Origin of the sequence: Haladaptatus sp. DJG-WS-42 (assembly GCF_037198285.1) — an archaeon.
GTDB lineage: Archaea > Halobacteriota > Halobacteria > Halobacteriales > Halococcaceae > QDMS2.
The window spans coordinates 2,378,713-2,431,958 of record NZ_CP147243.1; the positions used below are offsets into that span (position 1 = coordinate 2,378,713).

66 protein-coding genes, 2 tRNA genes and 1 other RNA gene (2 of these 69 only partly in view) are annotated in these 53,246 nt (G+C 60.8%); 40 read left to right on the forward strand and 29 right to left on the reverse strand.

All coding sequences use genetic code 11. The annotated features are described in order from the left end of the window. The 3 genes from V5N47_RS12865 to V5N47_RS12875 all read left to right on the forward strand — a co-directional run. Nucleotides 1-224, forward strand: the 3' portion of a protein-coding gene (locus tag V5N47_RS12865) for a ribonuclease P protein component 4 (RefSeq protein ID WP_338728041.1). The gene continues 52 nt to the left of window position 1, outside the view; the window shows 224 of its 276 coding nt (coding positions 53-276); its start codon lies off the left edge, out of view; it ends in the stop codon at nt 222-224. Between the two features lie 82 nt (nt 225-306). Next, nucleotides 307-552, forward strand: a complete 246-nt coding sequence (locus V5N47_RS12870) for a YhbY family RNA-binding protein (RefSeq protein WP_338728042.1) — start codon at nt 307-309, stop codon at nt 550-552. Then, complete coding sequence (locus V5N47_RS12875) at nt 553-1,425, forward strand: mechanosensitive ion channel family protein (protein WP_338728043.1); 873 nt, start codon at nt 553-555, stop codon at nt 1,423-1,425. Nucleotides 1,426-1,495: 70 nt separating this feature from the next. On the opposite strand, the gene ffs is transcribed toward V5N47_RS12875, so the two are convergent. Then, an RNA gene (gene ffs, locus V5N47_RS12880) (signal recognition particle sRNA) lies at nt 1,496-1,808 on the reverse strand. A gap of 44 nt (nt 1,809-1,852) precedes the next feature. Next, on the reverse strand, nt 1,853-2,302 hold the full coding sequence (locus V5N47_RS12885) for a hypothetical protein (protein WP_338728044.1): 450 nt from the start codon (nt 2,300-2,302) through the stop codon (nt 1,853-1,855). 85 nt (nt 2,303-2,387) lie between these two features. Here V5N47_RS12885 and V5N47_RS12890 point away from each other — a divergent pair, with 85 nt between their 5' ends. Together V5N47_RS12890 and V5N47_RS12895 are read left to right on the forward strand one after the other, a co-directional pair. Then, entirely contained in the window at nt 2,388-2,687 is a 300-nt protein-coding gene (locus V5N47_RS12890; protein WP_338728046.1) for a DUF5798 family protein, read from the forward strand. 46 nt (nt 2,688-2,733) lie between these two features. Continuing rightward, on the forward strand, nt 2,734-3,714 hold the full coding sequence (locus tag V5N47_RS12895) for a PLP-dependent cysteine synthase family protein (RefSeq protein WP_338728048.1): 981 nt from the start codon (nt 2,734-2,736) through the stop codon (nt 3,712-3,714). A 2-nt stretch (nt 3,715-3,716) separates the two neighbouring features. Here V5N47_RS12895 and V5N47_RS12900 read toward each other — a convergent pair whose 3' ends face one another. The 3 genes from V5N47_RS12900 to V5N47_RS12910 form a co-directional block, all read right to left on the reverse strand. Further along, entirely contained in the window at nt 3,717-4,124 is a 408-nt protein-coding gene (locus V5N47_RS12900; protein WP_338728050.1) for a CoA-binding protein, read from the reverse strand. Nucleotides 4,125-4,193: 69 nt separating this feature from the next. Next, nucleotides 4,194-4,814: an ATPase domain-containing protein gene (locus tag V5N47_RS12905; RefSeq protein WP_338728052.1), complete on the reverse strand. Its 621-nt coding sequence runs from the start codon at nt 4,812-4,814 to the stop codon at nt 4,194-4,196. A 125-nt stretch (nt 4,815-4,939) separates the two neighbouring features. Next, complete coding sequence (locus tag V5N47_RS12910; protein WP_338728053.1) at nt 4,940-5,785, reverse strand: geranylgeranylglycerol-phosphate geranylgeranyltransferase; 846 nt, start codon at nt 5,783-5,785, stop codon at nt 4,940-4,942. A 94-nt stretch (nt 5,786-5,879) separates the two neighbouring features. On the opposite strand from V5N47_RS12910, the gene V5N47_RS12915 reads away from it, so the two are divergent. Together V5N47_RS12915 and V5N47_RS12920 are read left to right on the forward strand one after the other, a co-directional pair. Next, nucleotides 5,880-5,954 (forward strand) — tRNA-Arg (locus V5N47_RS12915). A 527-nt stretch (nt 5,955-6,481) separates the two neighbouring features. Continuing rightward, nucleotides 6,482-7,048 carry a hypothetical protein gene (locus V5N47_RS12920; protein ID WP_338728054.1) on the forward strand — a complete coding sequence of 189 codons (567 nt, stop codon included), beginning with the start codon at nt 6,482-6,484 and terminating at the stop codon, nt 7,046-7,048. Nucleotides 7,049-7,477: 429 nt separating this feature from the next. Here the strand turns inward: V5N47_RS12920 and V5N47_RS12925 are convergent, their stop codons facing one another. After that, nucleotides 7,478-7,804, reverse strand: a complete 327-nt coding sequence (locus V5N47_RS12925; protein ID WP_338728056.1) for a hypothetical protein — start codon at nt 7,802-7,804, stop codon at nt 7,478-7,480. A gap of 111 nt (nt 7,805-7,915) precedes the next feature. On the opposite strand from V5N47_RS12925, the gene V5N47_RS12930 reads away from it, so the two are divergent. From V5N47_RS12930 to V5N47_RS12945, 4 genes are all read left to right on the forward strand, one after another. Then, the gene (locus V5N47_RS12930) at nt 7,916-8,707 is read left to right on the forward strand and encodes a succinylglutamate desuccinylase/aspartoacylase family protein (RefSeq protein ID WP_338728057.1); all 792 of its coding nucleotides are present in this window, start codon (nt 7,916-7,918) and stop codon (nt 8,705-8,707) included. A gap of 1 nt (nt 8,708) precedes the next feature. Then, nucleotides 8,709-8,984 (forward strand): hypothetical protein, encoded by a 276-nt coding sequence (locus V5N47_RS12935; RefSeq protein ID WP_338728059.1) that lies wholly within the window; start codon nt 8,709-8,711, stop codon nt 8,982-8,984. 87 nt (nt 8,985-9,071) lie between these two features. Then, complete coding sequence (locus V5N47_RS12940; RefSeq protein WP_338728061.1) at nt 9,072-9,398, forward strand: hypothetical protein; 327 nt, start codon at nt 9,072-9,074, stop codon at nt 9,396-9,398. 343 nt (nt 9,399-9,741) lie between these two features. Then, entirely contained in the window at nt 9,742-10,323 is a 582-nt protein-coding gene (locus V5N47_RS12945) for a hypothetical protein (RefSeq protein ID WP_338728063.1), read from the forward strand. 57 nt (nt 10,324-10,380) lie between these two features. Here the strand turns inward: V5N47_RS12945 and V5N47_RS12950 are convergent, their stop codons facing one another. Continuing rightward, on the reverse strand, nt 10,381-11,430 hold the full coding sequence (locus V5N47_RS12950; protein ID WP_338728065.1) for an NADP-dependent oxidoreductase: 1,050 nt from the start codon (nt 11,428-11,430) through the stop codon (nt 10,381-10,383). A gap of 108 nt (nt 11,431-11,538) precedes the next feature. Here V5N47_RS12950 and V5N47_RS12955 point away from each other — a divergent pair, with 108 nt between their 5' ends. Beyond that, nucleotides 11,539-11,886, forward strand: coding sequence for a hypothetical protein (locus V5N47_RS12955; protein ID WP_338728067.1), 348 nt, complete (start codon nt 11,539-11,541; stop codon nt 11,884-11,886). On the opposite strand, the gene V5N47_RS12960 is transcribed toward V5N47_RS12955, so the two are convergent. Together V5N47_RS12960 and mvaD are read right to left on the reverse strand one after the other, a co-directional pair. Beyond that, nucleotides 11,887-13,011, reverse strand: a complete 1,125-nt coding sequence (locus V5N47_RS12960) for an FAD-dependent oxidoreductase (protein WP_338728069.1) — start codon at nt 13,009-13,011, stop codon at nt 11,887-11,889. A gap of 32 nt (nt 13,012-13,043) precedes the next feature. Beyond that, nucleotides 13,044-14,015 carry a phosphomevalonate decarboxylase MvaD gene (mvaD, locus tag V5N47_RS12965; protein ID WP_338728071.1) on the reverse strand — a complete coding sequence of 324 codons (972 nt, stop codon included), beginning with the start codon at nt 14,013-14,015 and terminating at the stop codon, nt 13,044-13,046. 111 nt (nt 14,016-14,126) lie between these two features. Between mvaD and nth the strand changes: the two genes are divergently transcribed. Together nth and V5N47_RS12975 are read left to right on the forward strand one after the other, a co-directional pair. Then, nucleotides 14,127-14,810, forward strand: coding sequence for an endonuclease III (gene nth, locus V5N47_RS12970; protein WP_338728073.1), 684 nt, complete (start codon nt 14,127-14,129; stop codon nt 14,808-14,810). A gap of 48 nt (nt 14,811-14,858) precedes the next feature. Beyond that, nucleotides 14,859-15,077 (forward strand): hypothetical protein, encoded by a 219-nt coding sequence (locus tag V5N47_RS12975; RefSeq protein ID WP_338728075.1) that lies wholly within the window; start codon nt 14,859-14,861, stop codon nt 15,075-15,077. A gap of 10 nt (nt 15,078-15,087) precedes the next feature. Here the strand turns inward: V5N47_RS12975 and V5N47_RS12980 are convergent, their stop codons facing one another. Beyond that, nucleotides 15,088-15,579, reverse strand: a complete 492-nt coding sequence (locus V5N47_RS12980; RefSeq protein WP_338728077.1) for a hypothetical protein — start codon at nt 15,577-15,579, stop codon at nt 15,088-15,090. Between the two features lie 98 nt (nt 15,580-15,677). On the opposite strand from V5N47_RS12980, the gene V5N47_RS12985 reads away from it, so the two are divergent. From V5N47_RS12985 to V5N47_RS13025, 9 genes are all read left to right on the forward strand, one after another. Further along, nucleotides 15,678-16,619 (forward strand): hypothetical protein, encoded by a 942-nt coding sequence (locus V5N47_RS12985; protein WP_338728078.1) that lies wholly within the window; start codon nt 15,678-15,680, stop codon nt 16,617-16,619. 128 nt (nt 16,620-16,747) lie between these two features. Then, nucleotides 16,748-17,401 carry a plastocyanin/azurin family copper-binding protein gene (locus tag V5N47_RS12990; protein WP_338728080.1) on the forward strand — a complete coding sequence of 218 codons (654 nt, stop codon included), beginning with the start codon at nt 16,748-16,750 and terminating at the stop codon, nt 17,399-17,401. Further along, nucleotides 17,401-17,799 (forward strand): hypothetical protein, encoded by a 399-nt coding sequence (locus V5N47_RS12995; protein WP_338728082.1) that lies wholly within the window; start codon nt 17,401-17,403, stop codon nt 17,797-17,799. Before V5N47_RS12990 ends, V5N47_RS12995 begins: the two co-directional genes overlap by 1 nt. Before the next feature lie 2 nt (nt 17,800-17,801). Further along, nucleotides 17,802-18,668: a ubiquinol-cytochrome c reductase iron-sulfur subunit gene (locus V5N47_RS13000; protein WP_338728084.1), complete on the forward strand. Its 867-nt coding sequence runs from the start codon at nt 17,802-17,804 to the stop codon at nt 18,666-18,668. Next, the gene (locus V5N47_RS13005) at nt 18,668-19,462 is read left to right on the forward strand and encodes a cytochrome bc complex cytochrome b subunit (RefSeq protein WP_338728085.1); all 795 of its coding nucleotides are present in this window, start codon (nt 18,668-18,670) and stop codon (nt 19,460-19,462) included. Before V5N47_RS13000 ends, V5N47_RS13005 begins: the two co-directional genes overlap by 1 nt. A 6-nt stretch (nt 19,463-19,468) precedes the next feature. Beyond that, entirely contained in the window at nt 19,469-20,227 is a 759-nt protein-coding gene (locus V5N47_RS13010; protein ID WP_338728086.1) for a cytochrome bc complex cytochrome b subunit, read from the forward strand. Nucleotides 20,228-20,252: 25 nt separating this feature from the next. Beyond that, nucleotides 20,253-20,579, forward strand: a complete 327-nt coding sequence (locus tag V5N47_RS13015; RefSeq protein WP_338728088.1) for a hypothetical protein — start codon at nt 20,253-20,255, stop codon at nt 20,577-20,579. Continuing rightward, on the forward strand, nt 20,572-20,844 hold the full coding sequence (locus V5N47_RS13020) for a hypothetical protein (protein WP_338728090.1): 273 nt from the start codon (nt 20,572-20,574) through the stop codon (nt 20,842-20,844). Before V5N47_RS13015 ends, V5N47_RS13020 begins: the two co-directional genes overlap by 8 nt. 255 nt (nt 20,845-21,099) lie before the next feature. After that, nucleotides 21,100-21,408, forward strand: coding sequence for a methyltransferase (locus tag V5N47_RS13025; protein WP_338728092.1), 309 nt, complete (start codon nt 21,100-21,102; stop codon nt 21,406-21,408). A 48-nt stretch (nt 21,409-21,456) separates the two neighbouring features. Here V5N47_RS13025 and V5N47_RS13030 read toward each other — a convergent pair whose 3' ends face one another. The 3 genes from V5N47_RS13030 to V5N47_RS13040 form a co-directional block, all read right to left on the reverse strand. Then, entirely contained in the window at nt 21,457-21,897 is a 441-nt protein-coding gene (locus tag V5N47_RS13030; RefSeq protein WP_338728094.1) for a hypothetical protein, read from the reverse strand. Between the two features lie 40 nt (nt 21,898-21,937). Beyond that, nucleotides 21,938-22,669 carry an ATP-NAD kinase gene (locus V5N47_RS13035; protein WP_338728096.1) on the reverse strand — a complete coding sequence of 244 codons (732 nt, stop codon included), beginning with the start codon at nt 22,667-22,669 and terminating at the stop codon, nt 21,938-21,940. 99 nt (nt 22,670-22,768) lie between these two features. Continuing rightward, the gene (locus V5N47_RS13040; RefSeq protein ID WP_338728098.1) at nt 22,769-24,073 is read right to left on the reverse strand and encodes a M28 family peptidase; all 1,305 of its coding nucleotides are present in this window, start codon (nt 24,071-24,073) and stop codon (nt 22,769-22,771) included. Between the two features lie 88 nt (nt 24,074-24,161). Between V5N47_RS13040 and V5N47_RS13045 the strand changes: the two genes are divergently transcribed. The 3 genes from V5N47_RS13045 to V5N47_RS13055 all read left to right on the forward strand — a co-directional run bounded on the left by V5N47_RS13045 (nt 24,162) and on the right by V5N47_RS13055 (nt 27,007). Then, complete coding sequence (locus V5N47_RS13045; RefSeq protein ID WP_338728100.1) at nt 24,162-25,226, forward strand: polyprenyl synthetase family protein; 1,065 nt, start codon at nt 24,162-24,164, stop codon at nt 25,224-25,226. Between the two features lie 32 nt (nt 25,227-25,258). Then, nucleotides 25,259-26,323, forward strand: a complete 1,065-nt coding sequence (locus V5N47_RS13050) for a M42 family metallopeptidase (protein ID WP_338728102.1) — start codon at nt 25,259-25,261, stop codon at nt 26,321-26,323. A 90-nt stretch (nt 26,324-26,413) separates the two neighbouring features. Further along, nucleotides 26,414-27,007 (forward strand): plastocyanin/azurin family copper-binding protein, encoded by a 594-nt coding sequence (locus V5N47_RS13055; protein WP_338728104.1) that lies wholly within the window; start codon nt 26,414-26,416, stop codon nt 27,005-27,007. Here the strand turns inward: V5N47_RS13055 and V5N47_RS13060 are convergent, their stop codons facing one another. Further along, on the reverse strand, nt 27,008-27,532 hold the full coding sequence (locus tag V5N47_RS13060) for an SRPBCC family protein (protein ID WP_338728106.1): 525 nt from the start codon (nt 27,530-27,532) through the stop codon (nt 27,008-27,010). An 80-nt stretch (nt 27,533-27,612) separates the two neighbouring features. Between V5N47_RS13060 and V5N47_RS13065 the strand changes: the two genes are divergently transcribed. Then, a complete protein-coding gene (locus V5N47_RS13065) occupies nt 27,613-28,365 on the forward strand; it encodes an FAD-dependent oxidoreductase (protein WP_338728108.1) in 753 nt (250 codons plus the stop codon). Nucleotides 28,366-28,418: 53 nt separating this feature from the next. Further along, complete coding sequence (coaBC, locus tag V5N47_RS13070) at nt 28,419-29,573, forward strand: bifunctional phosphopantothenoylcysteine decarboxylase/phosphopantothenate--cysteine ligase CoaBC (protein ID WP_338728110.1); 1,155 nt, start codon at nt 28,419-28,421, stop codon at nt 29,571-29,573. On the opposite strand, the gene mnhG is transcribed toward coaBC, so the two are convergent. The 7 genes from mnhG to mbhE are packed head-to-tail and all read right to left on the reverse strand — an operon-like array spanning nt 29,570 to nt 35,601. Beyond that, complete coding sequence (mnhG, locus tag V5N47_RS13075) at nt 29,570-29,911, reverse strand: monovalent cation/H(+) antiporter subunit G (RefSeq protein ID WP_338728112.1); 342 nt, start codon at nt 29,909-29,911, stop codon at nt 29,570-29,572. The genes coaBC and mnhG overlap by 4 nt on opposite strands. Further along, on the reverse strand, nt 29,908-30,204 hold the full coding sequence (locus V5N47_RS13080; RefSeq protein WP_338728114.1) for a monovalent cation/H+ antiporter complex subunit F: 297 nt from the start codon (nt 30,202-30,204) through the stop codon (nt 29,908-29,910). The genes mnhG and V5N47_RS13080 overlap by 4 nt, the downstream gene beginning before the upstream one ends. Beyond that, entirely contained in the window at nt 30,194-30,754 is a 561-nt protein-coding gene (locus V5N47_RS13085) for a Na+/H+ antiporter subunit E (RefSeq protein WP_338728116.1), read from the reverse strand. Before V5N47_RS13085 ends, V5N47_RS13080 begins: the two co-directional genes overlap by 11 nt. Further along, nucleotides 30,751-32,322 carry a proton-conducting transporter membrane subunit gene (locus V5N47_RS13090; RefSeq protein ID WP_338728118.1) on the reverse strand — a complete coding sequence of 524 codons (1,572 nt, stop codon included), beginning with the start codon at nt 32,320-32,322 and terminating at the stop codon, nt 30,751-30,753. Before V5N47_RS13090 ends, V5N47_RS13085 begins: the two co-directional genes overlap by 4 nt. After that, nucleotides 32,322-32,672, reverse strand: a complete 351-nt coding sequence (locus V5N47_RS13095; RefSeq protein ID WP_338728120.1) for an NADH-quinone oxidoreductase subunit K — start codon at nt 32,670-32,672, stop codon at nt 32,322-32,324. The genes V5N47_RS13090 and V5N47_RS13095 overlap by 1 nt, the downstream gene beginning before the upstream one ends. Further along, on the reverse strand, nt 32,669-33,145 hold the full coding sequence (locus V5N47_RS13100) for an MnhB domain-containing protein (RefSeq protein ID WP_338728122.1): 477 nt from the start codon (nt 33,143-33,145) through the stop codon (nt 32,669-32,671). The genes V5N47_RS13095 and V5N47_RS13100 overlap by 4 nt, the downstream gene beginning before the upstream one ends. Further along, on the reverse strand, nt 33,142-35,601 hold the full coding sequence (gene mbhE, locus V5N47_RS13105) for a hydrogen gas-evolving membrane-bound hydrogenase subunit E (protein WP_338728124.1): 2,460 nt from the start codon (nt 35,599-35,601) through the stop codon (nt 33,142-33,144). The genes V5N47_RS13100 and mbhE overlap by 4 nt, the downstream gene beginning before the upstream one ends. Nucleotides 35,602-35,999: 398 nt before the next feature. Here mbhE and V5N47_RS13110 point away from each other — a divergent pair, with 398 nt between their 5' ends. The 7 genes from V5N47_RS13110 (at nt 36,000) to V5N47_RS13140 (ending at nt 41,594) form a co-directional block, all read left to right on the forward strand. Beyond that, complete coding sequence (locus V5N47_RS13110; RefSeq protein WP_338728126.1) at nt 36,000-36,422, forward strand: type IV pilin N-terminal domain-containing protein; 423 nt, start codon at nt 36,000-36,002, stop codon at nt 36,420-36,422. A gap of 237 nt (nt 36,423-36,659) precedes the next feature. Further along, nucleotides 36,660-37,130: a type IV pilin N-terminal domain-containing protein gene (locus V5N47_RS13115; protein ID WP_338728128.1), complete on the forward strand. Its 471-nt coding sequence runs from the start codon at nt 36,660-36,662 to the stop codon at nt 37,128-37,130. Nucleotides 37,131-37,376: 246 nt separating this feature from the next. Beyond that, on the forward strand, nt 37,377-37,796 hold the full coding sequence (locus V5N47_RS13120) for a hypothetical protein (RefSeq protein WP_338728130.1): 420 nt from the start codon (nt 37,377-37,379) through the stop codon (nt 37,794-37,796). A 42-nt stretch (nt 37,797-37,838) separates the two neighbouring features. Then, nucleotides 37,839-38,336, forward strand: a complete 498-nt coding sequence (locus V5N47_RS13125; RefSeq protein WP_338728132.1) for a hypothetical protein — start codon at nt 37,839-37,841, stop codon at nt 38,334-38,336. Continuing rightward, nucleotides 38,333-40,243 carry a hypothetical protein gene (locus tag V5N47_RS13130; protein ID WP_338728134.1) on the forward strand — a complete coding sequence of 637 codons (1,911 nt, stop codon included), beginning with the start codon at nt 38,333-38,335 and terminating at the stop codon, nt 40,241-40,243. Before V5N47_RS13125 ends, V5N47_RS13130 begins: the two co-directional genes overlap by 4 nt. Nucleotides 40,244-40,280: 37 nt before the next feature. Beyond that, complete coding sequence (hpt, locus tag V5N47_RS13135) at nt 40,281-40,850, forward strand: hypoxanthine/guanine phosphoribosyltransferase (RefSeq protein WP_338728136.1); 570 nt, start codon at nt 40,281-40,283, stop codon at nt 40,848-40,850. A 60-nt stretch (nt 40,851-40,910) separates the two neighbouring features. Beyond that, nucleotides 40,911-41,594, forward strand: coding sequence for a type 1 glutamine amidotransferase domain-containing protein (locus V5N47_RS13140; protein ID WP_338728138.1), 684 nt, complete (start codon nt 40,911-40,913; stop codon nt 41,592-41,594). Between the two features lie 275 nt (nt 41,595-41,869). On the opposite strand, the gene V5N47_RS13145 is transcribed toward V5N47_RS13140, so the two are convergent. Beyond that, nucleotides 41,870-41,944: transfer RNA gene (locus tag V5N47_RS13145), tRNA-Met, on the reverse strand. A gap of 282 nt (nt 41,945-42,226) precedes the next feature. On the opposite strand from V5N47_RS13145, the gene V5N47_RS13150 reads away from it, so the two are divergent. Continuing rightward, nucleotides 42,227-44,458 carry a DUF2298 domain-containing protein gene (locus V5N47_RS13150; RefSeq protein ID WP_338728140.1) on the forward strand — a complete coding sequence of 744 codons (2,232 nt, stop codon included), beginning with the start codon at nt 42,227-42,229 and terminating at the stop codon, nt 44,456-44,458. On the opposite strand, the gene V5N47_RS13155 is transcribed toward V5N47_RS13150, so the two are convergent. The 6 genes from V5N47_RS13155 to V5N47_RS13180 all read right to left on the reverse strand — a co-directional run bounded on the left by V5N47_RS13155 (nt 44,455) and on the right by V5N47_RS13180 (nt 49,533). Beyond that, on the reverse strand, nt 44,455-45,207 hold the full coding sequence (locus V5N47_RS13155; protein WP_338728142.1) for a DUF5803 family protein: 753 nt from the start codon (nt 45,205-45,207) through the stop codon (nt 44,455-44,457). The two genes, V5N47_RS13150 and V5N47_RS13155, sit on opposite strands and share 4 nt — an antisense overlap. Then, nucleotides 45,204-45,869, reverse strand: a complete 666-nt coding sequence (locus V5N47_RS13160) for a DUF2110 family protein (RefSeq protein ID WP_338728143.1) — start codon at nt 45,867-45,869, stop codon at nt 45,204-45,206. Before V5N47_RS13160 ends, V5N47_RS13155 begins: the two co-directional genes overlap by 4 nt. Then, a complete protein-coding gene (tfe, locus tag V5N47_RS13165; protein ID WP_338728144.1) occupies nt 45,870-46,388 on the reverse strand; it encodes a transcription factor E in 519 nt (172 codons plus the stop codon). It lies immediately after the preceding gene. A gap of 47 nt (nt 46,389-46,435) precedes the next feature. After that, nucleotides 46,436-46,972 carry a tRNA (cytidine(56)-2'-O)-methyltransferase gene (locus V5N47_RS13170; protein ID WP_338728145.1) on the reverse strand — a complete coding sequence of 179 codons (537 nt, stop codon included), beginning with the start codon at nt 46,970-46,972 and terminating at the stop codon, nt 46,436-46,438. Between the two features lie 24 nt (nt 46,973-46,996). After that, complete coding sequence (locus tag V5N47_RS13175) at nt 46,997-47,818, reverse strand: alpha/beta hydrolase (protein ID WP_338728146.1); 822 nt, start codon at nt 47,816-47,818, stop codon at nt 46,997-46,999. An 89-nt stretch (nt 47,819-47,907) separates the two neighbouring features. Further along, nucleotides 47,908-49,533 (reverse strand): Na+/H+ antiporter NhaC family protein, encoded by a 1,626-nt coding sequence (locus V5N47_RS13180; RefSeq protein WP_338728147.1) that lies wholly within the window; start codon nt 49,531-49,533, stop codon nt 47,908-47,910. A 148-nt stretch (nt 49,534-49,681) separates the two neighbouring features. On the opposite strand from V5N47_RS13180, the gene V5N47_RS13185 reads away from it, so the two are divergent. After that, nucleotides 49,682-50,617, forward strand: coding sequence for an NAD-dependent epimerase/dehydratase family protein (locus V5N47_RS13185; protein WP_338728149.1), 936 nt, complete (start codon nt 49,682-49,684; stop codon nt 50,615-50,617). Nucleotides 50,618-50,640: 23 nt separating this feature from the next. Here the strand turns inward: V5N47_RS13185 and V5N47_RS13190 are convergent, their stop codons facing one another. Beyond that, nucleotides 50,641-50,970, reverse strand: coding sequence for a BsuPI-related putative proteinase inhibitor (locus tag V5N47_RS13190; RefSeq protein WP_338728150.1), 330 nt, complete (start codon nt 50,968-50,970; stop codon nt 50,641-50,643). A gap of 132 nt (nt 50,971-51,102) precedes the next feature. Here V5N47_RS13190 and V5N47_RS13195 point away from each other — a divergent pair, with 132 nt between their 5' ends. From V5N47_RS13195 to V5N47_RS13205, 3 genes are all read left to right on the forward strand, one after another. Beyond that, a complete protein-coding gene (locus tag V5N47_RS13195; protein ID WP_338728152.1) occupies nt 51,103-51,855 on the forward strand; it encodes a DUF2797 domain-containing protein in 753 nt (250 codons plus the stop codon). Nucleotides 51,856-51,938: 83 nt separating this feature from the next. Further along, the gene (locus tag V5N47_RS13200; protein ID WP_338728154.1) at nt 51,939-52,340 is read left to right on the forward strand and encodes a hypothetical protein; all 402 of its coding nucleotides are present in this window, start codon (nt 51,939-51,941) and stop codon (nt 52,338-52,340) included. Nucleotides 52,341-52,404: 64 nt separating this feature from the next. Continuing rightward, a protein-coding gene (locus V5N47_RS13205) for an acyl-CoA dehydrogenase (protein ID WP_338728155.1) crosses the window boundary here: on the forward strand, nt 52,405-53,246 show its 5' portion. The gene runs 301 nt beyond the window's last position; only the first 842 of its 1,143 coding nucleotides appear in the window; it begins with the start codon at nt 52,405-52,407; its stop codon lies off the right edge, out of view.

Here is a 53,246-nt window from a genome sequence, read left to right on the forward strand (position 1 = left end):
ACGCCGTCAAAACCGGGCATGATGACCGGGCACGCGAGTACGTGAGACTGGCCAGACGTATCGCAGAGCGACACCGGTTGCGCCTCCCGCGGGAGTTCAAACGATTTACGTGTGCCTCGTGCGACACATACCTCGTCCCCGGCCGCAACGCGCGTGTGCGATTACAAGATGGACACGTCGTCATCTCGTGTGAGTGTGGCCACCACGCACGCCACCCATACTAAACTGTTTTCCCTAACCTGACACCGGGCACGACGGCCATACCTCAATATTCACATAGCTCCGGTTAATAAAGCGCATAAGCCAATGGTAAATCAAGACTTGCGGAAAGAAGCCCACGATGTCGAAGTCACCGTCTGGGTCGGCAAGAGCGGCCACGGTGCTGTCCTCGAAGAGCTGAAAACCCAGCTCCAAGACCGAAAGCTGGTGAAAGTCAAGTTCCTTCGCGCGTCGCGGGGCGGAACATCGGTCGAAGAGATGGCCGAAGAACTCGCGGAAAACGCCGGTGCAGAGGTCGTTGATACGCGGGGCAACACGGCGGTTTTCCACTAAATGGTTAGCACACTTCCGATTTTCGAGCAGCTTCTTGGCGAGACGTACGGCCTCATCGCGACGCAGTTCGTGCTGTTCGTCGGCGCGTTCATCGCGGTGTTCCTGCTCGGAAAAATCATCGTCACCCCACTTTTCGACCGCGTGGTTCGCTCGCGGGGCTTAGACGAACACGCTCGCCAGCCGCTTCGTCGCCTCGTCTCGGTCATCGTCCTCTTTACGGCCATCTCCGTTGCCTTCGGCGCGGCTGGCTTCGGCAGCTTCCTCACCTCGTTGGCCACCATCGCGGCGGCCGCCACGCTCGCCATCGGCTTTGCGATGCAAGACGTCATCAAGAACTTCGTCGCGGGCATCTTCATCTACACGGACAAGCCGTTTCGCGTCGGTGACTGGATTGAGTGGGACAGCTACTCGGGAATCGTCGAAGACATCAGCTTGCGGGTCAGCCGCGTGCGCACGTTCGACAACGAACTGCTCACCGTTCCGAACTCGACGCTCACCGACGGCGTCATCAAGAACCCCGTCGCAAAGAACAAGCTTCGCCTGAAATTCGTCTTCGGCATCGGCTACGACGACGACATCGACGCGGCGACGAAAATCATCGTCGAGGAAGCCGAAAAACATGAGGGCATCATGAACGAACCAGCGCCGACGGTTCGCCTCACGGAACTCGCAGACTCGTACGTTGGCCTCCAGTCGCGCATCTGGATCGACAACCCGAGTCGCGCAGACTTCGTCAAGACGCGTGGTGAGTACATCACGAACGTGAAAAATCGGTTCGACGAAGCGGACATCGAGATTCCGTACCCACAGCGCGACCTCTCTGGGGCTGTGGTTCTCCAGAACGGGTCTGACTTCGGCGCGGTCGAACAGTAGGCACTCATTTTTTTACTTTCCGAGCCAGCGACACACAGCGCAGCGGCTCAGGAACGTGAATACGGTATGAATGCGGACGGACGGAGTTGCCTGGCGTTCCAACACGGGGAATCCCGGTTGCCGCCTCCACCCCGCACCCCTTCGAGCGACAGGTGTCCACGAGTTCGCTGCTCGCTTCCGCGCCTGACGGGTTGCTCGCGGTTAACCACGGTGGGACGTCCCTGCAGACGTTCACCGAAAGACCGCTGTCCCCGAAGGACGAGGCTTCTACGTTGGCTCCCGGGGCCCGCGCCGGTCTGACCGGACGCACCCGTTGTTCGGTCCCCACTAAAGACCATAGCGTGGGTGACGAGCAGGGCCTAACTGCCCGACCTAGTCCAGTTATTTGATAACTGGTTCCGGCTTAAGGGCCTTTCGACTCTTGGCGCTAAAATAACTTGAGGGCGCGGGCGTACCACACGCCGCTCACGGGCACGCCGAGCGAGCAAAGCAGCACAATCCAGCGGTGATTCTCCATGAGCGTCGCGCCGAATGCACTCTCCACCGTCGTGAGACTGCCGAGCACGTCAATCGGCACGGCCACCGCCCAAAGCAGCGTCAAAAGCACCATGAACACGCCGAGTGCGCTCGTCGCCGCCGCGACCGTCACCGGCTCGGTGCGCTGTTTGTACCCGGCCACAAAGGCGATGAGCGTCACGAGCGCGAAGCCAGCCGCACCAAACACGCCAGCGAACCCACTCGTATAATAGACGGTCAGCCCGGAGGCTGCGCTCTCGGGCAAGATGAGATAGGGTGCGAGAATCGCCACGAGAACGGCGATGTCAGCGGCGATACCGAGCAGGGGGGCGGGGGTGTGTACCTCGAACTCCTCAGCCATTTTCGAAGAGTTGTCGGGGAGTCGAATTAAACGCCCCGTTCTCAAAGCCGCAACGCACAGGTAGTTCCGCCCCAAACGCCCGGCCATGGGACTTGGTGGAACCGCAAAGAAGTTGCAGAAAGTCGCAGATACCGCAGAAGAGTTGTACAAGCGCCTCAACGAGTTGCGCGAACAGATTCTGGCGCTCAGACAACAGGTCGAATCGACCGGCGAAAAAGTCGAGTCGGTGGAGGCCGACCTCAAACAACAGCGTGTCCTCTTAGAAGCACTCGCGGAGAAAGAGGGCCTCGACGTTGACGAACTGCTCGCGGAGGCCAAAGCAGCAGACGCTGAGCAAGAAGCGGCCACGACCCCCGCAGAAACGCCAGCGGAAAGTAGCGACTGACTGGCAAAACGTGCCGATTTAATTGGTCGGGTGCGAACCACCGGCTATGACCACGCACCGAGAACCGCTCGACTCGGTTCTTGATACGATAGGCGAAACCCCGCTCGTCCGGGTCACAGCCTCCGTTGACGCTGTTCCCGTCTATGCGAAGCTCGAATCGTTCAATCCGGGCGCGAGCGTGAAAGACCGCATTGGCCTGTATATGTTAGAACAGATGCTCGACCGCGGTGAACTTTCGCCGGGCGGCACGGTCGTCGAGCCGACCGCCGGGAACACCGGCATTGGGCTCGCCATCGCGGCAGGACAACTCGACCTGAATGCGATTTTTGTCGTTCCAGAGCGCTTCAGCGTTGAAAAGCAACAGCTCATGGCTGCCCTTGGCGCGGAGATTATCAACACGCCGACCGAGGACGGGATGGGTGGCGCAATCGACCGTGCGCATCAACTCGCCGCTGAACTCGACAACGCCGTCGTTCCTCAACAGTTCGCAAACCCGCTCAACGCAGAAGCACACTACGAACTCACCGCGCCGGAGATTTTCGACGCCCTCGATGGTAACGTCGGAGCCATCGTCGCCGGATGTGGCACTGCGGGGACGCTCATGGGAATCGCCCGATACGCGCTTGAACAGGACGAGGACATCCACATCTGCGCCGTCGAACCCGAAGGCTCGCTCTACTCGACGACGAAGGGAAAATCGGCAGCAGAAGCCGAGTACAAAATCGAGGGGATTGGGACGCACGACGTGGCGACAAACGAGCTGTTCGACCCCGACCTCGTAGACAGCGTCGCGCAGGTGAGCGATGAGGCCGCCCACACCGAGTTGAAGCGGCTCGCACGCGAGGAGGGGCACCTCGTTGCCTCGAGTTCGGGTGCGGCGAGCGTGGCCGCCCAGCGCCTCGCCGCGAAAATCGAGTCCGGTGTGGTTTCTGCCCCACACGACTCGGTCGTCACCATCTTCCCCGATTCGAGCGAGCGGTATCTCTCGAAGGGTATCTATCGCTCGTTCGACGAGTGGGAAAATTAGGGTTACAGCAGCCGGGCGTGTTCGACTTTTAGACACCGACTTTGGACGAACTGCTTGCCTGCAGCTTCTGCTTTTTTCGCCGCTTCGTCGTCGCGGATGCCGAGTTGTGTCCAGATGACCGTCACGTCGTCGCGTTCGAGGGCGGCGTCTACGATGGCGGCAACTTCCTCAGAGGGGCGGAACACGTCTACGATGTCGATTTCCTCTTCGACATCGGCGAGCGAGTCGTAGGGCTCCATCCCGAAGATCTCGTCCGCGTACGGGTTCACCGGGATGATGGTGTAGCCGTGCCGTTGCATATACTTCGGAATGTTATGGGCGTCTTTTCCGGGGGTCGCAGAACAGCCAACGACAGCAATGGTTTTGAGTCCGAGAATTTCGCGGAGTTCAGCGTCCGTCTCGACAGGCATAGCTGTACAAATGGGAGCGCGCCGCAAAAGGGTACTGCAGGTGTGCATCACACACGCCATCGGACCGTGTTACGCGGTTGACGTTCTGAGCGTGACCTCCGGCGTCTCTTGGTTGGTTTCGATGACGCCGTCGAACAGTTGGGCCATCATGTTCATCGTCTTCTCGTCGTGAGCCGTAGACTCCATCACGAAAATTCCGAGTGCGTTTGCGCTTTGGGTCCTCCCGGTGAATACGTGGAGGAAGCGAAACACCGTCTGGATGTTCGAGTAGATGATGAGCGTTGAAAGCGAGTGGAGCATCACGCGATTGCGGTGGATCCCCTGATTGGAGTAAAAGTGCTCGAGGAGCTCTGAGAGTTTAATCCCAATCCCGGTCATATCGTGCGGTGAGGAGGCGAACTTGAGCGTGGCGGTCTCGTTGGCCGGCCCGATTCCTTGGTGTTTGGTGACGCAATCGACGATACCCAGTGGCACGTTGTCGAGGGACCAACCCGTCCGCGTGTACTCTTCTATGATACGGTCACCACTGTCTTTGGTCGAGATGACGATGCCGCCTTCATCGTCCTCGAACCCCTGTTTGAGAATGTTGAGCGCCAGCTGTCGCTTTCCAGAGAGTGGCGGCCCAGTAATGAGGAGGTTCGACCCAGCCTCTATCGTCTGTCCATTGAGCTTCGGCCCGAGATTATACATCGCCGGGATTCACCCCTGCACGTGTGGACATCGATGGACAAGAGTGGTGAACATCCTGTTCACACCTTCGCATCTATTCACGTAAATGGGACACACCAGCATAAACCCCTATCGTACTCAACGTCTCAGACGATGACGCCGATGCGCCCCGCGATGAACGCTGCGGCGGCGAGGAACATCCCATATTTGAGATGGGATTGGCTCGCCGTTGGGTTGTGAAAACTCTCGTATCCCGCATACAGCATGAGGAGGTCTGCAGGGACAACGACCACGAGATAGGCAAGCCCGAACGTCGCTTGGAGATAGGGAATCGGGCTGGCGAGGACGGCGACCCCAAGCAACACGACGCCGAGAACGAGCGCGTTTCGCTCACCAATCGCAATTGGAAGGGTGTTGAGTCCCTCCTCGCGGTCGCCCGTGATGTCCTCTACGTCTTTGACAATTTCGCGGGTGAGCGTCGAGATTGCGGCGAGCGCAAAGAGGACCACGACGGCCTCGTTCAGCACGGAAACCGCCGCGCCGCCGAACAGGAAGGTGCTCCCACCAAGATACGCGACGACGACGTTGCCTGCGCCGGGGAGGCCTTTGAACACCTTCGTGTACGCGACGAGCGCGACGAGGTTTACGACCGCAATCGCAATCGCCGCGAATGGCAAGAGCAAGGCGAGGATGACCGCGCCCGCGAAGAGGGCGAGACTGAACACGAGTGCCTCGCGCGGGGTGACGGCGCCGCGCGGGATGGCTCTCCCCGGCTGGTTGATGCGGTCGATTTCCCGGTCGAAGTAGTCGTTGATGGCGTTGCCCGCGCCCGTCGCAAAGACGGTTGCGCCGACCGCCGCGCCCGTCTCAACGGGGAGCGCGAACGCGCCACCTGCGACGAAGGCCCCAATGAACGTCAGCACGCCCGCCGCGACGGCGTTGACTGGGCGGGTCAGCTCCAGCAAGCCGCGGACGCGGTCTCCCATCGACATGACCAAATTTCATCGCGGGGAGCGGTTAAATGGCGCGACTCACGCGAGGCGAATCGCGGGGTTTAAAATAGTCCGTCGTCTTAGAATCGGATGAGGGCGCTTAGCTCAGCCTGGACAGAGTGCTTGGCTTCGGACCAAGTTGTCGGGAGTTCAAATCTCTCAGCGCTCGTACTTTCGCGGCTCACAAACTCGTGAGCCGCGGGACTCGCATTCGCTGAGAGATTTGAACGAGGGAGCAGCGTCTCTGCGACCGGTGTTCAAATCTAAAGTGGGCTTGCCGCATCGTCGGTCAATGAGAGCAAGTGACTGTTCCTCTCTCAGCGTTTGTTTTCATTTCGCGATCGTCTACGTCGTGAGCCACAGCTATAACTCCATGATGTGAGCTGACACACGTCCGTCAGAGCCACCGACACGATGTCGTCTGTACGTATTCTGGTGCAAGCACAAATGCATCAATGCACCCCTGCTGTAGCTACGCCGTCTCTATGGAAATTCTGCTGTAGTTTTTGGTATCGGAACTATCGTAACTCCTGCCTACGCGTGAAACGCATTGGGAATCAACATGAAGCGGACAGTTTTTCTCGGAGATGAGTTATCCTCATCACAATAATTATATCCGAATATTTTGGGCTTAATTCAAATATATTTTTGTAAATATAAATATTTAATACACGCCTCAATCCATCTAAAAATGCAATGCAACGACGATCATTCCTCCGGTCAACCGCCGGTGCAATTGGCAGTGTAGGCCTCCTCGGCTACGTATCCACCGAAAAAGCAGCAGCACAGCAGACGGATCTTAGAGTGACGAATGATAGTGGGTACAATACGGTTGAATACGACATCAAAATGGGGAACGGAAACCCAGATATTTCTGGGGAAATCGAAGGGGGCGCTGACCACTACACCTTTGATAACGCCGTCAAATTCGAACGCGTCCTTGTCACGGGTGCAAAGAGCGACTATAATCCAGTGTCACTGTATCCAGAGGCATTAGTCACTGTTGATGGCTATGTAACAAGTCAATCGGGAACATGCGTAGTCGAAAGTCTCTGGAAAGACAACCAATATGACATTTGGTTTGCCGGTGATGTCGACGGAACCAGCTCGAACGAATGGGGTGACAACCACGACGGTGGTCATGCTTGGGGGTCGATCAATGAAGGGAAAACGGACAAATGGAACTTCGATTCGGGGTGCTACCAAGTCAGATCCTTCGGAAACGGTTTCGGCACGAATCGATTCACATTCAATTACGATTAAGCAAACACAGTGACGGTAACTTCCTCGGCGCGTATGCACCTTGGTGCCACTATCTCACTGAGGTAGCAGCGTTGGCCGACTTTCCATGTAAACTGGGAGTCTTGGAAACGTACCATTGCTATCCACAATCTGTGCTGCTCACTGACACCGATACTGTACCCTGCTAATAGCGAAGACTCACCTTCTTCCCGAATCGCATCCCCCGACTACAGATGATTTCCTTGTCGCGCATCGACCACGTCAAGTCACCCATTCCACCCGGCACTGAGGACAGTGAGCGTGCGTTTTACGTGGGGAGTCTTGGCTTCGAGGAATTTGAAAAATCCACGTCACTCCAGGAAAACGGCGACACAGTCCGATTCCGGGCCGTGAGCGATTTTCCGTCCGTGACCCGTTCGGGAACCGGATCGAGCTGCTCGAACGGACGAGTTAGTTTTCGCCCACTTCGCGCTTCACTTCGTTGCCGAAATTTTCTGCGAGTTCGTCGGCCGAGATTTCACCGCGTTTGAACAGGTCAAGCGCGTCGGGGCCGACGACTTCAGCGAGCGCGCGATACCGGGCGGCTGTGATGCCAGTTTCGAGGAATTCGACGAGGCTTTTGGTTTCTGTTGGGTTGAGCACCGTTCGCTCGCCGAACGTCTCGGCTGGGTCGTCGCGGGTTTGAATGGAGACGCCGACGACATCGGCCAGCTCAACTATCGAAACACGGTACTGTGGTCCCTCGCCAATTGTCCGATTTTCAACCCATTCGTCCATGTAATTAATTGTCACGCCAGGGATTTATAGTTACTATCCCAACCACTCTGCTGGCTGTCACGCCGCTACCCGGCCGTATAAGTTTAGTCGTCTCGTTACAACCTCAAGTCGATGAAACGTCGCACCGTACTATCCCGGGCTGGCGGTGTCGTTGGAATCGCTGTTGCGGGCAGCGTTCCAGCAACCGGCGATAGTCGTGGCTCTCCCGTGGCAACCCGCGACACGTACACGTTACTCGACGGAACCAACCACGCGACTGAGGTGGTCGTTATCGAAGGCGCACAGTCGGGGCCAACGGCATTGGTCACGGGCGGTATCCACGGCGACGAAATCTCTGGGTATCGTGCGGCTGAGACTGTTTCCGGATGGGACATTGCACAGGGAACGCTCGTTGTCATCCCGCGTGCGAACACCATCGCCATCGAGCGTGGCACGCGCGAAGGGACCGGCGGCGACCTGAACCGACTGTTTCCGCCCGGCGATGAACCGGCCTCAGCGCTTGCACAGGCGCTCTGGGGCGCGATTGAACGTCACGACCCAGACGTGTACATCGACCTGCATCGGTCGCTTGGTATCTACAATGTTCAGCCCGGTTACGTCGGGCAAGCGATTTTCCCGACGGCCGCCGGGCCTGCGGTCGAACACGCACAGGCGGTCGCAGACATCCTTAACGACGAAAAGGTGCCGTGGTACATGCCACTGCACAAGTATCGCGCGGGCGACCCGATGCCCGAGTCTGGGCCGCTCATCGCGAACAAAGTCGGTCAGGACCGGGACACGCCTGCGTACATCGTCGAATCGACGAGTTTCTTGCTCGACCTCGACACGCGCACTGATTGGACGACGCGCGCGGCAGACGCGTTGCTCGCGCGCCACGGTATCGAACGGACGGGAGGTCGCTGACGTGGAACTAAAGCGCGTCCTAATAGACCCAATTGCCATCTCAGTGTTCCTCTTGCTTGTCGTCCCGCTCGCCCTCGGGGCGCGCAATACCCAGTGGATGACGCCGCTTGCGTTGCCGGGCTATCTCATCCTCACGATTGGGTCTGCGCTTGGCAAGGCCCTGTTCCCCACTTTCGAGTTCTACGTGTTCTGGGTGCCACACGTCATCGTGAGCTACCTCATTGCGGTGGGCGTTGGAGTGACCTACCGCTGGGTTGTGGCTGGCTTTGGCGGCTGATAACACCCTACCCACTCGTTTTCACGCCTCTTAGCGGCCGTATAATAAGGTAGCTACTGTGTCTGTCCCCAGACGGGGTGACCTACAATGCCCCAATCAGGAACAAACACCCGGACACAGTCCGGCACACAGCGCTCACAAGAGCAACGTGCGAATCAACAGGGTGGCCAGCAAGACACCCAGCCGACTCAATCGTCCCAGGCGTCGTGGTTTGCAACAACCGCGGTTCGCACTGGTGTCATCGTCATCGGCTTCATCTTGCTGTTGTTCGCCCTGGGGCAGGCCGTTGGTGCAAATCTGCTGGGTATGGTCGCAGACGCGCTCAGCTCACAGACAGGCCAGTGGCTTATCGTGGCGTTCTTCGCCGTGCTCCTCATCGGAGCCGCCCAGCGGGGATTTACCGCGACGCGGTAACTTCCCGCGTTCCTGTCTTTCGGTACGACATGACACACTCTATGCCAATGATATACACGTGAGGGCGGAGCTGGCAGTAATGTGGTCATACAACGTTTCCGAAAATTATGCCAGAACAAACCCTCTCACTGAACCCGTTTCACACACGCTTGACAGCCTCACTCATGGATTGTTCAATACCGTTTAATCGCCAGAGGGGAAACGGTTGAAACGCTTTGAAACTACTCGAAACGGGTCGAAACCACTGACTCCCTTTATTACCTCCCCACTTCTTGACCGAATTGTGATGACGGTAAGCACCGACTCCCCAAATGCAGACGTGCAGACTGATACCCTCGCGGGTATGTCAGAAGACACAGACGACTCCCCCCTGACGCAGGACCAGATATTCCACCTGCTGCAGAACGAACGTCGCCGCGCGGTGCTCCGATACCTCGCCCAAACGGACGAGGACAGCGTCCGTATGCGTGACGTGGCAGAGCAGGTTGCGGCGTGGGAAAACGACACCACCGTCCAACAGCTGCACTCGGACGAGCGCCAGCGCGTCTACATCGCCCTCTACCAGACCCACCTCCCCAAACTCGACGACGAAGGCGTCATCGAATACAACCAGAGTCGCGGTATCGTCGCCCCCACGGCGCACGCCGCCCAGCTCTACCCGTTCATCGAAACGGACTCCCACGACGCCGCCACGTCGACACAGGAAACCGCGGAATTCGCAGACGGTCCAGAAGCGCCCGACGAAGGTGCAGACAACGACCTCGCGTGGTCGAACTACTACCTTGGACTCTCCTCTGCGAGCGCCCTCCTCCTCGGCGCAACCTCCCTCAGCCTCGTCCCGGCCGCGCTCATCTCGAGTTACCTCCTGAGCGTGCTCACGGTCGCCGCCTTCGGCATCACCGCCCTCGGCCAACGGTTCCTCTGACCACATCGAGCCCTCCAATCACCAGATCGCGCGTGACCGTCCTGTACGGTTGCGGCGCTACTCTTCCGTCTTCACGCTTTCTGCATCCGTGAACGACGGGTCTGCAACTTTCACGAGTTGCTTCCCAATGTTGTCGCCCTCGAACAGTCCCAAGAACGCCGCTGGCGCATTTTCGAACCCTTCCACGACTGATTCTCGGTAGGCGATGTCGCCCGACGCAACCCACGAAGCGAGGCGTTTCGTGGCCGTGCCGAAGTCGGCGGCAAAATCAGAGACGAGAAAGCCCTCGACCCGTGCACGACTCGTGATGAGTTGCCCGAATTTTCGTGGTCCCTGTGGTGGTTCTGTGGCGTTGTACTGCGAAATTTGTCCACAGACGGCTACGTTTGCGCCGACGTTGAGGTGGGGCATGACAGCGTCAGTGATGGGGCCGCCGACGTTGTCGAAGTACACGTCCACGCCGTTTGGACACGCTTCTGCCAACGCCTCAGTCATGTTCTCCGTGGTTTTGTAGTTGATTCCGGCGTCGAAGCCGAGTTCCTCGGTGAGCCACGCGACCTTCTCGTCACTGCCTGCGGTTCCGACCACGCGACAACCCGTAAGCGTGGCGAGTTGGCCAACGACCGAGCCAACGGCACCGGCCGCACCTGACACGACGACGGTATCGCCGGGCATTGGCTCTGCAACCTCTAAGAGACCGAAGTAGGCGGTTCGCCCGGGCATCCCAAGCACGCCAAGTGCGGTCGAGATGGGCGCAACGCTTGGGTCAACAGCCGTGAGTTCGTGGCCCTTCGCGGTGGCGTACTCGGCCCAATCGAGGTTCCCAGCGACGATGTCTCCGGGTTCGTAGCGTGCGTGGTTCGATTCAAGCACTTCGCCCACGACGCCTGCGCTCATCACGTCGCCCACGTCCCACGGTTCTGCGTACGAATCTGCGTCCCGCATCCGGCCGCGCATGTACGGGTCAACGGAGAGATAACAGGTCTTTACGAGCACTTCGTCGTGGCCGGGGTCGGGAAAGTCGGCTTCGACGAGGTCGAAGTCCTCGCGCGTCGGCGTTCCCGTTGGTCTGCTTGCAAGTCGGAACTGCCGGTTGGATTCGGTCATAGGGGGCATTCTGCCGCCCGAGGTTTGACGCTTCGGGTGGCGGATGTGGCCAACTCACACGTCAGTTGGCCAATGGGTATATCCGTTCGCTCGGAGTGAGGGACGGCTATGGGAGTAATTGATTCACTCATCGTGTTCGTCGTCGGTCTGCTCGTCGGTGGCTTCGGACTGTACGTGGGTGCCCGCGTACTCACTGACATGGACGACTACGGCCACGCGGTGGTGACGGCACTCATCGGGGCGGTCGTCTGGGCGATACTGAGTTTCATCCCGCTCATCGGGACGCTCCTCGCGCTCATCGCCTACATCGGCGTGGTCAACTGGCGCTACCCTGGCGAGTGGGGCAGTGCCATCGGCATCGCGCTCGTCGCATGGGTTACCGCGACGATTGTCTTGTTCTTCCTCAGCACGCTCGGAATCCTCTCGCTTGGCGCAATCGGGATTCCCGGCGTCTAATCAGTCGGAAAATTCAGCGCGCACGAGGTCGAGCGCTTCTTCGACCGCACCGATTTGGGTGAGGTAGCCCGCGCCAATCGACGCCTTGAGCGCGAGTGCTGGCGTTCCGGTGAGAATTGTTGGGCCGACCTGCGCGACGGTTTGCTCGCCAACAGTGACAATCCAGCCCGGTGAGTCGAAGCGAAACGCCGTCCGTCGCGGCGAGAAGCCTGCTGTCGGGTTGTGGGTCGCGATTTTCTCGATGCTTGTTGCGACCGCGCGCGCTTCTCGGAGGGCCGATTGGGCGCTTGCAGGCACGCGCTGGCCGTCTGCGTCGATGACGTCCGCAGCATCGCCGACGACGAACGTGCCGTCTGCAACCTCCAGCGTGTTCCGCACGCGGTGGCGAATGCCGTCGAAGGCAGCGGGGCCAGCGATACCGCCCGTCCAGATGAGTTGGTCATAGGCCATCGTTCCGTCTTCGAGGTGGACTTCGGTATCGTCCGCGCTCGCGACGGTGGTTTCGGTCTCGATGATGACGCCCTCGCTCGTGAGCGCGTCGCGGACGGCCCGACGGAAGTTTTTGGGGAAGCCCGGGGCAACGCTATGGGCCTGTTCGAGCAGTCTGATTTTCGGCTCCCACCCGCGTTCGTTCGCGAGTGCGGCGAGTTCACCTGCCGTTTGGATGCCAGAGAGTCCAGCCCCGCAGACGAGGACGTGGCCGTCTTCGGGGCCGAGTTCGATGAAGCGGTCGTGAATCGCCGTCGCGTCTGCGACGGTTTTGAGCGGCGTCGCGTGCGCTTTGAGTCCGGGCAACCCGTAGTACGCGGTTTCCGCGCCGAGACAGACCGCACAAACGTCGTAGGAAAGCGTTTCGCCCGTGTCGAGCGCCACCGTCTTTTCCTCGGGTGAGACGTGTTCGACGCGGGCGCGGCGTACCGTCTCGTCGGGGAACAGGTCTGAAAGCGAAATCGTCAGTTCCGCGGCGAGCGCGGGACGGCGAATCACACGGTGGAGTTCGTGCTGGATGAGGTGGGTTTCCGTGTCGTCTACGAGCGTCAGGGATGCGTCTGCGGGGAGTGAGCGGGAGAGTCGGTGGGTGAGGGTGAGGCCAGCGTAGCCAGCGCCAAGGACGAGGACGCGCATACGCCCTCTAGCATCGCCAGCCTCAAAACGGTCTAGAACAGGGCTTCCGATTCGTCGAGGATGTGGGCAGGGCCACCAATTTCCCAGACGTGGGTTTCGATGTCGAGTGCCGCGATGGCCTCCTCGACGCGGTCTGCGTACTCGGGTTTCGTGTTGACGTAGACGCTCGCACCGGTGTCGGTCGAGAAGTAGACGGGCACGCCGTCGTCGCGGAGTTCGCGGACGGTTTCGAACACGCGGAGGGTGTCTGGCTTCCAGTAGACCCAGCCCGCAGGGCCGGTCATGGTGGTTGCGGTGAGCGAGAGTGAGTCGTGTTCTGCAAGCTTGAACACGCGGTCGAAGTCAGCCTCGCGCAGGCCGTCGCGCATCTCGGCAATCTGGCCGTGGATGTGCGCCATCCGCGCGTCGAACATGTGGCTGTCCGCGGCTTCCTTGTGGGCTTCTTCGGTTTCCTTGTACGCTGGGACGAGCGCGGCGATGATGGCGACCTCGTCTTCTAAGCCCGAGTCGATGCGTTCTGAGCGACAGTCCTCGTCGTTGAGGCCGGTTCGGAGATGCGAGAAGCCGCCGGTGACGGCGCGAGCAGCGGAGGAAGAGCCACGGCGGGCGACCGCAGAAATTTCGGGGAGTGTCATGTCGAGGCCGGCAGCCTCACACGCGGCGAGCGCGGCAGCGGCGAATCCCGAGGAAGAAGAGCCAAAGCCGACGTTGCTCGGGAAGTTGTTCTCGCTCTCGAAGCGAACGCGCGTGTCGATATCTGCGAGCGAGCGGACGTGGTCTACGACGTGTTTGATGCGCTCTGCGCCGCGACCGGCGATCTCCTCGCCGTCCACGCGGTAGCTATCTTCGGCTAAGTCGTCGTCGAATTCGACGGTCGTCTTCGAGTGGCTTGGGGCGGTACAGAGGCTGATGCTGTCGTGATACGGCAGTCTCAGTTCCTCATCTCGCATCCCGTGGTACTTGACGAGTCCCTGAATGGGGTGGGCTTTCGCCGTCGCTTTCATACTTCATGCGGTGAGAGAAGCGCGCTTAATTCCTCCGCTCTGTGGTCTCGGCGGCCCGCACTGCTCTGGTAAACCGAACCACTCAATTGGGCTTGGGCGGTTTTCTCGCACATGGGAACGCCACTTTCGTCGCGCGAGGAACAAGCTGAAGAGGTTGTAGAACGCCTCTACGAGGAGTTCCCCGACACGACGATTTCACTTCGGTACGCAAACCGCCTTGAACTCCTGATTGCCGTGATGCTCTCCGCGCAGTGTACCGACAAGCGCGTGAACAAGGTCACGAAGGAGCTGTTCGCCAAGTACGATTCTGCAGAAGCGTACGCGAACGCACCACAGGAAGCGCTGGCCGAGGACATCTCCTCGATTACCTACTACAACAACAAGGCGAAGTACATCCGGAGTGCGTGTGCGGATATTATCGAAAAACACGACGGGGAAGTGCCGGATACCATGTCCGAGTTGACTGATTTAGCTGGGGTGGGTCGCAAAACGGCGAACGTCGTCCTCCAACACGGCCACGACATCGTGGAGGGTATCGTCGTGGACACCCACGTCCAGCGGATCTCTCGCCGTCTGGGTATTACTGAAGAAAAGAGTCCGAAGAACATCGAACAAGCCCTCATGCCACTCATCCCGCGCGACGACTGGCAGAATTTGACCCACCTGTTCATCAGCCACGGTCGGGCGACGTGTACCGCCATCAACCCAGATTGCGATGACTGCGTGTTAGAAGACATCTGCCCCTCGTCCAAAGTTGACCAAGAGGTCGATTTGGCGAAGGGCGAAGCCTGGTAAGCACCCGAATTATTTTCCCGATTCGTCGCACTCGTTCATTCACGGAAAATGTCAGCGCCAAAGGGTCTTACAGACCGCGTGTTCGCTTCTCATTTCGTTAGCTTGCCACGGGTTGTGTTCGTCTGCATCGTCGCGCTCGTTGGGCTCCTCATCGATGTGACTGTGCTCGATTTATTCGGTATCGAAACCGTCACCGATGCAGCCGTTCAGTTTCTCATCATGACGCTCGGTGGCTATCTCGGCCTGACGTTCGCAGACATGGTGTGAGTCGCGCACCTCAGAAAAACTGGTACTTCGTGAGAAATCGCGCCATCCCCACAATCCACGCGAAAATCCAAAAAATCACGTAGCCGAACACGCCGATGCGGAGGCGCCGCCGCCAGAAATCCATCTTCTCAGAGCCGATTTCTGTGAGCAACACATCCTCGTCGTAGTCGTGGTAGAGGTTGTGTTTCCACTTCGCCTGAAAGATGCGGACGATACCCGTTAGGGCGAACACAAGCATCGCGTAGGCTTGGAGCCCGAGGAAGGAGTGGAGGGCGACAAAGCCGTTCAACTGTTCGGTGAGTCGAGGCACCATCCAGAACACGACGGGACCGGTGTTCAACGCGAGGCCAACGAAGATGAATTTGAGGTGGTAGGTGAGGACGCCCCACGTCACCTCGTCTGCGTCTATCATAATCCACGCGCCGTAGAGGTAGAACGGAAAACTGAGCGTCACGAGGAGGGCAGCCACGGCCGCAGTCGTGGCGTCCGGCAGGCCGAGCATGACCGGGAGTAGCGAGGCGAGGCGCTAAAACATGGCGAAAGCAACGGAAGCGTGGGGTTCGGAAAGCGTTTACCGGTCGAACACTAACTTTCCCGGAAATGGGAGATGCTCGTTCCACGGGCCCAGACGAACTCGACGAGCAAGCAGCTGGCTCGGCGGGCGAGGAGTCGCCGTCTGTGGAAGAACTCCGAAAGCGCGTCGAAGAGAAGTACGACTTCGACAACTTCGGTCCGGCCGACATGGCGAAGATGACGCCCGAAGAGTGGGACGTGGCGTTCGACCCCGACTCGTGGATTACGGGCGACGAACTGTTAGCTCGCGTCGAGTCAGACCTGCGCTGGCAGGTTGCCACGCGCGAAGTCTTCGCCCGCGTCGAACGCATTGCCGAAGACGGGGAAGAATGCCTGCTTGCGTACTCAGACGAGGGGTACGCCGTCATCTACGCAGACGGGAGCGTCGAAGGCAGCGGGACGATTCTTCGGGACGTAAAGCCCACCGTCGCGCTCTGCTCGATGGACGACTACGACCCACATATCGCCCCCGAGGGCCGCGTGCTCCCGAGCCCGGACGACGTGCGCGAAGGAACGGGCAAACTCGGCAACACCGTCTTGCTCACCGTTGGCTCGCTCAACGTGTTCGCCGGACTCGTCCTCCTCTTTGGGCCGTTTATCTACGACCCGCTCTTACCAACGCTCTGTACGCCCGCGGCGAGTGGCGGCGGATTCGTCTGTGGGACCCCGCTCGGTGAAGTGACGATGTTCCCGGTTGGGCGGGCGATTTTGCTCACGATTCTCGTCGGGCTTGGCTTCCTCGCCTTTGGGCTGTTCCTCTCGATTATCGTCGCGAATGCGCGGCTTTCAGACCGGTTCCGGGCGGAGGAGTACCGCGACCGATTGCGGGCGCTCGACCTCGAATCCGGGTCGTACCCAGAGGCGCTCCCCGAAGAATGGCGCGACCGCCTCGACGCGGCCCGCAGAGCGCGCCAGTTAGACGCCGCCACTGAGCGCGATGGGGCTGGCGCATCGTTCCCGCAGGAATAACGGCTACGTGCTAGCTCGATACGGAAATTTTGCCACCAGCGCATTCGGACCTGACACCCGACAGTACACGCGCCCACGCCCGTATTCGGTGGGTTTATACAAACCGGGTACTGACTTCCCAACTGTACATGAAGCGACGGGACTTTCTACTGACCGCCAGCGGTGTTGCAGGCGGTACCGCCGTCGTCGGCGCTGCCCCCGCTGTGGCCCAGGAGGAGCCTACATCCTCCAACAATAGTTCCTCTGGCGAGGGCACGACGACGCCAGGGGCGGGTAACAACAGCACGGACGGCAGTGGCGGCGGTGGCGGCGGTGGCGGCTCGAAAACCGTGACCGTCGGCCCCGGCGGTGACCTCATCTTCACCCCCGGTACCGAAGAACCGCTCTACGCATCGCCCGGGACGACCGTGCAGTTCGTCTGGGAATCTGACAACCACAACATCGTGGTGGACAGCCAGCCAGACGGCGCGGGCTGGGAAGGCTCAGAATCCCTCGAAAACACGGGATTCACCTACGAACACACGTTCGATACCCTCGGTACCTACGAGTATCATTGCCAGCCCCATGCCTCCTCGGGGATGACAGGTGAAATCATCATCAACGAGTCCGGTGCGCCACCGCAAAGCGCGGAAGTTGAGATTGACGCAGAGGAGATGGGTGTGCCGATTCAGGCGCACTTCGTGGGCATCGCGACGATTCTCATGCTCGTCGTTTCGCTCATCTATACGTTCTTCCTGCTCAAGTACGGCGAATCACCCCACGCAAAAGGAGGTAACAACTAATGAGTTCTTCAGACAGCAGTTACGGTGACATTCACCGCTACGAACCAGCCCGCGAGAGCACGGCCGCGGCAATCGCAATTGTCCTGCTTACGGTCATCGAGATCGCGTTCGTTGGCCTGTTCGTGTTTGGGCTGCTCACGGGCTGGTCGAAGGGGGACCAGACCGGGCTTGGGAGCATGTTCCTCGGTGGCGTGTTGTCGGTCATCTTCATCGACCTCGCGTTCATCCTCATGCTCTACCGCAAGGAGTTCCTCCCAGACGTTATGATTGTGAAAAAGCGTCGGCGCAAGTGGGAAGACCTCTACATCAAAGAAGAGGATATGTATGGCTCCAGTGCGTCCAGCGAGGGGCCGTGGGAGAGCATCAAACGCGCAGTCTATCCCTACTATAAGAGATAATCATGCCAGTAGACGACGACAAATATCCAACTGAATCAGGCCGCCGACGCTTCGTAAAGGGCGTCGTCGGGAGTGCGACGCTCGCCAGTGTCGGCACGGGCGGGGTTGCGGCACTTAACTCGGCCACCTCGCCGAGTGGTGCCGGTGGTGGTATCACACAGTATCTTGGCATCGAAAACACCGCGGGGCCTGCCCCGCGCGGCATGCCACAGATTCCCCTCGAAATCGACTCAGAGGGGTTCATCAAGGGCGTCTGGCCGGAGCCAGAGAAGCGAACGGTTCAGGGACAAGAGATCACGGTCGCCGAGATGGAACTCGGCGGCGAGACATACTCGACTGAATGGTTCCAGTACTGCGGTGCACAGACGCTCCCAGGCATCCAGCCAGACGCAGACCAAGACAACTTCTTCCGGTCGTCAGGTGACCCACCGTACAGTTGGCAGGCGGACACCTACTCTGCCGGCGACAAAATCCACATCGACGATTTCGCGGACTACGAATCGTGGGGTAACGGTATCGGTCAAGGCGGCCTCGGAAAGCCCGCAATGGGGACGTGGCGTTCGGTCGACGTTACGCCACAGGAACAGATTCCAGTGCAGGTCGTCCGCAGCTCGCAAATCCTCGAACGTGCAGAGAGCGGCGAAGACGAGTTCGCAGAGTGGATTCGAGCGAGCACCGTAGACGGCTGTATTGGTTGGCTCAACAAGTGTACACACTTCTGCTGTGTGCCCGGATTCAAATCCATCTCTGGCAGTGACAAGTTCAACGCGGAGAACGACGTGTACTGCCCGTGCCACCAGTCGGTGTACGACCCATTCAGCACGATCAAGAAATCGTTCGTGGCACTGCCGCGCCCGGAGGGTGAATAATGAGTCTCGAACGGAAAGACGAGATGGACCACGGCGCGTGGATGAAGGAGAAAGATTTGACCGCGGTCGAACAGACATACCTGACGGTACTCATCTGGCTCGACCAACGGCTTCGTCTCGTTGACTACCTCGAATTGCTCGAGAATCTCTACTACAAAGTCAACCTGCAGATGCCAAAGAGCCACACCGAGCAGTACAACTTGGACAACAAGTTCTGGTACTGGTATCCGCTCTACGCCCTCGGGAGTTTCTCGACGTTGGCCTACGTGGCGGCCGCAATCAGTGGCGCGTTGCTCGGGTTCTATTACGCACCCGCGACGACGGGCGACCCGTCGACGGCGTACAACTCGATTGTGTTCATCATGCAGGACCTGAACTTCGGGTTCATGCTCCGGTCGATCCACCGCTGGTCTGCACAAATCATGGTCGCGGCCGTGTTCTTGCACATGCTCCGTGTCTACTTCACGGGCGCGTACAAGGAGCCACGTGAGCTCAACTGGATCATCGGCATCATCCTCATCAGCCTCACGCTGGTGTTCGGGTACACCGGGTACCTGCTGCCGTGGGACCAACTCGCGTTCTGGGCCGGGCAAATTGGCGTCGAAATGGCGCTGTCCATCCCGATTGTCGGGGAGTGGGCCGCACAGCTCCTCTTCGGTGGGTTCACGCTTGGACAAGCAACGCTCCAACGAATGTACATCCTGCACGTCTTCCTGTTGCCGTTCGTGGTGACGGCGGTCATCGCCCTCCACATCGGCATCGTCTGGATGCAGGGCATCGCGGAGCCACACTAGAGAATCATGAGCGAAAACAACGACACAGAAGTCAGAACCGACGGCACTGGCATCGTCCCGCCGGACGATGAGACGCCCACGTGGCTGGAGCGCAAACAGCGCACCGAGGGTCTCTCCCGGCTGACCTACGAGTACTTCGAGCGCTCGCGGCGTGAAGACCAAGACCTGCGCATGTCCTCTAGCTACGTCGAACGTGACGTGCTTGGCTTCCCCGCGTGGCCCCACGAGATGATTCGGAATCTCTCGCTCGTGGCGTTCTTCACCGGAATGTTGCTGTTCCTGTCTGCGACGCTGCCACCGCACATCGGTCCACCAGCAAACCCGAGTACGACACCGGCGATTATCCTGCCTGACTGGTATCTGTACTGGTCGTTCGGCCTGCTGAAGATGGGGCCGCTCAACCCCGACCTCGCCATCATCGGCGGACAGAAACTGATGGCGGACGCAACGTATGGCGTGGTTGCGAACCTCATCGTAGTGGGTGCGATTGCGGTCGTCCCATTCCTGAATAAGGGCAGCGCGCGCAGACCGGTCGAGGAGCCGTTCTGGGCGTCCGTTGGTGTGTTTGGCGTGGTGTTCGCCCTCACCATCAGCGCACTCGCAGTCAAGAACCTCGTTCCAATGAACGCAGACCTCCTGTTCGACCTGACGTTCCTCGCGCCGTTCGTCTGTGGCTTCATCAGCTATGCGGTGTTGAAGGCGATGCGCGAAGGCTACATGTTCGAACTCAACCGCCGGTACTACCGCCTGCGACCACCGCAGTAACCGGATTTCCACCACTTTTCGTCATATGACACCAACCGATGAGCGCTCGCCGGACGCAACCCCGTCTGAGCAACGCGCTCGTGACGTCGAAGTCCCGATTCGTCTCTATAAAACCATCACCGTGTTCTCGACGCTGTTCGCCGTGGTCGCCGTCGTTGGCGGGTTTCTCGTCATCGACGCAGCCACCCAACAGTCGTCGCTCGCTGCGGACGAGGTGAACCTCCCGATTGCGCTGCTTGGGATTGGGCTGATTGCGTTCGGCGCCATCGTGTACGCCTTCTCGACACGCTTTCGCGCTCAGGGAATGGGAAAGTCTAAAGACGACGCCGACGAACCTGCAGATAATGGCTGACGAATTCGCAAAAGGGCTTGGCATCTTTACGGGTGCTGGCTTACTCTGGATGGTTCTCGCAGGGTGGTACAACACGCCCAGCTTCGAGGGTGACCAGCTTATCGGGGCGACGCCCGAAGGGCTTGACCTGTACGGGACGATGGCCGTCTACCTCCGCGACGCACTGTTCTGGTTCGCTATCCTCGGCGCACTCATGTTCTGGGTCGTCATCCCGGCGGTGAACCAGCTGCGCGCCGCTCGTGCAGAGCGCGCGAAATCAGAATAACGACGCTTCTCTTTCGTTTCTCACCACCGCGAGCCATGGGCTTCCCCGCGAAATCGTTTTTCACGAATAACGCGTCGTGAGGGTATGGACGCGCTGTGTCGAGAGGGGTGGGCGCAGAGACAGCCACGGGTGCGCTGGCAGAACGTCCCCGTTCCAGAGCCGCATGTGACTGCGCTCGTTTTGAGCGCCATCCTCTCCGTGTTTCACCCTATCCGATTTGTGCAGCGGCCCCGTCGCGTTCGTCAGTGTAGCCATGTGCTTCTCGGACTCAGTGGGGCGACCATCGCGGCAGCAGTCCGGGCCGTTGGTACAGCCGACCTCGAGAACGCTCCATCGCTCGTCACCGCGTTCCCCTACACCCACAGTCGGAATCCGATGTACGTGGCGTGGACGGGGCTGTACGTCGCCATTGGACTGCGCTGGAACAGCATCTGGCCGTTCGTGTTCCTCCCGCTCGTGGCAGGTTGGACGCATCTCGTGGTTCGGCGTGAGGAGGCGGCGCTGGCGCGCAGCTTCGATGCGGAGTATCGTGCGTACTGTGCCGAGGTCAGGCGGTATCTGTGAGTGGTCGAGAACTCACTCAGCAGGGAAAACCGAAGAAAATGACGGTGATTACCCGACGATGGCGGTCCAGACTGGTTCGACGATGAAGAACAGCGTCTGGAAGGCCACGTAGAGTAGCGCCAGCACGGAGGCGGCGATTGCGCCTTTCGGCGTGTCGAGTGGCACGTCGCGACGGGCTTCGACGAGGCGTGCCTCGAACTCGAAGAAGTCAGTGATGACCATGCCGAGGATGAGGATGCCGGAGACGAGCCCCGCATAGGAGTCCCACGTGAGGTAGTAGAGCGTTGCGAGGACGAGCAGTGCCGTCGTCACATTGTGGAGCATCGAGCGGCTCATCGCGTCTGCGCCCCCGTCGTTGTTCTGGTTTACGTGAGACCGGTGGGCGACGATTCGTGTCACCATGTTGGCCAACAGGAGTCCGAGAACGACGAACTCGATGTAGGGGCCGACGATGGTGTCAAGCGGGCCGAACATCGCAAGCGTTTGCATAGGCGTTTCTCAGTCCGTAACCCATTAGAACTTTTCCAATCTACCGGACGCCCGACCCCGAGAGAACAGGGGTTGTTTCGGGGACGACGGCGACCGAAAGTGCTGCTGCAGTCGAGATAGCAACGGACATTCCTGTCGGAACAATCAGCTCACGGCGTGTATCGGCCAATAACTCTACTTCCGCCTCGTCGCGCACCACAGAAACAGAGAGGTCGGCCATCGGGAGCACCCAGTGGCTTCGGTCGATGGCAAACGGGGAGATAGGGACAATACTCGCCAACTCGCTCGGTGCGACGACCGACCCGCCCGCCGCGCGCGCGTAGCCGTGGCTGCCCGCGGGGGTCGCGACGACGACGCCATCGGCGCGGAACTCAGCCACGCGCTCGCCCATAGACGAGATGGCGTACTCAGAGATGCGTGCTGGTTCGGTCGTGACGAGCATCACGTCGCGCAGCGCACGGACGGTTCGTTCCCCGACGGTCGCAGCGATGAGTGGCACGGCTTCTGTGTCGAAGTCGCCCGCAACGAGCGAGGCTACGGCGTCGGGTGCATTCTCGCGCGCGACAGACGGGATGCCAGCCGCTGCAGCAATCGGGAGAACGGGGACAGACACGCCCTCAGGAATGAGCGATAAGAGCGCCTCCTCGCCCACCGTGACGAGCGCGTCAACGTCGTCGGTCGCAGCCGGGTCGAAAACAGCGTCGCCACCAGCGTCGGTGATGGCGTCGATGATGGCAGTGGCCCGTGAGGGGGCGAACACGCCAATTTTCACATCGACACCTCCCGGCCGGTGAGCCTGCGACCAGTCATTAGCCTGAATGACGTACTGGGCTGCCAAAAGACTGCGGGATTCGACAACAGGCGGACGGTCTTAGTACGGCCAGTCGCCCGTGAGTTTGAGCGCCGTGTCGAGATTCTCGGCTTCGAGTGCGGCTGCGATCTCCTCGGAGTGCTTGTGCGCCACCGCAAACTCGTCGCTTGCGAGGTGGACGGCGAGTTCCGTAAGTAAAATCGCGCTTTCGCGGAAGTTGCGTTTTTCGAGCTTGTCGAGGGTGTCCGCGCGGGTGTGGCCCCAGCCGCGGCCCGATTCGCCGGTCTCTGCGGTGACGTGGTAGCCGGGGACGCCCCACTGGACGAACTCCCAGTGGTCTGAGTGCGGGCCAAGGCGTGGGGTCGCCGTCATTGGGTGGTCGAATTGCTTTGAGATTTTGTTGACGGCGGCTTTGAGTTCGTCGAAGCCGTGGGTGTAGAACTTGAGGTCGCGCCCTTGGACGACGCCGTCGTTGTTGAGAATGGCTTTGATGGCGTCGTGGTCCATCGTCGCTGCGGCGTGGCTCGCGCCGACGAGGCCGACTTCCTCTGCGCCGAAGATGAGGAAGTGAACGCGCGTGTCGAGTTCGTCCTCGCGGGTTTTGAGCGCGCGGGCGAGTTCCACGGCCATCGCCGTGCCTGCGCCGTTGTCCATCGCGCCCTCGCAGATGTCGTGGGCGTCCACGTGACTCGTGATGAGAACCGCCTCCTCGGTGTCCGGCCCGAGGTCTGCGTGGATGTTCTGGCTCGTCGCGTCGTGAATGTCTGCTTCGACGGCGACGGTCACGTCCTCGCCTTCAAATCGCCGCGAAAGACGCGCACCGACCTCTTTCGAGACGCCGACGGCGGGAATCTCGCCGATGGGCGCGGCGTCCATGCCAACGCTCCCGGTGGGCGCGAGACCGCCTTCGACATGGTTGCGGAAGATGAAGGCCGCCGCACCACCTTCGACGGCGTGGTAGTACTTTTCGCGGCGGTGGGGGAAGCGTTCGTACCAGTTCGGGACGTTGGTCGAGACCATGACGATTTTCCCTTCGACATCTGCGTCCTCGAAGTCCTCTGGGAGGCCGTAGCCGAGGTCGACGAGCGCTGCAGTCTCCTCGCCGCTTGGACTGCGCGGCAGGGCGATGCAGCGCTCTTCGCTGTCGCCAGTCCGGATGGCGCTCGTCCCGCGCGTCCAGCCCTGAATCGGGAACTCGTCGAGGTGTGCGTCGCGCGCGCCGACCGCTGCTAAGGCGTCGCGCGTGGCTTCTGCGGCTTCACGTTCGCCCGCGTTTCCAGCCTGTCGGTCGCCTACGTCTACGAGCCGTTCTAGATGCTCCCAGCCAACGGTGCTGGTGAAGGTTTGGCCAATCCAGTCGGTCATATCGAAGTGGTCTCTGCACAGGGCAAAATACTGCCCGGTGTCGGGTTCGTGGATAGAATTTTATTCCACGGCGCGAACCTACCACAGTATGCGGGATGTACTCGACGAGTGGCGGCCGATTATCGACGAGGAGATTGCCCGGCACCTCCCTCGCGATGTAGACGCGTCCTACCTTGCGGAGTTTTTCGGTGACCCGACCTACCGGTACGACGCCGTTGCCCTTCAGGAGGCGCTTTCGACGCCGCTCTGGGAGTTGCTCGACCGTGGCGGCAAGCGCTGGCGCGCGGTCATTTTCGTCTTGCTCACGCAGGCCTTTGGCGAAGACCCAGAAACCTACCTCCCCTACGCGGTGATTCCAGAAATCCTTCACAACGGCACCATCATCGTAGACGACGTCGAAGACGGGGCAACCCTCCGCCGTGGCGCTCCGGCGCTCCATCACGTGTTTGGCGAAGATATTGCCCTGAACGCGGGCAACGCGATGTACTTCCTGCCGCTGAAAATTCTGACGCACAATCCCGGCAACCTCTCGGCTGAAGCCCGGCTTGCGGCCTACGAGATGCTCATGTACGAGTTGAACCGGACACATCTCGGCCAGGGCATGGACATCCTCTGGCACAACGAAAAGGAGATTCGCGTTGGCGAGCCCGAATATCTCGAAATGTGTGCGTGTAAAACCGGGTGTCTCGGGCGCATCGTCGCGCGACTCGCGGCCATCGTGACGGGGCAATCGGCCGCGGTCGAACGCTACGTCGCACGCTACGCGGAACTCATGAGCATCTCCTTCCAGATTGGCGACGACATCTTAGACGTCGAAACCGCGCTCGAAGACGGTGGCGAATTTGGCAAGGAGTTTGGCAACGACATCCGCGAAGGCAAAAAGACGCTGATGGTCATTCACGCAGCAGAGACTGCAGACCCCGAAACCGTCGCGCGCTTAGAAGAGATATTGTGGGCGGACGAAAACACGGACGACGAAATCGAAGCAGTCCTCGACATCTTCGTCGAAACCGGGAGCGTCGAATACGCTCGTGAGCAGGCACTCGCGCTCTCTGCGGCGGCGCGCGAGGCACTCTCGAAAGTCGAGTTGGAGCCTGCGGCCGCAGAGAAACTCGCCGCGTTCACGCGCTTCGTCGTCGAGCGCAACGTGTAGCGCTTATGCCCGACCGGTACTGACGAACAGCCATGACCGACCAGTCGGATTTTGCGTTTGCGTATCCACTGTTGAAAGAACTCACCGAAGCGCACGGTGTGCCGGGCTACGAAGACCGCATCCGCGAGCTTGTTCGCCGCGAATTCGAAGGACACGTCGATAGCGTCCAGTCTGACGCGATGGGCAACGTCGTCGGAACTGTCGAAGGCGCATCGGACTACGAGGTCGTCATCGCCGCGCACATGGATGAGATTGGGTTCATCGTCCGCCACGTCACCGACGACGGCTTCCTCCAGTTGGACGCACTCGGCGGCTGGGACCCAGCCGTGCTCAAAGCCCAGCGCGTGGTCGTCCACACCGACGACGGCGACCTGACGGGCGTCATCGGCTCTGTGCCGCCCCACACGCTCACAGAAGAACAGAAGAAGAAAGACCCGAAGGTCGAAGACGTGTTCGTCGACCTCGGGCTACCGGGTGAAGAGGCGAACGAACGCGTCAGCGTGGGCGACCTCGTTTCGATGGAGCAGACGACGACGGTCGTTGGGAACACCATCTCAGGGAAGTCCTTAGACGACCGCGTCTGTCTGTTTGCGATGCTCGAAGCCGCAAAGCGCATCGAGAATCCTGCCGTGACTATTCACTTCGCCGCGACCGTCCAAGAGGAGGTTGGCCTGCGCGGTGCGGAGGCGCTCGGCGTGGACTTAGACCCCGACCTCGCACTCGCGCTCGACGTGACCGTGGCGAACGATGTGCCCGGGTTCAAGCCCGGCGACTACGTCACGACGCTCGGCGCGGGCGCAGCCATCAAACTCAAAGACGGAAGCGTCATCACGAACCCGAAGGTGAACAAGCGCCTGCGCGCGGTTGCAGCGGAGCACGACATCACCCACCAACTCGAAATCCTGCCCGCGGGCGGGACGGACACAGGCGGCCTCCAGAACTCCGCCGGCGCAAAGCCCGTTGGCGCGATTTCGATTCCGACGCGTTACCTCCACACGGTGGCAGAGAGCGCCCACCACGCCGACATCGCGGCTACGATTGACCTTCTGACCGCATTCCTCACCTCGGAAACTGGCCAGCACGACTACTCGTTCTGACCGGACGGTCCGCCCGACCAGACGGTTCTTTATAAAGGGGCACGGACGAGAACCAAAGTATTCAGTACGGGGTGGGTCTTAGCCCCGCCCATGAGCGATGACAATTCTGAGAAGGCGGTGAGCCGTCGGGGCTTCCTCCGGGCCGCCGCAGGGACTGCAGCGGTCGCCGGCGCTGCGGGCAACGCAAGCGCACAGGAAGAAGGTGGGAACAACAGCTCAGAGGGCGGCTCTGGTGGCGGTGGCGGCTCGAAAACGGTCGAAGTCGGCCCGGGTGGCGACCTCGTGTTCACCCCCGGCACCGAAGAACCACTGTACGCCTCCCCGGGAACCACGGTGACGTTCACGTGGGGGTCTGACAACCACAACATCGTGGTGGACAGCCAGCCAGACGGCGCGGGCTGGGAAGGCTCAGAATCCCTCGAAAACGAAGGGTTCACCTACGAACACACGTTCGACACCCTCGGTACCTACGAGTATCATTGCCAGCCCCACGCCTCCTCGGGGATGACGGGTGAAATCGTCATCAACGAGTCGGGTGCCGCGCCCGCTGGCGGCGGTGCAACGTCCCCGATTCCGGACAGCGCGAAGGTCATCGGTATCGCGACGACCATCGGCCTGTCGACGGTACTCGGCTTTGCCTACTTCTTCATGAAGTACGGCGGCGACTACGAAATCGACGAGTAATCAGGCGAGGTCTGGCGGTTGGTGAATCGTCAACTCGACGGTTCTGCGTCGCCCTTCGATGTCGGCGACGATTCGTTCGACCACCCGCTGTGCTTCTTCGAGGATGAGCGGTTTGACTTTTCGCACCACCCAGTCGAGTGAGACGAATCGCGGGAGATTGAGCGCGCCGACGTGCGCTGAATGCGGGTCGTATTCGATGTAGAGCCAGACGCGACAGGCGTCCGCTTCGCCCTCGGGGGGTTCTATTTCATCCACGCGCCAGTAGCCTGTCGCCTGTAAGTCCTTTACAACCTCCCACTCGATTTCGTTCGGTGGCGAGAGGTCGGTGACGCGCGAGCGAGCCGTATACGAGAGTTTCCACCACGTAAAGCGTAGGTCGTACTCCGTGCCCGGGCTGCCGTCGCCGTAGCGGCGCACTTCCTGAAGATGCTTCGAGTAGCGCGTGTACCGCGGGAAATCGACGAGAAACTCGTACACCTCCTCGGGGGGCAGATAGATGACGGTGCTGACTTCGATTTCGTCCACGGGACAGCATAGGTGCGTGCAAGCAAGAAGGTGTGCCCGAACCAATTGGTTTGTAACCCCAAGCCACAAATTCTCACGCAATGACCGACGAAAACCGACACGACGTCCTCATCGTAGGTGGCGGGGTTTCCGGCCTCACCGCGGGCATCTTCACCGCTCGCGCGAATCTGGACACGCTCGTCGTCACCCACGGCGAATCAATCCTCAAGCGCAATTCTCACTTAGAGAACGTTCCCGGCTTCCCGGCGGGCGTCAACTCGCGGCTGTTTCTCGACATGACCCGCGCGCAGGCGGCGCGAAACGGCTGTATCTTCACCGACGAGCGCGTCATCGCCATCGAACGTGACGATGCGGGATTTGTCGTGAACACCGACGAAGGCATCCTCAAAGCCGAGCGCGTCATCGCCGCGTCGTGGGCCGACAGCACGTATCTCGAGAACCTCGACGTGGAGCTCGACAAACGCGGGAGCAAGCAGTACATCGGCATCGACGACAACGGGCGCACCGACGAACCCGGCCTCTACGCCGCGGGCAGACTCGCCGCCCAGTACCACCAGACCGTCGTGTCGGCGGGCCACGGGGCACAGGTCGCGCTCACGCTCATCCACGACTCTGACGTGCCTTTCTACAACGACTGGGTCGCCCCCGAGGGCTACTTCACCGAGCGCGGTCGCGAGGTGCCACCGGGCTGTGAGGAGATTTCAGAAGCCGAGCGCAAGCGCCGCGAGAACCAGTCGCGCGAACTGATGCAGTCGTATTTCGAGGAGCCACACCCGGATGAGCCGACGATGCACCCGAGCGTGCTCGCCGCCCGCGCGGAAGAAGACGAGTAACCCCACGCGACTGTCCTATACTTTTACCCTCGCGCGACAGAGGTACGACAAGAATGCTAGAGGGAGTGAACGTTGCACTGGGCGTGACCGGGAGCATCGCGGCGGTCAAAACCGTGGAACTCGCCCACGAACTACGCCGCCACGGGGCGTCCGTCCGGGCGGTCATGACGAACAGTGCACAGGGAATCATCCATCCGTGGTCGCTCGAATTCGCCACGCAGAACCCCGTCGTCACCGAAATCACGGGCAAGGTCGAACACGTTTCACTGTGTGGCTACGACGGCTGGGCGGACGTGCTCCTCCTCGCTCCTGCCACCGCAAACTCCGTGGGCAAAATCGCGGGCGCGGTTGACGACACGCCGGTCACAACGTGCGCGACGACGGCCCTCGGTGCTGGAATTCCCGTTGTCATCGCCCCGGCCATGCACGAGCCGATGTACGACCACCCCGGCGTCTTAGCAGCCATCGAGAAAGTCGAGTCGTGGGGCGTCCACTTCGTCTCACCACGCATCGAGGAGGGGAAGGCAAAAATCGCTACCAAGGACACAATCGCCCTCTCCCTCGCGCGCCACGTCACCCCGAGCCCGCTCTCGGGCAAGCACGTCGTCGTCACGAGTGGTGGCACCTCGGAGGCGGTTGACCCCGTGCGCGTCATCGCAAATCGCTCGTCGGGCAAAACCGGCCGCGCCGTCGCCCGCGCACTCTACGTCAGAGGCGCGGATGTGACGCTCGTCCACGACGGCCCCGACGTACCGTACGCAGACGTTGTGCGCGTCGAAACAGCTGCAGAGATGCTTGACGCGGTCATGGACGCGGCGGAAACTGCAGATGCGCTCATCTCCGTGGCCGCAATCAGCGACTACACGGTCGAAACGAGCGACGAGAAGCTTCGCTCGAAACAGGACGATCTCTCGCTTTCGCTCGTCCCGACGCCAAAGCTCATCGACAGCGTGCGCGAGGCGCACCCCGACCTCACCATCGTTGGGTTCAAAGCTGAGTCGGACGGCGACGACGACGCGCTCATCGAGAAAGCCCGCGAGATTCTCTCCCGTGCTGGTCTCTCGTTTGTCGTCGCGAACGACGCGAGCGTGATGGGGAAAGACGAAACGCGCGCGCTCATCGTTCGTGAACACAGCGCGCGAGTGTTCGACGGAGAAAAAGCCGCCCTCGGCGTTCGCGTCGCAGAAGCGCTAGAGGCCGAGTTTTAATCGTCCCTGTCGCCCGGCCACTCGATTTCGTTCACGAACGGAACGCCCATCTTCTGGGCCGCTCGCGAAATCATGTGCGCACCCGTGGGTGCGGTCAGGAACAGGAAGCCGATGCCGACGAGCGAGGTCAGCCCCTCTGCGCGGGGCCCGAAGTAGACGAACGAGGCGAGGAACATGGAGGCCACACCGAGCGTGGTTGCCTTACTCGTCGAGTGCATCCGGTTGTAGACGTTCGGGAGGCGAAGCAGGCCCACGGTGCCGACGGTGAGGAAGAACGCGCCGACGGCGACGAGGGCGACGATGACGACGCCTTGGATGGTGGAAATCGCGGCAGTCATTCGATGATGTCCCCCTCCGTGACGTAGCGCGCCACGGCAATCGTACTGATGAACCCGATGATGGCGAGCACCAGCGCCACGTCGATGAAGAGCCCTTCTTCAGAGAGGAGGGCGACCAACACCGCGATAGCGACGACGTTCGTCCCGATGGTGTCGAGTGCGACGACGCGGTCTGGCGTCGTTGGCCCCGTGATGACGCGGTAGCCCGCGAGCAGCGTGACGCTGCTTGCGACGATGAGGCCCGCCTGTAAGGCGAGCAAGACGAACTCGGGTGCGGCGGCCTCAGTTGCCATCTGGCTCACCTCCGTAGACGGGGACGGGGTCGTCGGGACTCAGTTCTTCGTCGAAGATGACCAGTGCGTAGTCCTCCCACGTCCGGATGGGTGCCACGATTGCCGCGGGGTCGCGGGCGTCGATGGCGTGGACGTAGAGGGTGTTCGTCTCCTCGTTGTAATCCATAGTGAGTGTCCCTGGAGTCAGGGTGATGCTGTTTGCGATGGTCGTGATGCCGAGGTCGGATTTGACGCGCAGGGGCACCTCGATGACGCCCGGGTGAATGGGCATCGACGGCGAGAGCACCCGGTAAGCGACGTCCACGTTCGCGGTGGCGAGTTCCCGGAGGAACACGAGGACGTAGAGCAGCGCGTACGGCACGGCGTTCACCGCCCGGCCGAGTTTCACGCTTTCGGCGTAGAATCGGCGGAAGCCAAACGCGATGGGGATGCCGAGTGCGAGTCCGAGCAGGAACTCGCCGAACAGCGCGACGGGCTCGAACAGCGGCGCGCCGCGGACGAACAGCCAGAGCACGGCGAGCGAGACGCCGAGCACGGGCCAACGTTTCATGCCACCACCTCCGGGGCGACGGCTTCGACGTAGCCAGTCCGGTCGAGCGCGGCGTTCGCGGCGGCGTTCGCGGCGTCCATGACGGGGTCGAACCCGATGCCGAGGACAACGACGCCGAGGGCGAGCGCCACGACGGCGACGGTCAGCGCGGTCGATGGTCGGTCAAGAATCTCGACTGGCTCGCCCCAGAAGCCGCGATTCCACGCGCGCGAGAAGTACGCGATGGTCAGGATTGCGCCGACGAGCGCGACGGCGAGCGCGGCGTCAGCCCCCGCGCGGGCGGCCGTGTCGAACACGAGCAGTTTGCCGAAGAAGCCCGACAGGGGTGGAATGCCGATGAGCGCGAGTGCGCCGAGGAAGAAGCCACCCGAGAGGACGGGTGCGCGTTCGGTGAGGCCACCGAGGTTGGCAAATTCGAGCGTGCCGGTCATCCGCTCTACGATGCCGCTTGCGAGGAACAGGAGCGCCTTCGCAAAGCCGTGGTTCAGCGAGTAGATGAGCGCGGCGGCAATGCCGAGCACTCTGACTTCGGGAACCGTCGCGGCCACGGCGAGCGGCAGCAGGATGAAGCCAACCTGTCCGATAGAGGAGTAGGCGAGCATTCCGTCGAGCGTTTTTCTCCCAACCGCGCCGAAGCCGCCGAGCAGGATGCTCGCGGCGGCCATGATGAAGAACACCGGCCCGAAGAAGTCGAGGAACGAGGTTCCAGAGAGCCCGGGCAGCGAGAGGCCTGCGGGCAGGGTCGCGGCGGCGAAGATGGTGAAGTAGAGGCGGATAATCGCGTACACGCCGACCTTCTTCACCACGCCTGCGAGCATCGCGGCGACCGGTGCAGGAGCCGCGCGGTAGGCTGGCGGCACCCAGAACTGGAACGGCGCAATCCCCGCCTTCAGCGCGAAGACGGTAAAGAGGAGTGCCGAGAGGCCGAGTACGGGAGCCGGGTCGATGCCGAAGGCAGTCGGGTCTGCGAGCCGTCTCGCCATATCGGCCATGTTGAGCGTGCCGGTGGTGGCGTAGAGGCCACCGATGGCGAGCAACATGACGGCACTGCCGAGCAGGTTGAGCACGACGTAGGTGAGCGCCGCACGCGTGTGTTCTTTGCCGCTGTAGAACGCGACGAGGACGTAGCTCGACATGAGCATCACCTCGAACCAGACGAACAGGTTGAAGATGTCGCCAGTGAGGAACGACCCCGTCACCCCCACCATCATGAGGTGGTAGAGCGGGTGATACGAGACGCGCTGGCCGTAGTCGCTGATGAAGCGCACCGAGTAGGCGAGCGCGGCGAGCGAGACAAGCCCCGCAAGCGCGAGCATGAACACGGCGAGCGCGTCCGCGACGAGCGTGATGCCGAACGGCGCGGCCCAGTCGGAGAGCTGGTAGACGATGACGCCGTCTGCGTCGGCCTGAATCGCCTGATAGAGGACGGAGACGCCGACGAGGTAGCCAATCCCGCCGAGGGCGCTCAGGGTGCGCTGGACGTTCAGGTAGCTTCGCGTGGCGAGCGTCAGGATGGCCGTCACGAGCGCCGTCAGCAGTGGTGCGACGACGAGGTGTGCTGGTTCCATCAGGTGTCACCTCCGCGTTCGAGTTCGAACAGGTCGATTGTCCCGTGTTCTTGATGGACTCGGTACGTGAGGACGAGCGCGAACGCCGTCGTCCCGAAGCCGATGACGATGGCCGTGAGGACGAGCGCCTGGACGAGCGGGTCGGTGACCGCGCCGACATCGCCGTGGGCTCCGTGGGAGAGAATCGGGACGCTTCCCGACAGCCCGCCCATGGTGACGAGATAGACGTTCGCCGACTGGCTGATGATGGTCACGCCCCAGACGACGCGGACGATGTCGCGTCGGAGGACGAGGAACGTCCCGAGGGCGAACAGCAGGCCAAGGACGGCGGCGAGGGCGAACTGCGTCATTCTGCCCCCACCACCGCGAGAATCGTGAGCAGCGCGCCAACCACGACGAAGTAGACGCCGAGGTCGAACGCGAGTGCCGAGGCGAGTTCGATTTCATGATAGATTGGTACGTGTTCGACGAACAGCACGGCTTGCGTGAGGAAGGGGACGCCAAACAGCATGGCGACGACGCCGCTTCCGGCCGCGAGGATGAGTCCAGCGGCGAACAGGCCGCGGTAGTCTTCGACGATGCGTGGTTGGATGGCATCGAGCGAACTCTCCGGTCTGCGATGGAGGAGTTCTTCTTCGAGGTAGTCTAGCCCGAAGATGATGTAGATGAGGGCGAACGAGGCGACGGTGAGGACGCCCGCGATGAACCCGCCACCGGGCAGGTTGTGGCCCTGTAAGAGCAGCGCGATGGCTACGAGGAAGATGAGCGGGACGACGATGCGGGTGACCGTCCGTGAGATGACGGTTGTGTCCTTTTCTGTCATCCGCGCTCACCTCGCCCACGCATGGCAATCAGAGTGAGCACCGATAGCGCAGCCATCGCGACAACCGAGATTTCGCCCAAGGTGTCGAACGCTCTGAAGTCCACGAGGATGACGTTAACGATGTTGCCCCCACCGCCGTATTCGACGAGGAGGTTGCCGTGTTCTGCGGGGATGCCAGCGCGTTCGATGAAGTAGGTGTAGATGGGGTCGTCCGGCGTCGCAGCGGTCGTGACCAGGACGGTCAGGAAGACGGTGACGCCAACGACCGCCGAGAGGACGGCGTCTCGTGCGGCGATTGCGCGCTTTGCCGTGCCGTAGTAGGCTGGGAGTTTGTCGAGGACGAGCAAGAAGATGACCAACACGAGCGTCTCGATGACGAGTTGGGTCAGTGCGAGGTCGGGGGCGTTTGAGAGCACGAAGAACACCGCGACCATGAACCCCAGAATCGAGAGCGTGAGCACGCCCGCGATGTGAGACGGCGCGGTGCTCACGGCAATTGCGCCGACCACCGCGGCGAGCAACACGAGCGCGGTTGGAATGCCGATTTCGACGCTCGTGAACGCCGGGAGGGCAACGCCTGCGGCGAGGTAGCCGCCGAGTGCGAGCACACTCACCGCGGCGAGCGACCACGTGATGTAGGTGCGAACGAGGCCGGTTTGCACCTGCGGCATCGAGAGCTGTGAGACCGTCGTCAGTCCGTAGACCGTATTGTCGTAGTACCAGTTCGCGCGGAGGTACTTCACGTCGGTCACGGCATTGATGCCTGCGTGGAGGCGGTCGTAGAACGGCCATGCCACCGCGCCGAGGCCGATGGTGATGGCGCTCATGATGACTGCTGGCTTGAGTTCGGTCGGGAGGCCAATCGTCATGTGATGGACTTCTTCGCCCGGCGCGTGGGCAGGAATCGCGCTCTCGAACACCGACTGGACGATGGTGTCGATGGCCGTTTGCGGGCTAATCGAGATGACGAGCGCGAGCCCGGCGAGCAAGAGCGGCGGCGCGACCATCACCCACGGCGGGGAGTGGACGTGCCCGAGTTCGTCCGGTTTGTCGCCGAAGAACAGCGAGAGGAACTTGATGGAGTAGAGGAAGGTAAAGACGCTGCCGAGGACGGCGACGGCGGGGAACACCCACCAGAGGCCGCCCGCGTGCGCGGCGACTTCGTAGGCCGCCTCGAACAGGAGTTCTTTCGAGTAAAAGCCGTTGAACGGCGGAATCCCAGCCATGCTGAGCGCAGCGACAGTCGTAATTGCCGCGACGATTGGCAGGTCTTTGCGAAGCCCGCCGAGGTCGGAGATGAGCCGCGTGCCCGCCTCGTGGGCGATAATCCCGGCAACGAGGAACAGCGCGGCCTTGAACACCGCGTGATTTAGGATGTGGAACGCGCCGGTTTCTGCACCCAATTCGTTTGCGAACCCGAACCCGGCGACGATGAGGCCGAGGTGCGAGGCCGTCGAGTAGGCGAGCAGTTCCTTGATGTCCGTCGCGCCAACGGCGAGGATGGCGGCGACGGTCATCGTAATGAGACCCATGATCGCGAAGATGAGCATCCACTCGTCGCCGACGAGGAGCGGCCGGAAGCGGCCGACGAGGTAGACGCCGGCTTTGACCATTGTCGCCGAGTGGAGGAACGCGGAGACGGGCGTGGGCGCTTCCATTGCGTTTGGCAGCCAGATGTGCAGGGGAACCTGCGCAGATTTCGCCGCCGCGCCGACGCCGATGAGCGCGATGACGGGGACGAGTAGCCCCGAACTGCGGAGCGCCTCGTTGATGGCGTCTGCGTTCTCGATGAGGCCGGTTTCTGCGCCGACGAGGGTGTAGGTGGCCTCACCGAGCGCCTGCGCGGAGACGTGGTGCAGGAGCAGGAAGCCAACGAGCATGAACAGCCCGCCCGCGACGGTGATAATCATGGATTTGCGCGCGGCGTACTGCGAGCTGCGTTTGCGCTGGTAGTGGCCGATGAGCATGAACGAAGACAGGCTCGTCAGCTCCCAGAACACGAACAGTGCGATGAGGTCTGCGGCGAAGGCAACGCCGAGCATCGACCCCATGAACGCGAGCAATGAGGCGTAGTACTTGGCCTGACCCGGCTCGCCGTGCATGTAGCCGCCGGAGTAGGTGAGGATGAGCACACCCACGCCGCTGGCGAGGAAGCCAATGAGCAGCGAGAGGCCGTCTACGTACAGCGTCAGCGAGACGCCGAGTTCAGGTATCCACGGGATGGTGACCGCGCCGACGCGGCCGTACTGCGAGGCGACGAGCGCGAAACACGCGAGCGCGATTGCCGCCGCGAAGTACGCCGTACGCTCTCCGAGGGCACGGTACACCACCGGGACGAGTGCTGCGCCGAGAAACGGGAGCGCGAGCACCGCGAGCAACGCGAGGGTGTCCGGAGCAGGCGCTGACGTTGCCGCGACGGCCGAGGTCAACAGACCCTGGCCAGCGAGAGGAACCATATCGGGAACGCCAGACGTCTGCAGGAATGACAGCGTCTGTGGTAGCACAACTGTTGTTCACAAGCAAATCAACTTAACCGTTCTCAATGATTGCGCGAACCCGTCTCGTGGTGATTTTGCGTGCCTTTTTTAACTTCCCACAAACCTTGCCGGAAACACACCCCGGAAACAGTCTGTTAGCTGATAGAACTGTGAAAGCGCATATTTCCTGTTGTTAATAAACAATTTCCTGCCACAGAAACATTTAATATTCCTGAATACTTCATATAGGGTGAACACTCTGGTCAACACTGGAGATGGGGGGAAGGGGATTAGGAACTAATCTTCTACCAGCTTCAGCTAAGTAAACAGGGCACTGCTCTGTTGGGAACACGGTCGGGGTGTCTGAGGAAAACACAATGCAGTTAAAACAACTCTTTACAGAAGAGGACGCAGTCTCGCCAGTGATTGGGGTTATCTTGATGGTCGCCATTACGGTCATTCTCGCCGCTGTCATCGGGACGTTCGTTCTCAACCTTGGGGATCAAGTGGGGGACGCGGCTCCGCAGGCAAAGTTCAGCTTCGACTACACCGAATCAACGGATACGCTCGTGATTACCCACGAATCCGGTGACAGAGTCAAGGCAACTGACCTGAAAATTAAAGACGGTGATGGTGACACTGACACTGACTGGGATGCGGCTGGTGGCAGCACCTTCGCAACCGCTGGCGATTCAGTGACGCTCAACCCAGTTGAGTCAGATGACACCGTCCGCCTCATCTACGACGACGGCTCTGGTGACACGGCAACCATCCAGAAGTGGTCTGGTCCGGACGCATAATCGGCAAAACATCGCCAACATTCACTTTTTCTGACGGTAAAAATCTCGACCTGTGGGTTCGCCCATAGGGCAATATGTTATCAATGTTTACCTTAATTTCAGATTAAATTTCCTGCGTAGATTTATTAGGCTATAGCTAATATCAATAATTAGCACGCTCTGACGGGATGGAAAATCGCGCCCACCGGAATTGTCGGTTTTCTTCCGCACTCGAAAGAGCGTGCATGGGAATAAACCATGCAACTCAAACAACTCTTTACAGAAGAAGACGCGGTATCGCCCGTGATTGGCGTCATCTTGATGGTCGCCATCACGGTCATTCTGGCCGCCGTTATCGGCACGTTCGTACTCAACCTGGGCGACCAGGTGGGGGACAGCGCTCCGCAGGCAAAGTTCGACTTCGATTATACTGAAGAATCAGCTGCTTCTGACTCACTCGTAATCACCCATGAAAGTGGAGATAAAATCAAGGGTGCAAATTTGAACGTCAAAGTTACCGGTGCAACTGACCTCGAAGAAACGGAAAGCACTTGGGATGGTACGCTTGGAGGAGACACTGATGTAACTGCTGGGGCCTCAGTTGACCTTGCAGATCTTGATACATCAGGTAGTGACTCAGACCTCTCCGGCGCAACGGTTCGTCTCATTTACGACGATGGCTCCGGCGACACTGCAACCATCCAGACGTGGGACGGGCCAGACGCATAATCAACTAACTCTCTTTCGGTTTTTTTCCACCGTCCATGAGTGACAACGCTTCTAAACCTACCACGCAGTTGAAAGGCAGATAATACTCCCCATCCTGAGACACCTTTTCACCCCCGCTCTATTCACCACTCTAAAGACGAAAAATAGTCTCATGAGCCATCTCTTTTATCTCCTAGGAGCACGACTATCAGGATAGGCAACTAGTCGGGTAGTGGGGTACTATCAGCGCGTCTGCCGGGGAATACAATGGTTTGGGGAGTCCGAACACGAGAATTAATTTACAGTAAACAGGGTCGCAATGCGCTCATCGTAGCGGCAGTGCTCTTGCTCATCATTCCGTTCGCCACGGGGTACGTTGGGCTGGCCGACCTCACGAGTAGTCCAGAGCCGGTGCCGACGGTGTCGTTTAGCTTCAAGTATAACGAGGGTGGCCACGAGCTCACCGTGGTTCACGAATCCGGGTCGCGGCTCGCCGGTGACTCGGTTCGGTTCCAGACGACTGACGGGCAGTATCTTGGGGTATGGCAAGGTCCCATCGACGCCGGTGATTCAATCACGCTGCTGAACGTGCCCGCGGACGCAACCGTGCAAGCGGTGTGGTACTCAGAACAGCGTGACGCTGAAATCGTCCTCGACGAGTGGGACGGGCCGGATGTTTCCGCGTAGGAGCGACGGGATTTATGATGGTTGCATCAGTTTTCGGATACAATGCAGCCGGTACGAGCCGTCGCGTCCGCGACGCTGCTCATTCTTTTGACTGTGACCGTCGTCTCCGGCCCGCTGGTCGGGGCGGTTGACCTCACGCCCGAATCGCAGGCGGACGATGCGCCGATTGGCTCCGGTGGGGCGGAGGTGTCCGTGCTGTCCGTGCCGTCAGACGGTGTCACCCTCGAACGCGGGCAGTACGGCTCTGCGTCGTTCTACCTCCACGCGCCAGACGCGCGTGTCCGTGTCGATGCGGTTTCCGGGCAACCAATGGTCGTCTACAAGATTCGGATTCCCGAACTCGGCGCGACCTTCGGAACGACGCGGTTTTTGAGTGCGGACGATGTCGGCACGCACACGCTCTCGCTCGGACAGAAGGCGTTCGCCCCACACCGCATCTCACAGGATTCCTACGACGCTGAACTCATCGTCCTCGTTCGCACGGGCAACGACGAACACGAACTGGCTCGACAGTCGGTTACGGTGGCGGTTGTTCGATGAACCGGTTGGCAGCCCACAACGCCAAAGCGCGTGCGTTGCGATTGGGCAAACTCCTATTCGGCGACCTGCGCGGTCTGCTCGTGTTCATCGTCGCGCTCTGGGTTTTCGTCCTCTACTGGCGAATCGGCATCTTCATCTCGGATACGTTCACCGTCGCAAACGCGTTCGTCGCCGTCTCGGAGGGACATCTCTGGCTCGACCGCTTCCCCTACGGCCCGGGGCCGAACACGCCCGGGATGGTGATCGTCGATGGGAAACTCTACGGGCGTAATTATGGACAGATATTCCTCGCCCTCCCCTTCTTGTGGGCGTTTCAAGCGATAGCTGTCGTCGCAGACCCACGTGTCGCCCTCGTTGCAGGGTGGAGCGGCCTGACCCTCGCCGGCTGGGTCGTCGCCGGACGATTAGCCAACCGAACCACCGAGTTCACCGTTGCGGGGAGTGTCCTCGCGTTGTGCCTCTTCGCGGCGAACCTCACGTTTGCGACGCCACTTGACCCGTTTTGGACGCATCAAGCGGCGCTCCAAGTCGCGTCGATGGTCGCCGCCGCCTTCGTCGGCGTCGTCCTCTATCGGCTGCTCACCGAAATTCATGGCCACCGCGTTGGGCTCATCACCGGGCTGTTCGCCGTGCTCGCCACGCCGGTCGGCTTCTGGGCGTCGATTCCAAAGCGCCATGCACTGACGACGTTGTTCGCCGTCTGTACGCTCTACTGTTTCTACAAGAGCCGAGACGGGAACCTCAAACTGCGTGCACTCGCCTACGTGTTTGTTGGCCTCACGGCGTGGATTCACGCGCCCGAGGCGTTCGTTCTCATCGTCGCACTTGCCGTCGTTGACATTCCGACCGCGAAGTCGAACGACCGTCGGACGCTTGCAGCGCTCGGCATCGCCTTCGCCATCTCCCTCCTCCCGTTTTTTATCACTAATGCGCTTATCTCTGGGAACCCGATTCAACCGCCACGACTCCTGCCCCAGTACGATGGTGGCCCCATCCCTGACGCACCCGCCCCAAGTGGGGAAGGTGGACTCGGTGGGGGTGGCGAAAGTGGAGGGAGTGGGGGAAGCGGAGAGAGTGTGAGTCAAAGCCCCTCGTTCGTCAGGTTGGTGCTGAAAACAGTCGCAGCACTTGGTTCCTCAGCAGTTGGGAAAATCACCATCTTCACCACGCTGTTCACTGACGGCCTCTCAGTTGCTGTTCACTCGCCAGAACGCCTCTTTCAGACATACATCCGGCAAGGTTACTACGTGAGAGGGGTCGCAAACGACGGCAACGAGGCCATCAATCTCTCCATTCTCGAATCGGCCCCCATCCTCGGCGCACTCACCGCGTTTCCGGTGTATGCGGTACACCGATTCCGCGAGAAAACTCGCGTTAGTGCGTGGCTTTCCACGCCAGTCGGGGCGACTGACGCCTTTGCACTCGTCTACTGCGCGCTCCTGACTGCGGTGTATCTCCCACGGCTCCCGCTCTACGCCACAATTACGGTTCGCTATCTGCTCCCGGTGTTCCCGTTCTTGCTCTATGCGGTGATGCGCCTGCCGTCGATACGTCGCGTCGTTGCACACGAGCTCCAGACGCTTGCGTGGGCGTACGCGGGAACAGTACTCGTCGGTGGGCAGGTGCTGGTGCTCGCGCTGTTAGTCCAGCGGCCCGCGCTCGGTGAAGCCGTCCAACTTCACGCCCTGCTTGGAATCGCCGTAGGCGGCGCATTCGGCCTCTGGACGATTGCGAGCATCCACTGGTCGCGCGTAGACAACCTTGGAGCAGCGTTGCTGGGGATTGTCGCAGGCACGGGAACGCTGTTCTTGTTGCTTTCGGGCATCGAATACTTCGCCTACGCGGGCGACTTTGCCCTGCCGGTGAGCCAACGAATATCGGAGTTGCTCCCGTTGTTGGCCGGATAATCGTCAGTTTTTACCGGGGTGTTGCACTACCCACGACATGGACCAGTTGAAGAAGTCCCTGCTCGAAGCCCCTATCATCGAGAAAAACGGGTATCAGTACTTCGTACATCCCATCAGCGACGGCGTCCCGATGCTGGAACCGGGGCTGCTCCGCGAAATCGTCATCAAAATCATCCGCAAAGTGAGCTTAGAAGACGTGGACAAAATCGTCACCCCCGCGGCGATGGGCATCCACATCTCGACGGCCGTCTCGCTGATGACGGACATTCCGCTTGTCGTCGTCCGCAAGCGCCAGTACGGCCTCGACGGCGAGATGGCGCTCTCGCAGGTCACGGGCTACTCCGAGAACGAGATGTACATCAACGACGTGGACGAGGGCGACCGCGTCCTTCTGCTCGACGACGTGCTCTCGACGGGCGGCACGCTCAAGGCGCTCACGGGCGCGCTCGAAGAAATCGGTGCAGACGTCGTTGACGTCGTCGCGGTCATCAAGAAGGTCGGCGGCGAGAACAAAATCGAGGGGACGGACTACAACGTCAAGACACTCATCAACGTGGACGTCCAGGATGGCGAAGTCGTCATCATCGACGAACACGGCGACGGATAAGCGGACACTTTCTCTGTGGGCGTGGCGTTTATGCGCCGCGGGCGAATACACCGGCCCACAATGCCTTCTGCACTGTTCGTGGTTAGCGAAGCCGGCTATTGGGGCGAAGAATGTATCGAACCGCTCACCCAGCTCAGCGATGCGGGTGTAGACGTGACGGTGGCGACTCCCTCCGGCGACCCGCCGGTCATCGACGAGCGCTCGGTCGACCCGGAGTCGATTGGCGAGGACGCAGCAGCACACATCCGAACCGTCCACGAAACCGACGAACGACTGAACAACCCGGCCCCACTCGCACAGGCAGACGCGAGCGACTACGATACCGTCGTGTTCCCCGGCGGTCACGGCACGGTCTGGGACATCAACCAAGATTCCCACGCCCGAACCCTCCTGCGCGAGGCGGTCGAAGGCTCCGGGAAGGCACTCGTCATCTGCCACGCGGTGGGCATCCTCGCCTTCACGCGCGCCAGTGACGGCTCGTCCCTCGTCGCTGACCGCGACGTGACCGGCTTCCCGAACGAATGGGAAGCAGACATCGTCGACGAGAACGACGTCCTCCCCGACGGCGAGAAACTGCCCTACTGGGTCGAAGACGAAGTCATCGCCGCAGGCGGCAATTGGGACGCCGAACTTGACGCCGAGACGAGCGTCACGGTCGATGGTGACCTCATCACGGCTCGCGGTCCCGGCTCCTCTGCTGCCGCCGCAGAGACGTTGCTCTCCGAACTGAGCATCACACAATAACACGGTCGCAACGCATCTTTTTCTGCGGTGACTGACGTGCAGTCCACGAGCTGCCAATAGACGTGCCTCAGCTACAACCGCAAGAAGTAACGGCGAGACGAGACTCGCCATTGGTGAGTTTGAGTGTTGAAGAAGTAGCGGGAGGTAGATTTGAACCTCGGTCACTCCCTACGCTCGTTCCCTAATTCAAATCTACTCCGTGAAAATCCGCGTCAGACTCAGAACAGTGACGACGAGACAAGACTCGCCGTTGGTGAGTTTGAGTGTTGAAGAAGTAGCGGGAGGTAGATTTGAACTACCGATCTCCGGGTTATGAGCCCGGCGGAATCTCCTGGCTATCCCATCCCGCTACTACATTGTATTCGAGGACCCCAATTAAGGGTTGTGATTCGAGCGCCGTGTGCGACATTTTCACTGCCGTGACCCCCAAACCACTCCCACACCGTCCCTACCCGGAGCCGTGGGCCTATTAGCACCGCACCTCCAGAAAAATTGATGGACGTGACCTGTTTTCCAGAAGAAGACAGCGACCAGCAATCAAACCGCCTTCCGTCGAGCTTGGTTGCCAGCTACTGCCCGCGATTTCGGCCATCCACAAGAGGTTTAATCACTCCTGTCCGTTTTTTCGCGTAATGGAATTCGGTCTCGTTGCGCTGTGGCTTGCGGTGTATCTTGCCTTCTGGGCGCTTTCGATGCCCCTTGCGGCGCTGCTCTTTGCTGGCTTCGACGACCAAGGTGCAGGATTCGCCCTCCCACTCGGTCTCGGGATACTCACGCTCGTCGCCTACTGGGTTGGTCACCTCGCCTTTGGGTGGATTGCGGTGCTTGCCGGGCTCCTCGCCCTCGGCGGCGCGGCCGGATTCGCGCTCTCCCGAGATATCGAAATTCAGTGGCGTGACCGAATCGACGTGCCGCTCGTGTTCGTGGTTGCGTTTCTGTTTATTATTTTCATTCGTGGTGCCGACCCCGGCGTCATTCCCGGTGGCGGGGAGAAGTTCCTCGATTTTGGCCTGCTCAAAACGCTCTTGCGCTCGCCAACGCTCCCGCCAGAGGACTTCTGGTTCGCGGACGCGCCAGTTCGCTACTACTTCGGCGGCCATCTCCTCACCGCGCTGCTCACGATTCTCACTGGCACGGAAGCCCGATTCGCCTACAATCTTGCACTTTCCGGATTTTTCGGCATGCTCATCGCCGCAGGCTACAGCCTCGCGGGAACGGTTGCCGCCGGGTTCTCGGTCTCCCGCCGAAAAGCCGGGCTCTTTGCGGCCTTCTTCATCGGATTTGCGAGCAACCTGCTCACCGGCGTGCAGGTGTTCATCTGGGCGCTCCCAGACGCGATTGGCGGTCCGCTTGGCCGAGTTATCGCGGCGAACCTGAACGACCTCGCCGCAGAGAAGGTGGTCGCCCCGCCGCGTGAATTTGCCTACTGGCATCCAAGCCGCGTGATTCCGGGCACGATCAACGAGTTCCCCTTCTTCTCGTGGCTGAACGGCGACCTCCACGCGCACATGATGAGCACGCCGTTTCTCCTGCTCGCCGCCGGGTTGTTGTTCGTCTACTTCCGAACGCCAGCACGCGAGGTGACGCGCCGTCGCCTGCTCGTCTTCGGGGCACTTCCACCGCTCGCCGGGTTCATCGCGTTCGTCAACACATGGTCGTTCCCGACCGTGCTGGGGCTCGCGTGGCTCTCGCTCGCGTTCGCGCCTGCGACCCCGACGACACTGTTCTCTCGACAGATTGCGACGCGGACACGACGCGCTGAGTCGTGGCTCACGAACGAGCTAGTACGGCTCGTTAGCGCGCTTGCCTGTACTGTCGTCATCCTCGCAGGTGGCCTGCTCTGGACGCTCCCGTTCTGGCTCGGAACCGCGAGCAGGCGGAGTATTGGATTGTTCCCCGAACGAACCGCGCTCGTCCCCCTGCTCGTGGTCCACGGTGCGTTCCTCGCAGTGTTCGTCCCGTATCTTGTCGCCCACGCGCGTCCGGAACTCAGGAAACACGCCGCACAAACAGGCGTTGTCCTCGCGTTGTTCATTCCGACGGCGTGGTTTGGCGGTCTCGCGGGCGTGGCCCTCTTTTGCCCACTGCTCGCCGCTGGCTGGCTGTTGCTCAGACTCCGTGACGACATTGGCTACGAGACCGTGTTGATGCTCGCGGGCCTCGGCCTCGCGCTCATCGTTGAGTTCGCCTTCGTCCAAGAAAACGCCGCGCCCAGCCGCTTTAACACCGTGTTCAAGGTGTACATGCAGATCTGGGTGCTCTGGTCGGTTGCGGCGTCGGTGATGCTCGCACGCCTCCTCAAAGGCGGGCAGGCAATCCCAACGAACTGGCGCACCGGCGCGCGGGTTCTCGCCGCACTCCTCGTCATCTCCACGTCGTTTTACGGTGTATTCGCCCTCGCTGGCCACTTCAACGACGGCGCGACCGACGACATGACGCTCGACGGCCTGCAGTACGTTGCTGACTACCACGCAGGCGAAGCCGAGGCGATTCACTGGCTCGACGACAGAGAGGGCAGCCCACACCTCATCGAAGCGCCGGGCGGTGCGTACCGCTGGGCGAACGCGCCCTCTGCGCTCACCGGGCTTCCGTCGGTCGTTGGCTGGCCGCACGAACGCATCTATCACGGCCAAGAGGCCTACGACGAGCGGGTCACCGACACGACGAAATTCTACACCGGAACGCCTGCAGAACAGGTTGCCGTCCTCGAAAAATACGACGTACGCTACATCTACGTCGGGCCACAAGAGCGCGAGGCGTACGACCCCGGCGACGTCTCTCAGTTAGCTGGCGTGTCGGTCGCCTACGAGGGCGGGGACGTGACGATTTACGAAGTGAAGCCCGAGCAGTTGAGAGAAAACTAGCGCATTCCCGGCGGCGGGCCGCGGCGGTCGTCGTCCATATCCACGCTCAAGCCGAGTTCTTCTCGGCGCTCGCGAAGGACGCGAATCTGTTTGAGATAGTAGAACGCACCGACGATTCCGGCGATTGCGAGCCCGGCGGCCACCGTCGCGAAGATGGTCAGGTCGCGGTCGAGATACCACCGCAGAATCACGGCGCGACTCTGGACATCGGCCCAGGTGATGTGGACGCGGTTGTCCTCAAGGCGCGTCTCGTACCCACCGGGCTGAACCTGCGCGAGCGGGACGTAATCGACACGCATTCCGGGCGGGAGGATGACTTCGTACGAGCCAGTCACGAACGTCGGCGTGCCGAAGCTCTTGCCTTGGGCGGGGGCGCTGTAGGCGACTTTCCCGTGCTCTGCAGGGAGGTCAACGATGAGTCGGTTTCGCGTCTGCGACACGTCGAGAGCGGATGCGTTTACGACCGTCCCGTTTTCGAACTGGAATTTGAGCGCCGAAATTTCAAGCGGGCGTTCGGTGCCAAAGCCGTCGCGGTCGTAGAGTTCGATTGTCGACTGGTCGACGGCGTACACCGCCTGATATTCGCCGCTACGAATGTCGATGGTGGCGTTCGCGTTCGTGTCCCAGTCGTAGGTTGCATTCTCGTTGAGACGTTGCTGATCGACCTCACCGGGCCCAAATATCGCGGTACAGCCCGCGGACATTGTGAGCAGGGCAAGCAGGGCAAGGGCGAGCAGCCGACGTCTCATGGGATGACACAGAGGAGTTCAGCAGGCACGTACTCACCGATGCTGGCGAGCAGTCCGGGTGGGTCCGTGCTTTCTTTACAGACGATGCTCTGTTCGAGCAGGCCAAGGCGTTCGACCGTCACGATGTCTTGGGCGTGACCCGCGCGATTGACCGTCGCGCGAACCTCACCGCGGGTGGCGTTGTTGACGTTCACGCGCCCGAGGCCACGTGTCCACTCGTAGAGTTCGTCGCGCTGTTCGTCGGCCAGTCGGCACGGCTCGCCGTAAACGAACTTCAGTGGTGTGTGCTGGACGAGGCCGAAGCGTTTTCGAATCTGCTCCGGAGACCCGGTTCCGAGGCCGAGTTTCTCGGCTGGAATACGAATCTCGCGTCCGGCGTCCAAGATGAAGCCGTCGTCGTCCCAGTGTTCGAAAGTGCCGACGTAGGTTTCGCCGTCTTTGAACGAGTTGGTGATTTCACCCCACGTCTCACGAAGGGTGTTGCGCGCGATGGTGGCGTCGGGGCCATCGAGCGTTACCGACGGGAAGTCGTTGTCGAGAATCCCGATGGTGAAGCTGACATCGAGGTCGCCGATGTCGTTGTTGATAAGTGACCGAAGCCCGTCGAGCGAGCGCTCGCGGGCGTCTCCTTTCACGTACAGTTTTGTTGCGAGTACTACCATTCAGATGTCTACGTTGAGTTCGTCCCGGAGCGCGCCGATTCGGTCGTCCATCGCTTCGACGAGCCGAGAGTTGTCCATCGCGTCGAGCGGGGAACCGCACTCGGGACACTGGAAGCCAAAGTCCATCGCTTCGCCGAATTCGAAGCGAATCGAGTCGACTTCACAGAGGAAAAATTCGTTGTCTTGTTCGTACTCTCGGCGCTCTTCTAACGCGCCGAGGAGGCGGTCCATCTCGTCTGCCAAGTTCTCGGGGATGGCGTCGTATTCAAACGTCCAGAGATACGTGAGCCAGCCAGAGTCTTCGTCGCGAAGACGTCGATAGGTGGCGAGGTCGTTCTCGTAGAGGATGAACAGGGCGCGCCGCACGTCGTTGAGTTCGAGCCCCAGATCCTCCGCCAATTCCTCGTCGGTCACTTCGCCGTCAGGCGGCGCGGCGGCGACCGGCATACCCGTCGGTCCAACTAACTCGTGGAGATATTTTTGGATGACAGGGTCCTCGAGAAGCTCCTCAAAAGCCATTACCAGAAAGTGATGCGCTCAGGAGTTTAAAACCATCGGGTACAGTCTTACTCGTCCACTGGCTCTACGCGCTTGCCCGTCTTCTGTGGAATGACGCGCTTTTTCGCGCCGACCCACTCGCGGTCGAGTTCCCGCCCCTCGAACAGGCGATCTAAGAACACGGCCAGTCCCGCCACTTCCGAGTGTGGCTGGTTGGTCACGCCAACGTTCCAATCTGCGGCGTCGTACACCTCGAACGGCACCTTCTCCGCGCCGACGACGATGAGCAGTGGGTCTTCGCTGTGGGCGGCGCGAATGTCGGCTTCGACGTCTTGGACGCGCTCGCCGTACATCGTGAGGTGGACGATTTTCCCCTCCCAGTCGCGGATAACGGGGCGGTGTGAGGAGACGACTTCGACCTCGTAGGGGCCGCCAAAGCGGCCGGTGATGTCTTCGATTGTGTCTTTCGAGCTCTCCGTATCGACGAGGATGACGCGGTCTGCGCCGAGTGCCCGGCCCGTGAGGCCGACGTGGGTGGTCATCCGTTCGTCTCGGCCGGGACGGTGGCCAAGCCGGAGGATGACGACTTCGGGTTCTCCCTGCATGGGAAGAGAAAACGGGGGCGGCGGTTAGGGGGTTTCGGATTGGTGCGTTCGCGTCTCGACTCGCGTGAGAAACGTTTTGAGCTCTGTGTAGGCGGCCTCGTACTGGTCGCGGAACACCGCGTGGCCCGCGTTGGGGATGTGGACGAGGCGCCCCAACGCCAGCTGCTCTGCTGCTGTGAGGTCGCCTGCGCGCGAGTCGGGTTCTGCGTCAGATTTGATGACGAGCGTCGGGCACGTTATTGCTGGGAAGGCGTCTGCCGTCTGCGGGTAGCCCGCACGAGCGATTTTGACGATGGGCGGGCGACACTCTGAATTGGCGATTGCGAGGTTACGCGCTAAATTCGGGCCGTACTGTTCGTAGTCGCTCGCAATTTCTTTGACCGACTGGCCCTCCCACGCTTCCAGTTGGTCACGGACGAGACGCACACGCTCCGCTGTGGGTCGCGCGTGGCAGCCGCGCAGATTCGCTGGGTCTTCTAAGACAAGTGCGCGCGGGAGAGTTGGGTGACGGGCGGCCGCCCACGCTGCCGTCGAGCCCCCCATCGAGTGGCCAAACAAGATGGGGTTTTCGAGCGAGAGCGCCTCCACGACTCCCACGAGGTCTGCGACGCGGTCGTCGATGGTGTAGCCTGTGTCGGGAGCAGCAGAGCGCCCGTGGCCGCGGGCGTCATAGAGTATTACCTCGTACTCGTCTGCGAGGTCGTTTGCCAACCGCTCCATGCACGGCCCGTTCTCGAAAAAGCCGTGTGCCATGACGAGCGGCGGGCCGTCGCCAGTTCGGTAACACTGGAGCGTAACTCCGTTTACCGAGACGCTGGCGGTAGCCCATTCGTAGGGAAGACGCATACCGAGACAATCGGGCCGGGTGAGAAAAAGCCATCAGTCGGTCGTGTACGGTGTGAGACACACTCACACGCGGAACTGCAGTGGCCAGTTCAGTCGAACATCGCGCCGACACCGACGCGGTCTGTTTTGCCAACGTACTCAGAGAGGACGTAAGCGCTACCAGCGAGCGCGACGGTGCCGACGAACAGCGTCACCCACACCGGAATCGTGGTGTAGCCGCTCACGAGGAAGGAAATCGTCCCCACGGTCGCCGCGAGCATCGCATACGGCATCTGCGTGGCGACGTGGTCAACGTGGTCGCTCGCGGCGAACATCGAACTCATGACCGTCGTGTCGCTGATTGGCGAACAGTGGTCGCCGAACAGCGACCCGGTGAGGATGGCCGCGATGGCGAGCGTGATGGCTGCGTTGAGTTCGACGGCGAGCGGAACGGCGACGGGGAACAGAATCCCCATCGTCCCCCACGAGGTGCCGATGGCGAAACTGATGAGCGCGGCGGTGAGGAAGATGACCGCCGGAAGCAGGGGTGCGGTGATGATACCCTCTGCGACGCTCACGACGTAATCGCCAACGCCGAGTTCGCTGCTCACGAAGCCAATCGTCCACGCGAGCGAGAGGATGGCGACCGGGAACATGACCATCTTGAACCCCTCGAAGATGGAGTCTGAGACCTTGTCGAGGCCGATGCGTGCGTGGCCGACGAGGATCGCGAGCATGGTCGTACAGCCCGCGAACGCGGCGTAGAGGATGGCGTCTGCGGTGCCCGCCTCCTTGAGCGAGTCGGCGTACGATTGGAAGAATGCGAGGATGGCATCGACACCCTCCGTGTTTGCGAGCGCCGCGCTCGTCTTTGCGGGGCCGCCGCCGGTCCACCAAAGGCCGACGAGCGTGGTGGCGACGAGCACGACGATTGGCGCGGCGAAGTACCACCAGCGCGGATTCACGTGGGCTGGCGTCTCGATGTCGCTCGCTTGGGTTTCCATGAGTGGCGAGGCGTCATCACGCAACAGTTTGCCCTCGTTTTGCGCGCGCGCTTCTGCCTTTTTCATCGGGCCGAAGTTCCAGTCGGTAAACACCACGATGTAGACGAGGATGAGCGCGAACACGCTGTAGAAGCGAAACGGGATGGACTCAACGAACACGACAAAGGCGCTCCGCTGGATGCCGAGTTCGGTAAACTGCTGTTGGATGAGGCCGACCTCGAAGCCGAGCCACGTTGAGACGACGGCGAGACTCGCCATCGGCGAGGTGGTCGAATCGAGGAGGTAGGCAAGTTTCTCCCGGGAGATTTCGAAGCGGTCGGTGACCGGCCGCATCACCGACCCGGAAATCATCGTACTCGCGTACGAATCGAAGAAGATGAGCGTCCCGAGGAACGCCGTCCCGGCCTTTGCTTGTCTCCGTGTTTTGATGCGCTTTACAATTCCGTCTGCGACGGCGCGCATTCCCCCGGAGAGGAACACCATCCCGAGGAGTGCGCCGATGAGGAACGTAAAGAGCAGGAGCTTTGCGTTGAACGTTTCTGTGACGTTTTGCACCACGAATGTGAGGGCCTTTGCGCCCCCTGCGATGGGGTTCCATCCGGCGAGGATTGTCGCGCCGAGCCAGACTCCGGCGAACAGGGAGAGCAACGCCTGTCGGGAGACGAGGGTCAACACGATTGCCAGCAACGCAGGCAGCAAGCTAATCAGCCCAAACGTCGTCTCTGTTGGCATCACTCGTTTTCTACCGGAAACCCTCTAATAATTGTTCTGGCTGTTGGACAGTCATTCAAAAAATATCTGTATTTTTACAGTGTCATACAATCTCATATTCTAGGCGACAACCCAGAACGCCTTTGATGAGTCCCACATATTTCGGGCCATGAAGCTCTCAGGTAAGCGGATTCTCGTGACCGGTGGCGCAGGGCTCATCGGCTCTCGGATGGTCGCCCAACTGCTCCCCGAAAACGAGGTCATCGTCGCCGACAACCTCTCGAACGGGATTCGAGACAGCGTCCCCACAGCCGCCGAGTTCGTGAACGTGGACCTCGCGGACGAAGCCGCCGTGGCGGAGGTCATCACCGACGACCTCGATGCCGTGTTCCACTTCGCCGCCGCAGAGAAGTACGTAAATTCGGACGAACCGCGAAAGCAATTCGAGGTGAACGGCGACATCACCTACAATATTGTAGAACGCATGGACGAAGTCGGCGTCTCGAATCTCGTGTTCACCTCGTCTTCGACCATCTACGGCGAGGCTCCGCGGCCAACGCCCGAAGATTACGCCCCGCTCGAACCCATCAGCATCTACGGCGCAGCAAAGCTGTCAGAGGAAAGCCTCCTCTCCGTGTTCGCCCACTCGTATGACTTCACGGTGTGGAATTTCCGCTTTGCAAACATCGTCGGCCCGCGCTTCGGGCACGGTGTCGTCCCGGATTTTGTTGAGAAACTGCAGGACAACCCTGAGAAACTCGTCATTCTCGGCAACGGTCGCCAAGAGAAGTCCTACATGCACGTTTCAGAGTGCGTCGAAGCCATCGCGCACGTTGTGGAGACTGCAGACGCGCCGATGAACTCCTACAATCTCGGAACGCGCACGACCACCTCGGTCACGACCATCGCAGACATCGTTTCCGATGAAATGGGACTCGACCCCGAGTACGAGTACACCGGCGGCGACCGCGGTTGGACTGGCGACGTACCGAAGATGCGCCTTTCGATTGAGAAACTCTCCGCCCTCGGCTACGAACCAACCCTCTCCTCGCACGAATCCGTGCGAAAAGCCGTGAGAGAACTGCTCGAAGACCCCGACCAGTAATACTGTGCCGTATTACGGGAACGTCATACTGATAGTGTCGTTCGTATTTCGTCCCCATCCATCGTTTTGAGTTCGCAAATTACGTCGTACTCCCCGGGCGTTGGCTGCTCCCAGACAGCTTCAAGCCGCAGGGTCTCACCCGGTGCGAGTTCCTCGGTCGTGAGCACCTGGGCGTACACTCGGCCGTCAGACCAGCGCCAACACTCCGTCTCGCCGTCCAACACCACAAAATCTGCTTTTCCCGCGTCGCGGAAGGTGAGCGAACTGGGTTGGTCGTCGGTGTTCGTGATTTCGAGAACGAAGCGCACACAATCGGCGTCGGGAGTCGCTTCAAGGCTCGTTTCGAGGGCCATGTGAACGCAGTCGCAGGTGGTGGTCTTAGAAGTGGGGTCTGAGCAGTTCTCGCTCGAAGGTGTGTGGCGACCCCATCGGAGAGTTCCGTTCCTAACGGACGGTTTTTAGACGGCGGTCACGTAGGCCAGTCTGTGCAAATCGTTGGGTACCGAACCGGCCCGGAGCACGACCCCGCGCTCGTGATTGCCGAAGATGGTGTGCTCCGCAATGAACCGTTAGCTCCCGGTACACAGCTCGCCTACACACTCGGGGAGCGCCACTGTGCGGGTGTCACCGTAGACGGTACCCACCACGTCTGCGAGAACGCGAAGGCGCCGTACTGTCAGCTCCACACCGACATGTGGCCGTGTGCCATCTGCACCGGGAACTGTTCGATGCCAATCGACGCCTGCCACGAGGAACACGCCGTCTACCTCGCCGCCTTTGCGCCCAACATCTTCAAAGTCGGCGTCACCCGCAGTTGGCGACTCGACACCCGGTTGCGCGAACAGGGTGCAGACCGCGCGGCCCACATTCTCACCGTCTCTGATGGACGTCTCGCGCGGCGTAAAGAAGCCGAAATTGCGAATAGATTGGTTGACCGCGTGCGCGTTCCGACGAAGATCACAGGCCTCCACCGCGCGGTTGACGAGACGGCGTGGAATACCCTGCTCGAAGAATTCGACGTGATAGAGACGTTCGACTTCGACTACGGCTTTTCGTTAGATGTCTCGCCCATCGCAGAGACGCTCGCCACCGGTACGGTCGTCGGCACGCAAGGGCGCGTACTCGTGGTTCGCCACGCCGGATCAACCTACGCCGTCGATTTGCGCGGCCTAGTCGGCTACGAACTCGGAAACGGCGGCACGACGAAGGACGTACAATCGAGTCTGACGGCGTTCTGAAATCCAGCGACGGCGTGCGTTGACTGTCAGGCTCTCACAGTGTCCCCACAACGTTTTTCCGCGGCCACTCCCAACCCGCGTCTATGACGGAAGACGACCAACAAGAGCAAGCAGACGAGTCGGGCGCAGAAGAAAAATCGTTCCGCGAGCGCGTCGAGGAAATCCGCGAAAAGCGCGCCCAAGAGCGAGAAGAGGGCGACGGCGAGCGAAGCCGAGAAGAGCGACTCGAAGAGGCCTTCGGCGGGGGCGGCATGGGCGGCGGCGGCCCCGGCGGCATGGGTGGGGGCGGAAACCCGTTCGCCCAGATGATGGGTGGCATGATGGGCGGTGGCCCCGGTGGCGCAATGGGCGGGCGACCAGAACGCGAACAGTCTAACAGCCGCGCGAACGAGGAACTCATCCGCGAAGTGCGCAAAGCACGCGACGAGATGGTTGATATTCGCCGCGAACTCGGCCGCATCGCAGACGCCCTCGAAGACCGATAAGCCACGTCGGCTGTGACGGCAGGCTTTCAATAAAGTAAAGGAACGACCATCCTAATTTCTCTGCATGGACTTCAGCCTCTCCGCTGAGCAACAGCAAATCAAGGACATGGTCTCTGAGTTCGTTGACGAGGAGATTAAGCCGATTGCGGCGGACATCGACCACGACGACGAGTTCCCCGCAGACCTCGTCTCCGAGATGGGAAAACTCGGCCTGATGGGGATGCCGTTCCCCGAGAAATACGGCGGTGCAGGCCTCGACTATCACTCCTACGCGATTGGCCTCTCGGAGATTGCGCGCGGGAGCGGCGGCGTCGGCACCGTCGTCGCCGCCCACATCTCGCTCGCTGGAAACATGCTCTACGAGTTCGGCAACGAAGAACAGAAACAAGAGTACCTGACGCCGCTCGCAGAAGGCACAGACATGGGCGCGTTCGCGCTCTCTGAGGCGCAGGCGGGCAGCGACGTGCCCGCGATGGGTACCACCGCCGAGAAAGACGGCGACGAGTACGTCATCAACGGGAGTAAACTCTGGATTTCGAATGGCTCGGTCGCAGACACCGTGACGCTGTTCGCAAAGACCGACCCGGACGCCGGCAACAAGGGCATCTCCTCGTTCATCGTGCGTCCGGAGGAGGACGATGGCTTCTACGTCGAGGGTACGGAAGACAAACTCGGCGACAAGGGCTGTCCGACCGCGGAACTCCGCTTCGACGACCTGCGCATCCCCGAAGACCGCCTGCTCGGCGACGAGGGCGAAGGTTTCGTTCAGGCGCTCAAAACGTTAAACGGTGGTCGCATCACGATTGCCGCCCGCTCGATTGGGATTGCACAGGCCGCGCTTGACGAAGCACTCGACTACGCCCAAGAGCGCGAGCAGTTCGGCGGCCCAATCTCACAGTTCCAGGC

Coding starts and splice junctions, on each gene's coding strand:
- V5N47_RS12870 (WP_338728042.1), top strand. CDS start 307: ATGGTAAATCAAGACTTGCGGAAAGAAGCCCACGATGTCGAAGTCACC.
- V5N47_RS12875 (WP_338728043.1), top strand. CDS start 553: ATGGTTAGCACACTTCCGATTTTCGAGCAGCTTCTTGGCGAGACGTAC.
- V5N47_RS12885 (WP_338728044.1), bottom strand. CDS start 2,302: ATGGCTGAGGAGTTCGAGGTACACACCCCCGCCCCCCTGCTCGGTATC.
- V5N47_RS12890 (WP_338728046.1), top strand. CDS start 2,388: ATGGGACTTGGTGGAACCGCAAAGAAGTTGCAGAAAGTCGCAGATACC.
- V5N47_RS12895 (WP_338728048.1), top strand. CDS start 2,734: ATGACCACGCACCGAGAACCGCTCGACTCGGTTCTTGATACGATAGGC.
- V5N47_RS12900 (WP_338728050.1), bottom strand. CDS start 4,124: ATGCCTGTCGAGACGGACGCTGAACTCCGCGAAATTCTCGGACTCAAA.
- V5N47_RS12905 (WP_338728052.1), bottom strand. CDS start 4,814: ATGTATAATCTCGGGCCGAAGCTCAATGGACAGACGATAGAGGCTGGG.
- V5N47_RS12910 (WP_338728053.1), bottom strand. CDS start 5,785: ATGTCGATGGGAGACCGCGTCCGCGGCTTGCTGGAGCTGACCCGCCCA.
- V5N47_RS12920 (WP_338728054.1), top strand. CDS start 6,482: ATGCAACGACGATCATTCCTCCGGTCAACCGCCGGTGCAATTGGCAGT.
- V5N47_RS12925 (WP_338728056.1), bottom strand. CDS start 7,804: ATGGACGAATGGGTTGAAAATCGGACAATTGGCGAGGGACCACAGTAC.
- V5N47_RS12930 (WP_338728057.1), top strand. CDS start 7,916: ATGAAACGTCGCACCGTACTATCCCGGGCTGGCGGTGTCGTTGGAATC.
- V5N47_RS12940 (WP_338728061.1), top strand. CDS start 9,072: ATGCCCCAATCAGGAACAAACACCCGGACACAGTCCGGCACACAGCGC.
- V5N47_RS12945 (WP_338728063.1), top strand. CDS start 9,742: ATGTCAGAAGACACAGACGACTCCCCCCTGACGCAGGACCAGATATTC.
- V5N47_RS12950 (WP_338728065.1), bottom strand. CDS start 11,430: ATGACCGAATCCAACCGGCAGTTCCGACTTGCAAGCAGACCAACGGGA.
- V5N47_RS12955 (WP_338728067.1), top strand. CDS start 11,539: ATGGGAGTAATTGATTCACTCATCGTGTTCGTCGTCGGTCTGCTCGTC.
- V5N47_RS12960 (WP_338728069.1), bottom strand. CDS start 13,011: ATGCGCGTCCTCGTCCTTGGCGCTGGCTACGCTGGCCTCACCCTCACC.
- mvaD (WP_338728071.1), bottom strand. CDS start 14,015: ATGAAAGCGACGGCGAAAGCCCACCCCATTCAGGGACTCGTCAAGTAC.
- nth (WP_338728073.1), top strand. CDS start 14,127: ATGGGAACGCCACTTTCGTCGCGCGAGGAACAAGCTGAAGAGGTTGTA.
- V5N47_RS12975 (WP_338728075.1), top strand. CDS start 14,859: ATGTCAGCGCCAAAGGGTCTTACAGACCGCGTGTTCGCTTCTCATTTC.
- V5N47_RS12980 (WP_338728077.1), bottom strand. CDS start 15,579: ATGCTCGGCCTGCCGGACGCCACGACTGCGGCCGTGGCTGCCCTCCTC.
- V5N47_RS12985 (WP_338728078.1), top strand. CDS start 15,678: ATGGGAGATGCTCGTTCCACGGGCCCAGACGAACTCGACGAGCAAGCA.
- V5N47_RS12990 (WP_338728080.1), top strand. CDS start 16,748: ATGAAGCGACGGGACTTTCTACTGACCGCCAGCGGTGTTGCAGGCGGT.
- V5N47_RS12995 (WP_338728082.1), top strand. CDS start 17,401: ATGAGTTCTTCAGACAGCAGTTACGGTGACATTCACCGCTACGAACCA.
- V5N47_RS13000 (WP_338728084.1), top strand. CDS start 17,802: ATGCCAGTAGACGACGACAAATATCCAACTGAATCAGGCCGCCGACGC.
- V5N47_RS13005 (WP_338728085.1), top strand. CDS start 18,668: ATGAGTCTCGAACGGAAAGACGAGATGGACCACGGCGCGTGGATGAAG.
- V5N47_RS13010 (WP_338728086.1), top strand. CDS start 19,469: ATGAGCGAAAACAACGACACAGAAGTCAGAACCGACGGCACTGGCATC.
- V5N47_RS13015 (WP_338728088.1), top strand. CDS start 20,253: ATGACACCAACCGATGAGCGCTCGCCGGACGCAACCCCGTCTGAGCAA.
- V5N47_RS13020 (WP_338728090.1), top strand. CDS start 20,572: ATGGCTGACGAATTCGCAAAAGGGCTTGGCATCTTTACGGGTGCTGGC.
- V5N47_RS13030 (WP_338728094.1), bottom strand. CDS start 21,897: ATGCAAACGCTTGCGATGTTCGGCCCGCTTGACACCATCGTCGGCCCC.
- V5N47_RS13040 (WP_338728098.1), bottom strand. CDS start 24,073: ATGACCGACTGGATTGGCCAAACCTTCACCAGCACCGTTGGCTGGGAG.
- V5N47_RS13045 (WP_338728100.1), top strand. CDS start 24,162: ATGCGGGATGTACTCGACGAGTGGCGGCCGATTATCGACGAGGAGATT.
- V5N47_RS13050 (WP_338728102.1), top strand. CDS start 25,259: ATGACCGACCAGTCGGATTTTGCGTTTGCGTATCCACTGTTGAAAGAA.
- V5N47_RS13055 (WP_338728104.1), top strand. CDS start 26,414: ATGAGCGATGACAATTCTGAGAAGGCGGTGAGCCGTCGGGGCTTCCTC.
- V5N47_RS13065 (WP_338728108.1), top strand. CDS start 27,613: ATGACCGACGAAAACCGACACGACGTCCTCATCGTAGGTGGCGGGGTT.
- coaBC (WP_338728110.1), top strand. CDS start 28,419: ATGCTAGAGGGAGTGAACGTTGCACTGGGCGTGACCGGGAGCATCGCG.
- mnhG (WP_338728112.1), bottom strand. CDS start 29,911: ATGACTGCCGCGATTTCCACCATCCAAGGCGTCGTCATCGTCGCCCTC.
- V5N47_RS13080 (WP_338728114.1), bottom strand. CDS start 30,204: ATGGCAACTGAGGCCGCCGCACCCGAGTTCGTCTTGCTCGCCTTACAG.
- V5N47_RS13085 (WP_338728116.1), bottom strand. CDS start 30,754: ATGAAACGTTGGCCCGTGCTCGGCGTCTCGCTCGCCGTGCTCTGGCTG.
- V5N47_RS13090 (WP_338728118.1), bottom strand. CDS start 32,322: ATGGAACCAGCACACCTCGTCGTCGCACCACTGCTGACGGCGCTCGTG.
- V5N47_RS13095 (WP_338728120.1), bottom strand. CDS start 32,672: ATGACGCAGTTCGCCCTCGCCGCCGTCCTTGGCCTGCTGTTCGCCCTC.
- V5N47_RS13100 (WP_338728122.1), bottom strand. CDS start 33,145: ATGACAGAAAAGGACACAACCGTCATCTCACGGACGGTCACCCGCATC.
- mbhE (WP_338728124.1), bottom strand. CDS start 35,601: ATGGTTCCTCTCGCTGGCCAGGGTCTGTTGACCTCGGCCGTCGCGGCA.
- V5N47_RS13110 (WP_338728126.1), top strand. CDS start 36,000: ATGCAGTTAAAACAACTCTTTACAGAAGAGGACGCAGTCTCGCCAGTG.
- V5N47_RS13115 (WP_338728128.1), top strand. CDS start 36,660: ATGCAACTCAAACAACTCTTTACAGAAGAAGACGCGGTATCGCCCGTG.
- V5N47_RS13120 (WP_338728130.1), top strand. CDS start 37,377: ATGGTTTGGGGAGTCCGAACACGAGAATTAATTTACAGTAAACAGGGT.
- V5N47_RS13125 (WP_338728132.1), top strand. CDS start 37,839: ATGCAGCCGGTACGAGCCGTCGCGTCCGCGACGCTGCTCATTCTTTTG.
- V5N47_RS13130 (WP_338728134.1), top strand. CDS start 38,333: ATGAACCGGTTGGCAGCCCACAACGCCAAAGCGCGTGCGTTGCGATTG.
- hpt (WP_338728136.1), top strand. CDS start 40,281: ATGGACCAGTTGAAGAAGTCCCTGCTCGAAGCCCCTATCATCGAGAAA.
- V5N47_RS13140 (WP_338728138.1), top strand. CDS start 40,911: ATGCCTTCTGCACTGTTCGTGGTTAGCGAAGCCGGCTATTGGGGCGAA.
- V5N47_RS13150 (WP_338728140.1), top strand. CDS start 42,227: ATGGAATTCGGTCTCGTTGCGCTGTGGCTTGCGGTGTATCTTGCCTTC.
- V5N47_RS13155 (WP_338728142.1), bottom strand. CDS start 45,207: ATGAGACGTCGGCTGCTCGCCCTTGCCCTGCTTGCCCTGCTCACAATG.
- V5N47_RS13160 (WP_338728143.1), bottom strand. CDS start 45,869: ATGGTAGTACTCGCAACAAAACTGTACGTGAAAGGAGACGCCCGCGAG.
- tfe (WP_338728144.1), bottom strand. CDS start 46,388: ATGGCTTTTGAGGAGCTTCTCGAGGACCCTGTCATCCAAAAATATCTC.
- V5N47_RS13170 (WP_338728145.1), bottom strand. CDS start 46,972: ATGCAGGGAGAACCCGAAGTCGTCATCCTCCGGCTTGGCCACCGTCCC.
- V5N47_RS13175 (WP_338728146.1), bottom strand. CDS start 47,818: ATGCGTCTTCCCTACGAATGGGCTACCGCCAGCGTCTCGGTAAACGGA.
- V5N47_RS13180 (WP_338728147.1), bottom strand. CDS start 49,533: ATGCCAACAGAGACGACGTTTGGGCTGATTAGCTTGCTGCCTGCGTTG.
- V5N47_RS13185 (WP_338728149.1), top strand. CDS start 49,682: ATGAAGCTCTCAGGTAAGCGGATTCTCGTGACCGGTGGCGCAGGGCTC.
- V5N47_RS13190 (WP_338728150.1), bottom strand. CDS start 50,970: ATGGCCCTCGAAACGAGCCTTGAAGCGACTCCCGACGCCGATTGTGTG.
- V5N47_RS13200 (WP_338728154.1), top strand. CDS start 51,939: ATGACGGAAGACGACCAACAAGAGCAAGCAGACGAGTCGGGCGCAGAA.